Here is a 54334-nt window from a genome sequence, read left to right on the forward strand (position 1 = left end):
TTTATTGCCCCGCCCCCCCCCTACATCAACCCCCCCTCTGCGGTCGCCTGCGTCTTTTTTTTAAATCCCCGTGGTTCCGCCTCCGGGCCCGGGGCCGCGGGGGGCGCCCCACGGATCTGCTCACCACGGTCGAGTTCTTCCGGCAGGGCGTAGGGCATCCTGAGGTAAGCACAGAACACGTCCACGACTGTCTGCCGCAGGCCCGGGTTGTTCTGCGCCAGCTGCTCCAGTGCGTAGAGGCCAGCCAGCCGGACTGGAGCTTGAGCATGGCCGAGCTGTTCAGCGGCCTTGCCGTAGCGATCGGTGTCATGGCCGCGTTCGCCGAGTTGGAAGGTGTACCAGGCGGTTTTGGAGTTGCGCGCGGTGTAGTAGACCGCCATCAGGGCGGCCAGGCCGGTGGCGACCGCCAGGACCCGGCCGCGGATGGTGTCGACGGCGGCGGCGAGCTTTTCGCCCTGCAGGCCAGTCACGCCGTCGATGTGCTCCAGCCACCAGGGTGCGCCTGGGCCGAGCATCCAGCCGACCGCGACGACGATCACCGCGACGGTAACGGTAACCATGATCGAGAGAGGCTTCATATCGTCCTCTGTGGGGGCTTCGATCTCGTGAGGATCTTGCCCCCAACGTTGGCGGACTGTCAGACGAGAAGTCCCAGAGTTTCCGGCATCTCCCCGGCCGTCAACTGCCGGTCAGGATCGGTTTCCTCGTCGGCGCAGTCGATGATCATCTTGACGAGGGTTCACTTGTCGTCGTCGGAGAGCTCGTCCAGCGAGGCGATCGCCGGTTGGAGCAGCGGCATGATGGCCTTGGGCGCGATGGCGTCGTCATCGCTGCTATCCAGGCCGATGACGATCCCCATGAGTACCTTGGTCAGCGTTCGTTCGAGCGTGGTCATGATGGAGCTCCTGGCCGGGCAGCGGAGAGAGGTGGCCGTACGGCCGGCGATGTCCGGGAAGGCTGGCATGCCGAGATGGATCGTGGTCGTGTGGCGGGCCCGCTCACCGAGCTGGGCGAGCTTGTCTTCGGCCCCGGCGAGGCCGACCTTGAGTCCTTCGACCTCGCCGAGCCAGCCTTCTCGTTCGGCCTCGGCGATGCGGTCGTGCAGGTTGTCACGGATCTCCTCAAGGCGTCCCCGCTGGGCGGGGTCCGGTCTCAGGAGTGAACATCTGACACAAGCGTGTTCATGGATGCAGGGTGAGGCGAACGCGCGGCCGCAGGTGCCTACCGAGACTTTCCGCTTCTCGAAGTGGGCGAGGAAGGCGTCCCATTCTTGGTCGGTGGGAGTACGGTATTCCTCGCTGGGGCCGTTCGGCGCGGCGGCGGGCGATGAACGCACGGTGGTGGGTGATGACGTCGTCGGGGCAGATCGCGGCATAGCCCATCGTGGTATCGAGCAGGGCGTGTCCGCAGATCTTGGCGGCGATGTGGGATGGAAGTCCGGAGCGCAGGGCATCGGTGACGAAGATTCGACGGAAGTCATGGGGCCGCCATTCGAGAAGTTCACCGGCGATGGTGATCCGCGCGGCGGCCGAGGTGGCGATCTGGCATTCGCCGATGTAGTACGCCTTGTCGGCGGCCACCGCGCCGGGGCGGGTGCGCAGACGGCCGGCACGAACGGGGACCTTGATACGGGCCAAGACGGCGCGGCACTGCGGGCTGTCGCCGGCCTGGCCGGGAGTCAGGACGAAGGACAGCGGACGGCATCGCCGGTCGGCGGACAGGTGGACCTTGCTGGTCAGCCCACCCCGAGAGCGGCCCAGCCCGGCCGCTTTCAACCGTGCCCTACTCCGGAGCCGCACCTGCCGGCGTGCAGTCTGCTCCCCGTTGTGCTCTCCCCCGCCGTCGGGGGCGGTGTGCTCCTTTGGTCGAGCTCTGCTCTTCCTCGGCGGCCTTCTCCAACGCCGCCAGGAGTTCGGGTCCAGGGCCATCCCGGCGGCGTGGTGGTGGGCACGGGCCGTGGTGGAGTCCACGCTGACCAGCCCGAGGTCCGCCTGCCCGCGGGCAGCGGCCTCGGCGATCACGGCCTCCATCAAATCCTGGAAGACGCCGGCCATCGCCCACAACCGGAACCTGTCGTAGACGGTGGACCAGGACCCGTGCTCTCGGGGCACGTCCCGCCACGGGCTGCCCGTGCGGAACCGCCACATCGCCGCGTTGAACTGCCGCCGCAGGTCCGGGATCGGACCTCGCTCACTCAACGGGAGGTGAGGATCTATCAAGGACCGCTCGTCGTCAGTGAGATCGCCGCGTGCCATGGCGATGGCCTGCCAGGGTCGGACGCCACCGCGCAGGCGGATCCGCAACATCATGATCTCAACTGCGAACAGGCCCTAGGTCTCCCTCAGCGCCAGAAGCGCGTAACAGCCGGGTCAGGATTGGGCTGGTCACCGCGGCGCCTGCGCGAGGATGGCGGTGGTGTGGGCGTAGACCTGCTGCCCGAAGGCGGGGTCGCGGGAGGCATCGGATGACGTGTCGAGTTCTGCGGCGCTGTAGTAGCCGCCGGTCGCGCCGTCCCATGCAGAGTCGCTGGCCAGTCGAATGCTAGTGCGTGCGCCCTTCTCCGGGCCGGCCAAGAACGCCTTCCCCACTATCTGAACCATCTTGAGGACGCCGCCGGCGTTGCGCCCGAACGCAGTCGCGACGCTGCCGGGATTTGCGGCGTTGACGGTCACTCCACTACCGGCAAGTTCCCTGGCCAGGGCATAGGTATAGGCAAGGTTGACCAGCTTGGAGTCGCTGTATGCCTGGAGCTGGCTGAATTCAGTGGGATAGGTCCAGTCCTGCAGTTTCGGGTTCCCGCGCTTCTCCAACGTCGAGGACAGGTTGACCACGCGCGAAGGCCGTCCTGTCACGGAGGCCCCGTTGCGCAGAGTGTCCAGCAGCGCCGAAGTGAGAGCTGCGGCTGCCAGGTGGTTGACGGCCAGCGTCCGTTCCACCCCGTCGGGGGACAACGCGCGTTGGGAGAACGCCGCGCCCGCGTTGTTCACCAGCACGTGCAGGCCCTCCGGGGTCGCCTGCAGCACCTGCTCGACGAGATCCCGCACACCCGCCAGCGACCCGAGGTCACCCGACACCGGCACGAACCGTCCCCCGCCAGCTCCAAGTTCTCGGGCAACCGCAGCGGCCCGCGCCTGGTCGCGCGCGTGGGCCAAGACGACCGCCCCGGCCTGACCCAGGGCCGCCGCAGTTGCCCGACCGATCCCGCTGGTCGTCCCCGTCACCAGGACGGTCCGCCCGTCCATCGTCCAAATCCCTGTCGACGCCCGACCTGCCATCTGCCGCCTCCTTCATAGATACTGAACCCCGACAGTACATTAATTACTGAACATATACAGTATTTACCTCGTGAGGAGTCGGGCGTGGATCCAGCAGCACACACAGAGGGTCCCGATGAGGCCGCGAATGGCGCGGCGCTCGCGGAGAGCCTCTTCACGGCGGTCCATAAATTGCGACAGAGGGCCAGTAGGCAGCTGTTCAACGAGCAGGTCACCTACGAACGGCTCCGACTGCTGACGTTTCTCCGCGATGACGGCGACCTCACCATGACCGAGATGAGTCGTCGACTCGGTGTGACTCCCCGGGCCGTGACCACCCTTGCGGTATGCCTGGAGTCCGCAGGCATGCTGACCCGACAAGCCCACACCCGAGACAAGCGCTCTATCGTCCTACACATCACCGATACCGGACGTCTGGCCGCCGACCGCCTCTGGGACGATCACCGCGACGCAATGGCCGCCGTCGTCGACAAGCTCACCGACGACCAGAAGACCGCACTTCGCGACATCCTTGACGCTCTCGACACCTGAAAACTGGATCAGGCACACTTTCCGTGATTCGGGCCAGTCGCCGCCCGTGGCGGGGGACATTGCTGGTCGTGATCGCCGCCAGCTGAAGATGCGGGCCGATCGACTGCCACTCGTCATCGGTGAGATCGCCACGTGCCACCAGGCAGGTCGACTGGATCACTCCGATTGTGATCCGAACTCAGAACACGGCCTAGTGCTGACCCACGCCACCGCCCTCGGCGTGCTCGCGCTTCCCGGAGCGGCACAGGCGGTGGCCGAGTTGGGCGCCGGGTTCGGCATCGGCGTGGTGGCCGCGATCATGGGGGTAGCCGGGCCTCTACCTGGCCTTACCCAGCTCGCGTGTACCGGGTGACAGCGTCCTTAGCGACCGGTTCGATCCTCAAGATCACTCTCAGCGCCAACGGCTGTACCGATGTTCCTCGGCCCCGGCTCCGGAGCGCGGCGGCCGGTGCGCTCGAAGGTCACCCGGGCCAGCCACCGGCGGTCAGCCGCCAGCATCGGCGCGTTGCCCCGGCCATGGCCTGGGTGCTTGCGGGCCGTCCTCCACCAAGCGGGTGGTCTCGCTCTCCAACGTGTGCTCGGTGGAGCGCGCTGCCGCCCGTGGGGTGAGGTCGGCGGTGGGGGAGGGGCTCATATGGTTCTCCATGATCAACAATCTGAGGAGCGATAAAGCAGATCATCGCTGCTCAGCCGCCGACAGGCATCGCTCACGCCGAATCCGCGCAGCGCAACAGCCTCCCCCTGGGCCTGTCGGTGATGAGAATCCCGCTGACATCAAGTGAGAACTCTCAGCTGGTCAGATCGATGCAGGGGCGCGCAGGGGCGGTCAGAGCGGTTACTTGCGGGAATTCTCCATTCCCGCAAGTTGCCCTGACGGCTCGCGACACAACGGATCTTAATTTCTGATTTTGATTTTCTGGAAAATCGAAAATGCTAGAGTGCTTCTGTGAGCGGGGAAACGGGCGTGGTGACGCCTTGTAAGCACTGTGGGACGCCGATTGAGCAGCGGGCGGGGCGGGGGCGGCCCAAGGCGTACTGTCCTGAGGGGGATTGTCAGGCGGCGGCCAAGCGGGAGCGGGAACTGCGGCGGGCCACACCTGGGCTTGAAGGGGCGTTGGCCAGGGCTGAGCAGTTGTATGACCGGATGGAGACCGGGCTGGCGGCGGCTGTTGAGCCGTTGGCTCGGGCGTTGTCCCAGGAGCTCAGTCCTGCTGGGGTTGAGGCCAAGCTGAGTGCGGTTCAGGCTGAGGCGCATACGCGGGTGGCGATCGCGCGTACGGAGCGGGAACAGGCCTTTGAGCAGGTACGGCTGGCCCGCGAAGCCGTCGAGGAAGCGCAGCGGGAGACCGAGCGTATGCGGGGGCGGGTGGGCGAGGCCGAAGCGGAGCGGGATGCCGCGCTCGGTGATGCCGAGCAGGCCAGAGAGCAGGCGCTGGCGGCGTTGCGGGAGGCGGCTTCCACGGAACGGCAGGCCAAGCAGCGGGCCGATGAGGCCGTGCGGCAGGCCAAGGAGCTGGCGGACGGGGCGGCTCGGCGGGCTGAGGAGGTGGCCGAGGAAGCTGCTCGGCGGGTTGAGGCGGCCGAACTTGCCCGGGAGGAGTTGGCTGGGCGGGTTGAGGCGGCTCTTGGGCAGGTTGCGGTGGCGGAGGCGCGGGCCGTACAGGCTGAGCAGGAAGCTGAGCGGGAACGGGGGAGTGCGGAGGCGGCGGCGGTTGCGCGGCGGGAGGCTGAGCGGGGGCGGGAGGAAGCCGAGCGGGACGTCGCGGCGGCCGGGGCGCGGGCCGAGGCGGCGGTGCAGGAGCGGGAGCGGGCGGGCGCGCGGGCTGATGCCGCGGAGGAAGGTCGGCGGCTTGCGGTCGCGGAGCTCTCCAAGGCGGAGGCTGCCCGGGATGAGGCGTGGGTACGGCTGGCCGAGGCGCAGGACGCCCGGGACGCGGCTCGGGCGGAGTTGGGCGAGGTCGAGGCTCGGGTGGCCGCCGGCAGTGGCCCCGAGCTGGACGAAGTACGGGCTGAGCTGGACAGGACGCGGGCCGAGCTGGATCGGGTCAGGGGAGAGTCGCTGGTGGATCGGGCTCGGCTGGAGGATCTGCGGGCCGAGTTGGAGACGGTCAGGGCGGAGGCGGCCCAGTTGCGGGAGCGGGCGGTCGTCGCGGAGCTAAGGGGCGGTGGGGCCGGACGGTGACGGGCACTCAGGTCAAAGGACGGTGGAGGGCGCTCGGGTCATGGGGTGGTGAGGGCGGTGCGCTGGGCTGGGGTGAGGCGGTCTGGGCGGGTGGTGACCGAGTAGGCGCCGGTGGACGCATGCAGCACGGTCAGAGGGTCGGCGATGGCCGGGCGTTGGATGAGGGCGTTCAGGCCGTCGGCGACGCGTTCGCGGGGGAGTGCCAGTGCGGTGGCGAGTTCGTCCACGGTGAGTGGCCGGGCGGCGTGGACCAGGGCGGCGAGTACCGTCAGCGCGTTGTGCACGGCCGGTTCGGTCAGGACGGTGCTGGACATCTCCTCGCTGATCCAGGTGAAGAAACGGCCCATGCGGGCCAGCCGGACTCCGGCCGCCGTGTCGGCGCCCAGGATCTCGATGCCGTCTCGCGTCGCCTCGGCGACCTTGTCGTGGGCGCGCGTGTCGGCCGTCCAGGCGCGTAGCCAGGAGTCCTCGTGGACGATGTAGCGTTCGCGGCGGCCGCCGGGGTCGGGTTCGCGGCCGACCAGTCCCAGGGGATGGAGGTAGGCGATCGCCTTGGAGACCGACGCGGGGCTGACCCGCAGGCGCGCCGCCAACTCGGCCGCGGTCAGGCTGCCCGACTCGGTGGTGAGCAGGCAGACGAAGACCCGGGACGGCATGCGGGGCAGGCCGGTCCCGGACATGAGCGCGGCGAGCCGTTCCGCGAAGTCGTGGGTCACGGTCGGTGACACCGTCCGGTACGGCCGGCGCCGCCCCGCCCGCCGCCCGGTGGCCTGCTGGGCGTGGTCGGCCAGGTAACCGCCGGGCCCGCCGTTGCGCGCGACCTCGCGGCTGACGGTCGAGGTCGGCCGGCCGAGCCGCCTGGCGATCTCGGCGTATCCGAGGCCTTCGGCGACGCAGGCGGCGATCTGCCGGCGTTCGTCGTGGGTCAGCCTGCCTCCGGGCATCGGTGCGCCTCCTGGGTGCGTTTGTCGACAAGTCATTGCAACACTCGTTGCGTTTCCCGTCAATACCATTGCAATTATCAGGGCAAAAGCCGCACTTTCCGTTGACGATCTGTGAAACGCAACGTAGCCTTTCCGCGATTCGAAAGGGGTGCGACAAGCATGCACGTAATGGCGATTTCCACGATCAGCGACGAGCGGGGATTCTGGGACACGCTCAAGCAGGCGCACGGCCGGCTGCCCGCGGGCGCGCGGTGGCTGGTGGCGGTGGCGAGCACCGACGGGACCAAGGCGGTCAACGTCATCGTTCACGACTCGATCGACAGCGTGAAGGCCATCCTCGACGGCCCCCACGCCACGACGGAGTATGTCGAGGCCGACAGCGCCAACGCGGTCGGGCTGCCCGGATGACCCCGGAACGGCTGCTGGAGATCCTCGACGAGTTCCAGACCCCGAGCGCCGCGGTCGGCATCCTGCACAACGGTGAGATCACCGAGCTCGCCGCCGGAGTCAGGCATGTCGTGACACGAGAGCCCGCGACGCCCGGCACCATCTACCAGTGCGGCTCCCTGACGAAGACCTGGACCGCGCTCGCCTTCATGCAGCTCGTCGATGAGGGCAAGGTCGCCCTGGACGAGCCGGTGCGGACCTATCTGCCCGGGTTCGCGGTCGCCGATCCGGAGGTCGGCGCCGCGGTCACACCGCGCCACCTGCTGAACCACACCAACGGCATCGAGGAGTCCTTCGGCGATCCCGGTGAAGGCGACGACGTCTATGAGCGCATGATCCGCAACATCGCCGGGGCGCCGCAGGTGCACCCGCTGGCGTACACCCATGGATACAGCGCGGCGCTCGGCTACGCGGTGCTCGCGCGCATCATGGAGGTGGCCGACGGGCGGCACTGGGACGACATCATGAAATATCGGCTCTTTGAGTCGATGGGGTTGACCAGTACGAGCAGCCGGCGTGAGCACGTGGACCGGACACGGGCGGCCACGGGGCACGTCGTCCGCTCGCCGGAGGAAGGGCCGATCGTCTCGCCGGTGGACTACCTGCCGCGCTCCTTCGGCCCCGGCGGCAACCTCAGCTCGACGACCGGGGAGGTGCTCGCGCTGGCCCACGTCCTGCTCAACGGCGGCAAGGCGGCCGACGGCACGAGGATCGTCTCGGCCGCGGCCGTTCAGGAGATGATGCGGTCACGCGTGCCGGTGCCTGATCCGTACATGTTCGGACCGGAATGGGCGCTCGGACTCATCGTGTGCGACTGGCACGGCGAGACCGTCTACGCGCACGACGGCAGCACCATCGGCCAGAACGCCCGGTTGCGCGTCCTGCCGGACTCGAACCTCGCCCTCACGATGCTGACCAACGGCGGGCCGCGCGACGGCCTGTACCGGAAGGTGTTCAACGAGATCCTGGCCGAGCTCGGCGCGGTCACGATCCCCGCCCTCCCCGCGCCCGTCCCGGATCTCAAGCTCGATCTTTCGCGGTACGACGGCGTCTACGAGCGACCGGACGTCCGCTACGAGGTGAAGGCGGAGGGCGAGAAGTTGTTCATGACCCTCTTCCTCAACCCGATGGAGGCCGCGTTCCTCGGCAAACCGGACCGCCTGACGTACGAACTGCTGCCGGTGAGCGACACGCACTTCCTGATGCCCACCGAGGAGGACACCCAGACCGTCGCGATCTACGACTTCAAGGACGGCGCGGCCCAGTACCTTCACACCAACTGCCGGGTGACGCCCAGACGCCCGGCATAGAGTTCGGGAATGTTCACCTCGTCGCTCTCCGCCGAGGGGAACGCATCCGCCAGAGGCATCAGCGGGCCTACGAGGCCGCGAAAGCCGAGGCGGGCTCGGGCCAGACGTTCACGTACCTGGGCAGGACTCTGGTGGTTCCGCCGGAGGTGCAGCCGATCACCGGAATGTCCCATCTGCTGGGGGAGGCGGTGCTGAACGAGGTCCGCCCCGACGATCGTGTCCTCGACATGGGCACCGGCTGCGGGGTCAACGCCGCCGCCCGGCGACCTCGACCCCGCCTCCGGCCAGGCCCGGCCGTCCTACACGCCGCCGAAGATGGTGCGAACAGCTTCACTCTGCTCGACTTCTCCGGCCACACCTCGGTCGCCTCGCTGGCGCGTTACGCCCGGGTCTCGCCTGACGCGCGGGCCCGCTGGCAGGAAGGCCGCGACCCGGCGTCCCGCCGACGCTGAAGCCTGGCCGGTGGTCGGAGGGGAAGTACCGGGTGGCCAGCCGGCGGCGAGCGAGGTGGCGGGGATGAGCATGCTGTCCCTGTCGGGTGGCAGGCGGGGCGGTCGGACCGGCGGAAGGCTAGCGGACGGGCTTGACCTTGATCGGTGGGATGCGCCGCAGGCAGGAGGTGTCGCTGAGGCGTTCGTGGCGGATGAAGCCGGTCACGATCGCTTTCGCGCAGCCGGTGGCGTCGAGCTCAGGTATGTGCCCGGTGTTGGGCACCGGCAGGAATCGGGCGCTCGGGAACTGCGCCGCGTTGCGCCTGCCGTTCTCGTCGGAGGTGTTGCTGTCGAGGTCGCCGGAGATCACGAGCGTGGGCACGTCGGGGAGTTTCCCGGTCAGCGTGTACGGCCGGGCCGTCCCCTCCTTGGGCCAGGCGATGCACAGGTCGCCGCCGTCGAGCGGGCTGGTGGCGAAGGCGCGCGGGCTGAAAGCGCCGAACTCGGCGGGGCGGGCACGTTCCACGGAGCGGTGGAACTGCCGCCACCGCTCGCGCAGGGGTGCGTGCACCGACCACGGCCTGGCGTAGTCGTTGCACACCACACTGGTGCTCAGTGCCTGGTCGTCCTGGTCGGCGGCTAGTTCCTTGAACACGCCGCCGATCTCGTTGACCAGCGGGCGGAAGTCGCCTCGGGCCGCGTGGTGGAGACGGGCCGGCAGGCGGCCGAGCAGCGATGACTTGCCCGGTGTGCTGCCCACGGCGTGGCTGGCCGGGAAGGTGAGCACGAGGGCCAGTGTGGACTCGGTGAGCGTGAGGGCGCGTGGCTTGCCGTCCACGGTGATGGTCATCGGGCGGGGCTCGGCACGCAGCCGGGCGTTGACGGTCCGCAGGTCGGCGACGACGGCGTCGCCGTCGCAGGCGGCGGCGCGCTCGCAGATGCGCCGCAGGGTGAGGGAGATCGCCCTGGCGCTGGGCCCGCCCAGGGGGTCGAAGCCGACCGGGTAGGCGCCGGAGAACAAGATGGAGCGCACGGTTTCCGGGTGACGTTCGGCGTAGATCGACATCAGGTAGGTGCCGTAGGAGACGCCGTACAGGACGATCTGGTCGAGGCCGAGGCGGCGCCGTACCGCGTCGATGTCGTCGGCGGTCGCGGCCGAGGTGTAGCCCTCGGCGCGGGGGCCCAGGGTGGCGGCGCAGCGGGCGGCGGCGCGGCGCAGCTCGGGCCGGGTGAGCAGGGCGAGGCGGGTCAGGCCGCAGGTCAGCTTGCCGGACTGGCCGGTGCCGCGCGGGTCGATCAGCAGCAGGTCGTGGTCGGCGGCCAGCGATCTGGTCAGCTTGGTGTATCCCTTCGCGGACTCGATGGCGCCGCCGCCGGGGCCGCCCGGGTTGACGACGATGGTGTTCTTGGCGGGTTTCGACTCGTCCTTGCGGCGGATCAGGGCGTAGGCGACGTCGACGGTGCCCAGCGCCGGCTTGCCCGTCACCAGGGGGCGCGACTCGGATCCGCATTCCACACGGTGGCCGGCGACGGTGGGACACCAGGCAGGCGCGCTCTGCGCGGGGGAGGGCGATGACAGCACGGACACAACCGTGGTGATCGCCATGAGAGCGGAAATCAATGATGTTCCTGTCTTTCGCGAAGGCGGGTCAGCCGCAGAACAGCGAGTCGATCACCTTGAAGAGCTGCGCCGGCTCGGCGAACTTCGGGTTGGCCGTCGTCAGGTTGAGCACGGCCCGGTGGCGCCTGTCCAGCGTGGAGGCGACATAAGTGGCGTAGCCGGAGATGCCGCCGCTGTGCCCGTAGACCTGCTTGCCGCAGGACGTGGCATACCGGAAGATGCCCAGGCCGGGCTCACCGTCGCCTTGGTCACCGGCCGGCGGGGCCGTGACGTCGAGCATCTCGCGCAGTTGTGCCGGCTTGAGCACCTTGCCGGCCAGCAGGCGCTCGATGAACCTGTCCAGGTCGGCGGTCGTGGACACCATCCCGCCCGCCGCGTTGGCGGCGGTGGTGTTGAGCCGGGTGAAGTCCACGGGCTTGCCGCCGATCCACAGGTAGCCGCGCGCGTGCGGCCGGGGCAGGCTCACCTTGTCGCCGGGATACCAGGTGGAGCGCAGGCCGAGTCGCCGGGTCGCCTCCTGGTCCCACGGGTTGCCGGTCACCTTCTCGATGATCATGCCGAGCAGGTAGTAGTTGGCGTTGGAGTAGGAATGCTTGGCGCCGGGGGCGAACCGCCGGGGCGAGTCGTCGGCGAGCTTGACGAGTTCCTCGGTCTTGACGTGGGTGTAACGGTACTTCTGCGTGCCTTCGTCGCCCAGGTACTTGGTGTTGCTGGCGTCGTCGCTCAGGCCGCTGGTGTGCCGTAGCAGCATCCGCACGGTGATCTTGCCGCCGTCCTTGAGCACGCCGGGCAGGTAGGTGTCCACCGTGCCGTCAAGCCGGACCTTGCCCTCGCCGACGAGCCGCAGTGCTGCCGTGGCCACGATCATCTTGGTCACGCTGCCGATCCGGAAGTGCCCGTTCAGCGGCACCGGCGTCTTCCTGCCCCACACCGCGGTCCCCGAACGCGCACTCCACGTGCGCCCGTCCTGGACCACGCGCACGACCGCGCCCGCCTGGCTGAGCGCGGTCAGCTCGTCCAGGTTGCGCTGCACGACGGCCTTACGGCTGTCGAGCGCCGCCTGAGCGGGTGCCGAGGTCGCCGTCACGGCCGCCGCCGCGGCCAGGATCGCGGTCAACGTCTTCTTCATGGGATTCGCCTTTCTCACACATCGGTACGGCGGCGCCGTCTGCGGCCCGCTCGTTCATGGGGATGGTTCGACCCTAGAAGCGCCGTTGACCGGGAAAATCGGCCCAGAGACCGATCCGGGGCAGAGCCCGCGGAAGGAGCCGGACGCGGCCGCGTGTCTTTGGATACGCGACCTAAGTCGGAGCTCGTTTAGGCTGGTGCCTCCCATGACAACCCAGGTGCCGGCGTCCGTGTCCGCGCTGCGGCGGTGGCTGACCGGGCATCCGCGCGCGGCTGATCTCCTCTTGGTGAGCACGTTGATCGCCTTCGACGTGCTGGTCTGGGCCGACTACAGCACCGACGACGGCCTCCTGAGGCCCGCGCTGATCGTGGCGCAGGTGGTGCCGCTGCTCTGGCGGCGCACCCACCCCTGGACGGTCCTGGCTCTGGTGAGCACGTTGAGCCTGGTTCAGGGCGTGACCGCGCCGCCGGACGATCACACCGGCGGACTGTTCGTGGCCTTCGCCGGATACGCCGTTGCCCGCCATGCCCGCCCGCCGCTCAGCGCGGCGGCGATTCCCCTCGTGGCCGCCACCCTCCTTCTGCCCGACCTGATCCGGACCTGGCTCGGCATGCCGCCATCCACCGACCCGGGCTGGAGTGTCACGGCCCTTCTGCTCCTGCTCGCGATCTCCGCGGGAGCGTGGTCGCTGGGGTTCGCGCACCGCCGTACCCACCTCTATGCGGTACGTCTGCGCGCCGAGCAGGAGCGCAGCACCAGGCGCGCTGTCGCGGCCGAACGCGCCCGCATCGCCCGCGACCTGCACGACCTGATCGCCCACCACGTCAGCGTCATCGCCATGCAGGCCCGCTCCACCGCCGAGACCCTGCCGGAGGAACCCGGCCTGGCCGTGATCGGAACCTCGGCCGACACCGCCCTGACCGAGATGCGCAGAATGGTCGGCCTGCTGACCGACGACCACGACGGCCCGCAGCCCTCCCTGGCCCACCTCGACGCTCTCACCGCCCCGTTGAACGCCGCCGGGTGCCGGGTGGAGATCACCGTACCCAGCAGCCTCACCGCCCCGGACGCCGTGCAGATCACCGCCTATCGCATCATCCAGGAGGCGCTCACCAACGTGCTCAAGCACGCGGGCGCCACCACCGTCGACCTGACCCTGCGCCAGGCGCCGGGAAGACTGACCGTGACCGTCATCAATGGCCCACCTTCGCGCCTCCGGCCTCCGGCCCCGCAGGGCTCCGGGCTCGGCCTGATCGGCATGCGCGAGCGCACCGCCCTCTTCGAGGGCACCTTCAGCGCCGGCCGTACGCCCGAGGGCGGCTGGCGCGTCGAAGCCGCCCTTACTTGGCAGGAGACATGACCCCGATCCGGCTGCTGATCGCCGACGACCAGGAACTCATCCGCGCCATCCTCAAAGCCACCCTCGCCCGCCGCCCCGGCTTCACCGTCGCCGGCGAGGCCCGCGACGGCGAACAAGCCATCGCCGCCGCCCTCGACCTGCGCCCCGACGTCATCCTCATGGACGTGCGCATGCCCGGCCTCACCGGCGTCGACGCCACCCGCCGCATCCTCACCGAGTGGCCACACCCCGAGCCCTGCCCCCGCGTACTCATCCTGACCACCTTCGACCTCGACGAGTACGTCCACGACGCACTACGGGCCGGAGCCAGCGGCTTCATGCTCAAGAACGCCACCCCCGACCAGCTCGCCGAAGCCGTCCGCGTAGTCGCCGCCGGCGAGGCGATGCTGGCCCCCACCGTCACGCGGCGCCTCATCGCCACCTTCGCCGCGACCCCGCCGCCCTCTCCCAAGGCCGTACCCGAGGCTCTCGCCGCCCTCACCGAACGAGAACTCGACGTCCTGAACCTGCTGGCCCGCGGGCTCTCCAACGCCGAGATCGCCCAAGCCCTGAACCTCACCCAGACCGGCGTCAAAGGACGCGTCAACCGCCTACTTGGACGGCTCGGGCTGGCCAATCGCGTACAGGCGGCGATCCTCGCCCAGGAACATGGACTGACCACGCCGCCGGGGACGTGATCACGGCCGATATAGCCGATGCTTCCCGCCTTTCGGAAACGCGGGGGTTTCCGGTGCCAGCGCCATCGGCGCAAAGCTCCGGGGGTCTATACGCCCTCATCCACTGCGCCATCGTCATCGGGCTGCTCGGGGGTCTCGCCGGGTTGGCGCAGGCCGTCGGTGGGTGCGGAGGAAGCGATGGCATGCGGCCCAGGACGTTGAGGTGGGCGTGGCCAAGCGGGCTGAGCCGGGCAGCGTCCTCATCGTTGACCAGGATGCCCTGGGCGCGCAGCAGGTCGACGGCAGCCCGTCTGCCGAGGCGAGCAGCCCGCCGCGCTGGGCCTCGATCAGGATCGCGTTGGCGGCGGAAGCGTCCAGCTAAGTTACTCGCGGGTACCGCCAACGGCTGTCCGCAGGTTCCTCAACCCCGGGATTCACCCGGCGGGTCGTCGCCCACAGCGACCTCGTCAAGGACGGCTGGAAGGTCGACTGTTTCACCTTCCTGCCGGCCAGGTCGTGAGCAGCGAGTGGAGGGTGTCGAGGATGCGGGCCCAGGAGGCGCCGGAGTCGCGGGCGCCGTGGCTGAAGCCGCCGGTCCGCTCCAGGCTGACGTAGCCGTGGAAGGTGCTGTGCAGCAGGCGTACCGCGTCGGTCTCGTCGGGCTCGGGCAGCGCGTAGCCGCGCAGGATGGCGCGGGCCATCGCCGAGTGCCGGCGGGCGGCGTCGGCGGCGGGGCCCTCGGGGTCGATCTCGATCTGGGCGGCGGCGTAGCGGCCGGGGTGTTCCGTGGCGTAGTCGCGGTAGGCGTTGGCGAAGGCGGCCAGCGCGTCCTTGCCCGAGCGGCCGGCCAGCGCGGCGGCGGCCCGCTCGGCCATCTCGGCCAGGGCCAGGGCGGCCATCCGTACGCGTAGGTCCTGGGCGTTCCTGATGTGGGAGTACAGGCTGGCGTCCTTGACGCCGAACCTGCGCGCGAGCGCGGAGACGGTCACGTTCTCGAAGCCGATCTCGTCGGCCAGTTCCGCGCCCGCCCTGGTCAGGCGGTCGGCGCTCAGTCCCACGCGTGCCATGTGACCATCTTCCTAGAGGGATTAATCATTTGCATAGTATCTCTAGGAAAAGTTAGCTTCGCCGGTATGAGACCACTGACCGAGCGTGAGATCCGTGCCTCCTTCGTCAACTGCAGCAAGGGGGAGGCCAAACGGCTGGCCGTACCCAGGGATCTGGCCGAGCGGCCTTGGGATGACCTGGACTTTCTCGGCTGGCAGGACCCCGCCGCGCCCGAGCGGGCCTATCTCGTCGCCGACGACGGCGTGACGTTCGCGGGGGTCGCGCTGCGCCGCGCCGCGCCGAACGCCCGGCACGTACGGCGCAGCATGTGCTCCATCTGCCTGACCAGCCACATGGGCGACGGCGTGTCCCTGCTGACCGCGCGCAGAGCCGGGAAGGGCGGCCAGCAGGGCAACTCCGTGGGCGCCTACATGTGCACCGACCTGGCCTGCTCCCTCTACCTGCGCGGCAAGAAGGACGCCGGGCCCGGCGCGCGGCTGCACGAGTCGCTGACGCTGGACCAGCTGGCCGAGCGGACCGTGGCCAACGTCAACGCGTTCCTGGAGAAGGTCACCCTGTCGTAAGCCGCAGCCGCTCGACGAGGTCGTGCAACTGGTCGCGTTCCCCGGCGCTCAGCGGAGCGAGAAAGGCCTCCTGCGCCTCGGCGAGCGCCCGCGCCGCCTCCTTGAACGCGCGCTCGCCCGCGCCGGTGAGCGTCACCAGGTGCTTGCGCCGGTCCGCCGTGCTGCGCGAGCGGCGGGCGTACCCGCGCTGCTCCAGGTCGTCCAGCACGGCCACCATCGTGGTCCGGTCCAGGCCGGTGGCCTGGCACAACTCCTGCTGCGAGTGACTGGCGCCGCGCATCTCCTCGATCACCCGCACGTGCCGGCCGCGCAGGCCCAGCGGCGCCAGCACGCCGTCGAACCGCGCCCCGGCCTGGGCTCCGAGCTTGACGAGCAGGTAGCCCGTCTGGGTGTCGAGGCGTGGCTCCATGAACCCCAATCTAGGGCCTTCACGCGGGCACATCGATTCCTTATGCTGATAATCAGCTCTACTGATAATCAGAAAGAGGGAACATGTTGGACAGGATCATCCTGGTGGCACTCGGCGTGATCACCGCCACGCCGGTCGCCGCCCTGTTCGTGCCCGCGTCCCTGATCACCGCGTACGGCATGGCGGTGCCGTCCGACCCGATGGCCCTGGCGCTGCTGCAGCACCGCGGCATGCTGCAGGCGGCGCTGGGCGCCGCGCTCGTCTGGGCCGCCTTCCAGTCCCTGGCCCGGATCCCGGTCGCCGCCGCGGCCATCGTGACCAAGGCGACCTTCCTGGTCCTGCTCGGGCCCGAGCGGTTCGGGGACACGCTCGGCGCGCCGTTCGACGTGCTGGCCATCGCGCTGCTGGTCGTCGTGATCGTCCGCCGCAAATTCGACACCAGATAGTTTGAGGTCGTACTATCAGACGTATGCGTACTCTGATCCGTGGCGCCCGCGTCTTCACCGGCGAGCGCATCCTCCCCAAATCCGATGTCCTGATCGTCGGCGACCGGATCGCCGAGCCCGACGGGCTGCGCGCCGACGTGGAGATCGACGGGACGGGCAAGACCCTGCTGCCCGGCCTGATCGACGCCCACGTGCACGTCTCCGACGGCATGCTCGCCCAGGCGCTCACGTTCGGCGTGACCACCGAGCTCGACATGTTCTGCCTGCCCGGCAACCTCGCCCGCCAGCGCCGGCTGGCGGCCGAGCGCGACGACGTGGCCGACCTGCGCAGCTCCGGCGTGCTGGCCACCGCGCCCGGCGGGCACCCGAGCCAGATCATGGCCGCCGAGGGCGGCGCGCTCGACTGGCTCGGCGACGCGGTGGGCCCCTTCGACACGATCGCCGACGCCGGGCAGGCCAAGGCGTTCGTGGCGGCACGGGTGGCCGAGGGCGCCGACTACCTGAAGATTGTGATCGACAACGGCACGAGCGCCGGGCTCGACCTGCCGGTGATCGGCCCGGACGTCGTCGAGGCCCTGGTCGAGGCGGGGCACGCGGCGGGGCTGCGGACGATCGCGCACGTCGCCACCGCCCGCGACACCGCCATCGCGCTGGACGCCGGCATCGACGGCCTGGCCCACGTCTTCCACGACAGCGCGCCCGGCGACCCGGTGACCGAAGAGCTGGCCGCCCGCGTCGCCGGGCAGGGCGTCTTCGTGGTCAGCACGCTGGCGTACATCGAGTCGATCACTCAGGACCCGCGCGGCGCCGAGCTCGTGCGTGACGAGCGGATCGCCGCCCGCCTGCCCGAGCGTTCCAGGGCCGCGCTCGACCGCGACCACTCGGTCGTCCCCGTCCATCCGCAGGGCGTCGTCAACGCCCTGAGCACGGCCGCCGTCCTGCACCGCGCGGGAGTCGCCCTGCTGGCCGGCACCGACGCGAACTTCTTCGCCCCGCTGCACGGCGCGAGCATGCATCGCGAACTGCTGCTGCTGGTCGAGGCCGGCCTCACCCCCCAGCAGGCGCTGGCCGCCGCCACCCGCCTGCCCGCGCTCCACTTCGGACTCACCGACCGCGGAAGCATCCTGCCCGGCCTGCGCGCCGACCTCGTCCTGGTCGACGGCGACCCGACCCGCGGCATCACCGCCACGCGCGCCATCGCCGAGGTCTGGCGCCGGGGCGTACGCCAGCCGCGCTGACCCACGGCAGGAAAGACCGGACACCCAAGATTCCGGACCTGCGCACGCCCATTCCTGGGGTACGGCCCCGCCCGCTCCGATAGTCGAGTCATGACTCAGACGAAGAGATGGCTGCGATTCGGACTGCACTACCTCGAGATGGCCGTCGCGATGCTCGCCGGCATGCTGCTGCTCGGCCTGCTGTGGGACGCGGTCCTGCCCGGAACCCGCAGAACCGACGTCGACGTCCTCATCATGGCCGCCGACATGACCGTCGGCATGGCGCTGTGGATGCGCGTACGCCACCACGCCTGGCCCGCCATCGCCGAGATGAGCGTGGCCATGATCGCCCCGTTCCTCCTGTTGCTCGTCCCGTACTGGTTAGGGGTGATGTCCGGCCATCTGGTGATGACGATCGGGCACGTGCTCATGTTCGTCGCCATGGCGGCGGTCATGCTGTGGCGGCGCGAGCAGTACCTGAACCATGAGCATCGGCTGGATCCTCGCTGGTTCGGGCGCGCGGGGGTCGTGCTGGTCGCGCTGCTGGTCCCCGCGTCGGTCTCGGGGGTGAACACCGCGGGGAAGTTCGCCGGTCTGTACGCCGCCCGCGCCGACGCGGTCACGGTACGGCCGGCGGGCAACCAGGCCAGGCACGACCCGGCCAAGCCCACCGTGGCCCTGCTGGTCAGCGGCGGCGGCACCAACGCCGGCGACCTGCTCGGCCCGTACGAGGTGCTGGCCGGCTCCGGCCGCGTCAACACCTACGTCGTCTCGCCCGGAGCCCGGCTGGTGCCGCTGACCGGCGGCCTCGACCTGGTGCCCGACCTGACCTTCGGCGAGCTGGACCGGCTGCTGGCCGAGCGGCGCGACACCCTCGACGCCGTCGTCGTCCCCGCCCTCAACCACCCGGCCGAGCTCGGCGCGATCACCGCGTGGCTGCGTCGGCAGGCGGCGGCAGGGGCGCTGGCCGTCAGCGTGTGCGCGGGGGCCCGCACGCTGGCGGCCAGCGGACTGCTGGACGGCCGGCCCGCGACCTCCCACTGGTGGCGGCTGCCCGAGCTGCGCGCGGACTACGGCAAGGTCGGCTGGGTCGGCGGCCGCCGCTACGTGGACGACGGCGAGGTGATCTCCACGGCCGGCGTGCTGTCCGGGATCGACGGCGGGCTGCGTGTCCTGGAACGGCTGGCCGGCATGGACGCCGCCCGCGAGGCCGCCCGCCGGGTCCACTGGCGCCACTACACGCCCGGCGTGTCCGGGTCCGTCCCGGTCTCCAGCTGGGAACCGGCGGACGTGGCCGTCGTCGCCCTGAACTCCTCCTACCAGGTCGGTCCTTCCGCCATCGGCGTCCGGCTGGTCGAGGGGACGGGGGAGCTGGAACTGGCCTCGGCGTTCGCGACGTACACCGAACACTCCATGATCGGGCGGACGGTCGCGGTCGGAGAGGGGCCGATCAGGTCGCGGCACGGCCTGACGTTCGTCCCGCGCGCCCGCGACGCCGGCGGGCTGGACCGTCTGCTGGTGCCCGGTACGGCTGCCGCCCGGGGCCGGGAGGCGGGCGCGGTGTATCTGCACACCGGCGCCGAGTTCGCCTTCGACCCGGTCCTGCGTGACATCGCCCGCACCTACGACGTGCCGACCGCCCGGTGGGCGGCCAAGACGCTGGAGTACCCCGTGATGGACGTGGACCTGCGCGGCAGCGGCTGGTTGTGGCCGGCGACGATCGTCCTGCTGGTGCTCCTGCTTCTGGGCGCCGTCGCGGCCGTCGCCGGCCGCCGGGCGGTGCGCTGGGCGCTCGGCCGCCGGGGGAGCCGGTAGGGCCCAAGGCGTGGGCATTTCCGCGGATGCGGCCTAGTGTGGTGGGTTGACTCTTCTTCTGACTGTTCGTCAGAGGCCTGCCATAGGGGTGACGCATGCGGATCGCGATCGTGGGAGGTGGGCTGGCGGGTCTGACCACCGCGTGGCTGCTGAACGACGAGCACGAGGTGGTCGTGCTCGAAGCGGCCCGGCACGCCGGCGGGCAGGCCCACAGCGTGCGGGCCGAAGGCGTCACCGTCGACCTCGGCGCGCAGTACCTCTCACCGACCGGCTTTCCCACGCACGGCCGGCTGCTGCGGCTGCTGGGACTGTCCGGCGCCGACCTCGCCCCCGCGCCGCTGACGCTCACCGTGACCGGGCCGGACCGGGCGGCGCCGATGCTGGTCACCCCGCACCTGCCCGACGAGCGGCGCGGCGATCGCGCACCGGTGACGGGACGGCCGTGGAAGGCGCTGGAAACGTTTCTGGCCGCCGCGGCGAAGTTCCAGGCGACCGATCCGAGCTGGGAGATCCCGCTGGCCGAGCTGGTCGAGCCGCTGCCGCTCGCGCGCGAGACCAAGGACTGGCTGCTCTACCCGTTGCTGGCCCACCACGTCCGATGCGCCAACGAGCAGGCGCCCGAGGTGTCGGCGCGGGCGGCGATCGAGTTCTGCCTGAGCGTGTCGGCCGCCTCCGGGGAGCACGCGCCGCTGTGGTCGGCCCTCGTCCCCGGCAGCCAGGACGTGACCAGGAGGCTGGCGGACGCGCTGCCGCCTGGAGCGGTCCGCACCGGCTCACCCGTCGGCGCGCTGCGCCGCGACCACGGGCGGTTCGAGGTCGTGGACGCCGCGGGCCGCGCGGTCGTGGCCGACTGCGTGGTGCTAGCCCTGCCCGCGCCCGCGGCGCTGTCGCTGCTGTCCCCGCTGGCGGGCACGCATCGGCTACGGCTGGCGCTGGGCGCGTTCACGTACACGCCGGCCGAGGTCGCCGTCCACCTGGACCCCGCCTACCAGCCCGCCGACCGCCGGCACTGGTCGGCGGTGAACCTGCAGGTGCACGACGGCTGGGCGGAGGCCGCCCACTGGTACGGCCCGGCCCTCGGGGTGGACGTGTTCAAGAGCTGGATCACCTACCGCGACCGCCCGCCCGCCGAGGTCGTCGCCCAGCGCTCCTTCCGCCAGCTCGTCGTCACCCCGGCGGCCGTACGGGCCCGCGCCACGCTGGCCGCCCGCCAGGGACATGGCGGGATCTACCTGGCGGGCAGCCATCTGACCGGCAGCGACAGCCAGGAGAGCGCGGTCAGGTCGGCGCTCGCCGTCGCGGAACTGCTGACGCCGGGTGCCGCCCGGCTGCGCGAGCTGACCGGCGGGATCGTTTCCCCGGCCTGACGTCCCGGGCCGCGTCAGGGGTGCTCGCCGACGAGGCGGGTGAGCAGGTCGATCAGGTGCCGGCGCTCACGTACTTGCGCAGGTGCTGGGCGGTCAGGGAGGAGCCCTGGCCGATGAGGTCGGCCGGGGTGCCGGAGAAGACGATCTGGCCGCCGTCGTGTCCGGCGCCCGGACCCAGGTCGATGATCCAGTCGGCGTGGGCCATGACGGCCTGGTGGTGTTCGATGACGATGACCGTGTTGCCATCGTCGACCAGCCGGTCCAGCAGAGCGAGGAGCTGGTCCACGTCGGCCAGGTGCAGGCCGGTGGTGGGTTCGTCGAGGATGTAGGTGGAGCCGTTCTTGGCCATGTGGATGGCGAGCTTGAGGCGCTGGCGTTCGCCGCCGGACAGGGTGGTCAGGGGCTGGCCGAGGCCGAGATAGCCGAGGCCGACCGCGTTCAGGCGCTCGAGGATCGTCCTGGCCTGGCCGGTGGTGAAGAAGTCGCGGGCCTCCTCCGCGGACATGGACAGGACCTCGCTGATGTTCTTGCCGCGCAGCCGGTACGACAGCACCTCGGCCGTGAACCGCTTGCCGTCGCACTCGTCGCAGACCGAGCCGACGTCGGCCATCATCATCAGGTCGGTGTAGATCATGCCGATGCCCTTGCAGGCCGGGCAGGCGCCTTCCGAGTTGGCGCTGAACAGGCCGGGCTTGACGCCGTTGGCCTTGGCGAAGGCGGCGCGGATGGGGTCCAGGACGCCGGTGTAGGTCGCCGGGTTGCTGCGCCGGGAGCCGCGGATCGGCGACTGGTCGGCGACGACCACGCCGTCGCCGCCGGACACGTAACCGTGGATGAGCGAGCTCTTTCCCGATCCGGCCACGCCGGTGACGACCGTCAGCACGCCCAGGGGGATGTCGACGTCGACGTCCCTGAGGTTGTGGAGGGTGGCGCCGGTGACGGGCAGGTGACCGGCCGGGGTGCGGAACGTCTCGCGCAGCCGTACCCGATGGTCGAGGTAGCGGCCGGTCAGGGTGCCTGAGGCGCGCAGCCCGTCGAGGTCGCCGGCGTAGCAGAGTTCGCCGCCCGCGGAACCGGCGCCGGGGCCGAGGTCGACGACGTGGTCGGCGATCTCGATGGTCTCCGGCTTGTGCTCGACGACCAGGACCGTGTTGCCCTTGTTGCGGAGCTGGAGCAGGAGGTCGTTCATGCGCTGGATGTCGTGCGGGTGCAGGCCGGCGGTGGGCTCGTCGAAGACGTAGGTGACGTCGGTCAGGGGCGAGCTGAGGTGCCTGACCATCTTGACGCGCTGCGACTCGCCGCCCGACAGCGTCCCGGATTCGCGGTCGAGGCTGAGGTAGCCGAGGCCGATCTCGACCAGCGAGTCGAGTGTCGTGGCGAGGGTGTCGATCATCGGCCCGACGCCGGACCCCTTGAGCCCGCGGACGAACTCGGCCAGGTCGTTGATCTGCATGGAGGAGCAGTCGGCGATGTTGCGGCCGTCGATGAGGCAGGACAGGGCGGCCTGGTTGAGGCGGGAGCCGCCGCAGTCCGCGCAGGTGCCGAGCTTGATGGCACGGTCGGCGAAGGCGCGCGCGGCCGACTGCATGGAGTCGCGCTCCTTGCCGATGAACTGCTTCCTGATCTTGGGGACCAGGCCCTCGTAGGTGAGGTTACTCGTGCCGACCTTGACCTTGGTGACCGGCGCGTACAGGAGTAGCTGCCACTCCTCGGGGGTGAAGTCCCTGAGCTTGCGGTCGGGGGAGAAGAAGCCGGAGTTGACGATGATCTGCCAGTACCAGGTGTCGACGGCGTAGCCGGGGGCGGTGACCGCGCCCTCGTTGAGCGTCTTGTCCTTGTCGATCAGCTCGTCGACGTCGATGTCGGTGACCTTGCCCAGGCCCTCGCACGCCGGGCACATGCCCTCGGCCCGGTTGAAGCTGAAGTGCGGGGCGGGCCCGACGAACGGCTCGCCCAGCCGGCTGAACAGAATCCGGAGCATCGTGTACGCGTCCGTCGCCGTGCCGACCGTCGAACGGGCGTTGGCCCCCATCCGCTCCTGGTCGACGATGATGGCGGCGCTCAGGTTGTGCAGCGACTCCACCTCGGGTCGCGACAGCGGCGGCATGAAACCTTGGATGAACGCGGTGTAGGTCTCGTTGATCAGCCGGCGCGACTCGGCCGCGATCGTGTCGAAGACGAGCGAGGACTTCCCCGACCCGGACACGCCGGTGAAGACGGTGAGCCGGCGCTTGGGCAGATCGAGGGAGACCCCCTTCAGATTGTTCTCTCGGGCTCCACGGACCTGGATGAGGTCGTGGTTGTCTGCGGCGTCGTAGTCCGAAGGCTGCATGTCTTGAATTATTCCATTGACCTTGCCGTGAAAGGTTTCCTGGAAAATACCGAGGTGAATGCGCGGAAACCTTCAACATGCCATCAAAGTCGAGCCCCGCCGAGCAGGTGCGTGATGGTCAGCAGGTAGTCGGCCTTCACCCGCTGCTTGTCCGCCTCCGGCGCCTCGGCGAGCGCGATCCCCGCCGCGCCCAGGATGTGGAAGGTGATGCGCGTCATCGGCTCCGTCGGCATGGCCGGAAGCTCCCCGGCCTCGACCAGCGAGGCGATCAGCGTCTCGATCAGCCCGTAGGCGTACTCCGCCTCGAACTCCTTCCACCGGTGCCAGCCCAGTGCCTGCGGCGCCTCCTGCCAGGCGACCCGCCCGTACACCGGGTCGCAGCAGCACTCCAGGAACTGCTCGGTCGCCGCCATCGCCGCCTGCCACGGGCTGCCGGCGCTCGCAGTCGCCTCGACCACCTGGCGGATCATCTCCTTCTCCAGCAGGTCGAGCACCGCCTCGAAGAGCGCCGACTTGTTGGCGAAGTGGTGGTAGACCGCGCCGCGACTGGCGCCGATGTCGGCCGCGACGTCTTCCAGCGCGGTGGCGGCGAAGCCATGGTCGGCGAATCGACGGGTTGCCGCTTCGAGCAGCGCGGCCTTGGTCGCCTGGGAGTACTGCTCCCGGCGGCTCTTGACAGGAGGCATACGCGGAGTATACGACATACGCAGTGTATGTTTCCGACGCTAAGTAGGTCACCGATGTCGTGGGAATCGTCGCGCCAACGCCATCAGCTCGTGCACGCCGTACTCGCCGACATCGCCGCGACCGGCCGCCCCTTCGTCACCGGCGAGCTGGCAACGCGGGTGACGGCGGAGTTCGGGGACTTCGACGGGCTCCTGCGCGAGGTGCAACTGCGCTGGTACCGGGCCTTCGACGCCCGCCTCGACGCCCTGCTCGAGGACTGGCCGCCCGACATCGACGCCGCGCTGACCGCCCTGTGGCTCGACCTGTCCGCCGCCATGCCAGGGGCGAGGTTCCTGCTGGACGCCCACGCGGGCCGTCCCGCCCTCGCCGACCTGGACGCGCACCACCGCCGCACGCTGCACGCCGCGACGGGAGTCCACGCGGTACGGCTGCCGCGACCCCCGTCCCAACGCCGCCGCTGCCGGTGGTCCCTCGCCCGCACATCCACCGCGTGAGGAGTTCTCCGATGACGGAACTGCTGTTCAACCCGTTCGAGCCCGGCTTCACCGACGACCCGTATCCCGCCTACCGCAGGCTGCGCGAGTCCGAGCCGGTGCACGAGAGCCCGTTCGGCTTCTGGGTCCTGAGCGGGTACGAGGACATCGCCGGCCTCCTGCGTGCCGGCCTGTCCGTGGACGACCGCAAGCTCGACCCCGGCCCGGTCCGCGACCAGCGCGACCAGCTCGCCCACGCGGGCGACAACGTGCTCGGGATGTCCATGCTCGACCGCGACCCGCCCGACCACACCCGGCTGCGCTCACTGGTCGGCAAGGTGTTCACCCCGCGCAAGGTCGCGGCGCTGGAGCCGGAGATCACCGAGCTGGTCGACTCCATGCTCGACGAGATCCAGGCCGCCGGCCGGGCCGACCTCATGGCGACTCTGGCCTTCCCGCTGCCGTTCGCGGTCATCTCCAAGCTGCTCGGCATGCCGGACGCCGACCACGCCCGCATCCGCGACCTGAGCGGCCTGCTGGTCCGCACCCTGGAACCGGTCGCCGACCAGGAGCTGCTGGCGACCGTGTCCAAGGCCGGCGGCGAGATGACGCGGGTCATCCGCGAGGCGCTCGCCTGGAAACGCGCCCACCCGGCCCAGGACCTGCTCACCGCCCTCATCGCCGCCGAGCAGGACGGCGACAGGCTCAGCGACGACGAGCTGATCGCCCAGGTCGCCCTGCTCTACGTCGCCGGCCACGAGACCACGATGAACCTCATCGCCAACGGCGTCACCGCCCTGCTGCGCAACCCCGCCCAGCTCGCCCTGCTGCGCGAACGCCCCGAGCTGGCCGCCAACGCGATCGAGGAGTTCCTCCGCTTCGACAGCCCCGTCCAGCAGACCCGGCGCATCACGCTGGAGCCGTACACGGTGGGCGGCAGGACGATCCCGCCGCGCAGCTTCGTGTTGGCCTGCCTCGCCTCGGCCAACCGCGACGCCCGCTTCTGGGGAAGCGACGCCGAGGAACTGCGCATCGAACGCGAGCAGGCGCGCAACCACGTCTCCTTCGGCGCCGGCGTCCACTACTGCCTCGGCCCCGCCCTGGCCAGGCTGGAGGGCAGGGTCGCGATCGAACGCCTGGTCACCCGCTTCCCCGCCCTCGCCTTCGACGGCGAGGTGGAGATGAACGGCCGCATGAACCTGCGCGGCCCGGAACGCCTGCCCGTCTCCGTCTGATCAGCGCAGCGCGCCGAAGAACTCCGTGATCTCGCGCGCGACCTGCTCGGGCTCCTCATGGGCCATGAAGTGCCCGCCCCGGCCCGGCGTGCTCCAGTGCCGCAGGTCGGAGCACAGTCGCTCCGGCAGCGAGCGGGGCAGTCCGGTGTACGCGGGCTCGTTGCTGAGCGTGATCGCCGCCGGGACGGAGATCGGCGGGACGGGCCGGTTGTTCGGGTAGTCGTAGTACTGGCGGAAGGAGGAGCCGATGGTGCCGGTGGCCCAGTAGAGGGTGGCGACGGTGCACAGGGTGTCCTTGTCCCAGCGCTTCTCGAGGTCGCCGTCGCAGTCGCTCCAGTCGCGGTACTTGTCGATGATCCAGGCGGCCAGCCCGGCGGGGGAGTCGGCCAGCGCGGCGGCGATCGTGTCGGGGCGGGTCCACATGATCTCGCTGTAGCCCTGGTCGCGCTCGTCGTAGGCGGCCAGGTGGTCGAGGTAGGCCTGCTCCTCCGGCGTCGCGGGCCGCTGACCGAAGTCGGTGGTGAGGACGGCGGAGGTCACGTGCACGCCGGCCACCGATTCGGGGAACAACGCGCCGAGCCACTGGGTCACGCCGCCGCCGATGTCACCGCCGAACGCGCCGAAGCGCTCGTAACCCAGCACGCCGGTCATCAGCTCGTGCCAGGTCTCGGCGACGCCGCGCCGTGTGAACGCCCCCTCCGGCAGCTCGGAGAACAGGAATCCGGGCAGCGACGGGATCACCACGTCGAACCGCCCGGTCAGCAACGGCGCCACCCGCAGCATCTCCACGAAACTGCTCGGCCAGCCGTGGGTCAGCACCAGTGGCAGGGCGCCGTCCGGCCGCTCGGCGCGCAGGTGAACGAAGTGCACCTTGCGCCCGCCCACGTCGGCGAGAAAGTGGGGGAAGGCGTTGAGCCTCGCCTCGGCCGCCCGCCAGTCGAACTCCCCGGCCCAGTAGGTAACGAGTTCGCGCAGATAGCCGGGATCGACGCCGGCCGCCCAGCAGGCCGAGTCGGAGGGCGTGGTGTAAAGGGTCCGCCTCAGGCGTTCCCGCAGGTCAAGCAGGACATCGTCGCCGAGCGAAATATCGAATGCCTCGATTGTCATGGCCCTTTATACTGGACGCATGTCTACTCCCTACACGTCTTAGCTACCACACACGTTCCTCGCCATCCGTGTGTCCTTAAGTCGTTTCGGAGTGTCATCCCATGCTCACCTTCCGTGGGGTCGACGTGCGCGTCGGCGCCCGTCTTCTTCTTTCCGGCATCACCGCCCACATCGCCCCGGGCGACCGCGTCGGCCTGGTCGGCCGCAACGGCGCGGGCAAGACCACCCTCCTGCGTACGCTGGCCGGGCAGCTGCCCCCGGCGGCCGGCACGATCACCGTGTCCGGGACGATCGGCTACCTCCCGCAGGACCCGGCCGCCGCCGACCCCGCCGTCACGGTCACCGACCGCATCCTGTCCGCACGCGGCATGGACGCCGCCGTACGCGAGCTGCGCGCCGCCGAGCAGGCCCTGGCCGCCGGTGACGAACGGGCGATGGCCCGCTACGTCCGCGCGGACGACGAGTTCCAGGCCCGCGGCGGCTACCCCGCCGAAGCCGAGGCGGCCCGCGTGGCCGCCGGGCTCGGCCTGCCGGAGCGGGCCATGACGCAGCCGCTCGGCACCCTGTCGGGCGGGCAGCGCCGCCGGGTCGAACTGGCCCGCGTCCTGTTCGCCGACCAGGGCACGCTGCTGCTCGACGAGCCCACCAACCACCTCGACGCCGACTCCGTCACCTGGCTGCGCGGCTTCCTGACCGGCTACTCCGGCGGCCTCGTCATGATCAGCCATGACGAGGAGCTGATCGCCGACGTGGTCAACCGGGTGTGGCACGTCGAGGCGGAGCACGCCGCGCTGGAGATCCACAACACCGGCTGGCACACCTATCTCACCGACCGCGCCGCCGGTGAGCGCCGCGACGCGCGGCACCGGGCCGTGGCAGAACGCAAGGCCGCCGCCCTGCACGCGCAGGCGGACAAGATGCGGGCGCGTTCCTCCACGGCGACGCGGGCGCGCGACATGGCCCGCAGGGCCGACCGCATGCTGGCAGAGGTACGGCCGGCCCGCCGTACCGGCAAAGTGGCGAAGATCCGCCTGCCCGAGCCCGCGCCGAGCGGGCGGACCCCGCTCGGCGCGGTCAGCCTCACCAAGTCCTACGGCGCGCTCGACGTCCTGAGCGGCGTCGACCTCGCCGTGGACCGGGGCAGCCGGCTGGTCGTGCTCGGGCTCAACGGCGCCGGCAAGACCACGCTGCTGCGGCTGCTGGCCGGGCACGAACACCCCGACTCCGGCCGGGTCGTGCACGGGCACGGGCTGCGGCTGGGCTACTTCGCCCAGGAGCACGACACGCTCGACCCCGGGCGTACCGTGCGGCAGAACCTCGCCGCGCACGCGCCCCAGCTGAGCGACGGCGAGGCGCGGACGGTGCTCGGCGCCTTCCTGTTCGGCGGCGACGACGCGGACAAGCCGGCCGGGGTGCTGTCCGGCGGGGAGAAGACCAGGCTGGCGCTGGCCGGGCTGGTCAGCTCGCGGGCCAACGTGCTGCTGCTCGACGAGCCGACCAACAACCTCGATCCGGCCTCGCGCGCGGAGGTGCTGGCGGCGGTCGGCGGGTACAAGGGCGCGGTGGTCATGGTCACCCACGACGAGGAGGCGGTCGAGGCGCTCCGCCCCGACCGGGTGCTCGTGCTGCCCGACGGCGTCGAGGACCTCTGGAGCCCCGGCTACGGCGAACTGGTCACTCTGGCATGACGCCGACGGCGTCGGCGTAGTAGGTGGATCCGGCCAGGTGGAGGGCGATGCGTCGGATGCTCCAGCCGTCGCCGGGGCTGTTGTCGAGGCGTTGCTCGGTCAGCGAGCCCAGCCGGACGGTCCAGATCTGGGCCAGCCGGTTGAGCCTGCTGACCGCCTCGTCGTAGTCGTCCTTGGTGAAGGGCGCCATGTCCTGCTCGGTGGTGATGGCGGAGGCGTGCCAGTCGTCGGGGATCGTGGGCAGGCCCGCCAGGCGCGCCTCGACCTCCGCCAGGTGGTCGATCATGTGGTCGGCCACCCGGCGGATCGCCTTGTGCGGGGTGTAGACGCGGTCGTCGACGTGGCGGGGCACGCCGTCCCATCGGGTCCAGGTGGCGGCCAGACGCAACACATGCGCGACCATATCGGCGACGGCGATCGCCGGATCCTCATCGTTGGTGGTCATGAGCGGACCGTATGGCCGGAACACTTAACGCGGGATGGAAGGATCGATGTCATGGAATACATCCGTTTGGGGAACACCGGCCTGAAGGTGTCCCGGGTCTGCCTGGGCATGATGAGCTTCGGCGATCCGGATCTGCTGGACTGGTTCGTCCCCGAGGAGCAGGCGGAGGCCATCGTCCGGCGGGCCGCCGACGGCGGCGTGACCTTCTTCGACACCGCCGACATGTACAGCACCGGCGGCAGCGAGGTGATCACCGGCAACGTGCTGCGGCGCACGTTCGCCAAGCGTGAGGACTACGTGCTGGCCACGAAGGTCTTCTTCCCCACGGGCGAGGGGCAGAACGACCGCGGGCTGTCGCGCAAGCACATCATGGCCGCGCTCGACGCCTCGCTGGAACGGCTCGGCACCGACTACGTGGACCTCTACCAGATCCACCGCTGGGACGAGGAGACGCCGATCGAGGAGACCATGGCGGCGCTGCACGACGTCGTGCGCTCCGGCAAGGTCCGCTACGTCGGCGCCTCCACCATGCGGGCCTGGCAGTTCGCCAAGGCGCAGCACGTGGCCGAGGTCAACGGGTGGACGAAGTTCGTGTCGATGCAGCCGCAGTACAACCTGCTCTACCGCGAGGAGGAGCGGGAGATGCTGCCGCTCTGCCGCGACCAGGGCGTGGGCGTGATCCCGTGGGGCCCGCTGGCGCGCGGGGTGCTTGCCCGGCCCGCCCTCGCGCAGGCGGCCACGACGCGCAGCGCCAACGACGGACGCATCCCGGCCACCTACGAGACCGACAACAACCGGGCCGTCCTCGACCGTCTCATCCAGGTGGCGGCCGAACGCGAGCTGCCGCCGGCGCAGGTCGCGCTCGCCTGGCTCATGCACCAGCCGGGGCTGACCGCGCCGATCGTCGGCACCACCAAGGCGGCGCAGATCGACGACGCGGTCGCCGCCGCCGCGGTGAAGCTGTCGGACAAGGAAGTCGCGTTCCTGTCCGAGCCCTACCAGGCCCGCGAGTACATGCCCTAACGGGCGCTCTGCTCGGCCAGGTGGTCGAGCGGGCTGGCCACGTCCGGGACGAAGCGGACGCCCACGGGCGGGTTGTCGGCGGTCTGGTGCAGACCGGGACGGCCCGCCTCGACGGCGAAGGAGGCCCGCGTCGAAACGGGCGCGCCGGGCCGGGAGACGTACGGGACGACCTGGTAGTCGACGGTGAGCGTGTCCGGGGTGGCCCTGGCCCGGACGTAGCCGCGCTGCACGTTGTGGAACTTCAGGTGCGGGTTGGCCTGCATGAAGATCTGCCCGATCCGGTCCTGGTCGGCGCCGTCCTTGCCGGAGGAGACCGAGGTGCCGGCGAACTCCACGCCCATGACCGGCGCGTCCGGGTCGTCGAAGTCCGTCGTGAGCTCGGCGGCCAGGCTGCGGTGGATGTCGCCGGAGATCACCACGGGGTTGCGCACCCGGCGCTGGACCATCCCGGTGAGCAGCCGGTCGCGGGCGGCGGCGTAGCCGTCCCACAGGTCCATGCCGAACGACTGGACTTCCGCGCTCGCGTCGTGGTCCAGCGGGGCCATGAGCAGCTGGTTGGCCACGATGTTCCAGGTGGTGTGGGAACGGCCCAGGCTGTCGAGGAGCCAGGCCTCCTGGCGCTCGCCGAGCATCGTGCGGTTCGGGTCCAGGCGCTCGGCGCAGCCGACCTTCTCGCCGTCGCCGCAGGGCTGGTCGTCGCGGTACTGGCGGGTGTCCAGCACGCTGAACGCGGCCAGCCGGCCGAACGCCTGCCGCCGGTAGAGCCGCATGTCGGCACCTTGGGGCAGCGCCGACCGGCGCAGCGGCATGTGCTCGTAGAAGGCCTGGAAGGCCGCGGCCCGCCGCTGCAGGAAGACCTGCCGGTCCTGGTCGGGCTCGGTGTCGATCTGGGAGATGTCCTTGGCCCAGTTGTTCTCGACGTCGTGGTCGTCGACCGTCACCATCCACGGGAACGCCGCGTGCGCCGCCTGCAGGTCGGTGTCGGTGCGGTAGAGGGCGTGGCGGTTGCGGTACTCGGTGAGGGTGAAGGTCTCCTTGAGGTAGTGCTCGGGCAGGGCGATCCCGCGTACGCCGCCGGTCGCGCCGACGCCGTACTCGTACAGGTAGTCGCCCAGGTGGAACAGGACGTCGAGGTCCTCCTGGGCCAGGTGCCGGTAGGCGGTGTAGAAGCCCTCGTACCAGTTCTGGCAGGAGACGAAGGCGAAGGCGAGGCTGTCCGGGCGGGCGCCGGGCGGGGGAGCGGTCTTGGTACGGCCGGCCGGGCTGATCTCACCCCCGGCGCGGAAGCGGTAGAAGTAGTCGTGCCCGGGGCGCAGGCCGTGCAGTTCGACGTGGACGCTGTGGCCGTACTGGGGCCGCGCGAGCGTGTGGCCTTCGCGGACCACGCGGCGGAAGCCCTCGTCGGTGGCCGCCTGCCACTGCACGGGCACGGCCCGCTCTGGCATGCCGCCGCGGCCGTCGACGGCGAGCGGGTCGGGGGCCAGCCTGGTCCAGAGCACGACCCCGTCGGGGGCCGGGTCACCGGAGGCGACGCCGAGGGTGAAGGGGGTACTTGAGGCGCCGGCCGCGCCGGCCCAGCCGGGGATGGCCGCGGCCGAGCCGGCCACGAGGGTGGCGGTGAGGAAGCCCCGGCGGGAGACCTTGTTCATGCGCGCTCCTGTGGTTCATGGGAGAAGGGCGCGCCCACCCCACCATGAACACAGGAGCCCGAAGTGATCTAGAAGTTGATATTTCCCGACATCGTGATGAAGGGATCATTTGTTCAGAAATTCTGTCCACTATCCGGGGAGATCGAGGAGCTCCACGGCCCGCTCCCTCATCTCGACCTTCCGGATCTTGCCGGTAACCGTCATCGGGAACCGTTCGACCAGGTGGACGTAGCGGGGGATCTTGTAGTGGGCCAGGCGGCCCGCGCAGAACTCCCTGACCGCCTCGGCCGTCAGCGGCTCCGCGCCGGGGCGCATGACGATCCAGGCCATGAGCTCCTCGCCGTACTTGCTGTCCGGCACGCCGATCACCTGCACGTCCGCCACGTCGGGATGGGTGTAGAGGTACTCCTCGATCTCGCGCGGGTAGACGTTCTCGCCGCCGCGGATGACCATGTCCTTGATCCGGCCGACGATGTTGACGTAGCCCTCCTCGTCCATGGTGGCCAGGTCACCGGTGTGCATCCAGCGGGCGGCGTCGATCGCCTCGGCCGTCTTCGACGGCTCGTCCCAGTAGCCGAGCATCACCGAGTAGCCGCGCGTGCACAGCTCGCCCGCCTCGCCGCGGGGCACCACCAGCCCGGTCTCCGGGTGCACGATCTTGACCTCCAGGTGCGGCATGACCTGCCCGACCGTCTCGGTACGCCGGGCCAGCCCGTCATCGCGCCCGGTCATCGTGGACACCGGGGAGGTCTCGGTCATGCCATAGCAGATCGCCACCTCCTCCATGTGCATCTCGCCGGCCACCCGCTTCATCACCTCGACCGGGCAGGGAGAGCCCGCCATGATGCCGGTGCGCAGGCTGGACAGGTCGAACTCGGCGAAGCGCGGGTGGCCGAGCTCGGCGATGAACATGGTCGGCACGCCGTACAGGGAGGTGCAGCGCTCGCTCTCCACGGCCCGCAGCGTGGCCTCGGGGTCGAAGCCGGGCGCGGGCAGCACCACGCACGCGCCGTGCGAGGTGGCCCCGAGGTTGCCCATGACCATCCCGAAGCAGTGGTAGAGCGGCACCGGCAGGCAGACCCGGTCGGCCTCGGTGTAGCCGAGGCCCTCGGCGACGAAGTAGCCGTTGTTGAGGATGTTGTGATGCGAGAGCGTCGCGCCCTTGGGGAAGCCGGTCGTGCCCGAGGTGTACTGGATGTTGATCGGGTCGTCGAAGGAGAGCGTGGCCGCGCGCTCGCGCAGGGCGGCGCGGTCGGCGCCGCGGCCGCTCGCCACCAGCTCGTCCCAGCCCGGCTCGCCGATGAAGACCACCTGGTCGAAGCCGATCTCGGCGAGCATCGCCCGGTAGTCGCTGGTCTTGAACGCCACCGCGCTGACCAGCAGCCGCATCCCCGACTGGCGGACCACGAAGTCCAGCTCGTGACCGCGGTAGGCCGGGTTGATGTTGACCAGGATCGCGCCGATCTTGGCGGTGGCGTACTGCGTCAGCACCCACTCGGCGCAGTTCGGCGCCCAGATGCCGACCCGGTCGCCCTTGGCGATGCCCCTGGCCATCAGCCCGAGCGCGACCTCGTCCACGGCGGCGTCGAACTCGGCATAGGTCCAGCGCCGTCCGCTCGCCACGTCGACCAGGGCCTCACGGCCGGCGAAGCGGGCCGCGGCGCGCTCCAGATTGTCCCCGATGGTCTGGCCCAGCAGAGGAAGCGCGGAGACGCCTGACGCGTGTGAGTCACCCATGACGGAAGCATCCGGCAGGCTCCTGCCCGGCGCTACCCCCGTTCGGGGGTGGCCGTGCCATGCTGGAGTAATGGTGGCACTGCGGGCGGCGCTGGCCCGGATGCGGCACGTCACCGGTCTGCCCGTGCTGTTCGGCGGCACCGTGACGGCGGGCCGTACCGTGCGGCTGACCGAACTGGCCGGGACCACGACCGGCGCGCTGCGCGGGCTGGCCATCCGGGCCGGCAGCGGCCTGGGCGGCCGGGTGCTGGTCACCGCACGGGCGGGCAGCGTCGAGGACTACGCCACCGACGCGCGCATCAGTCACGAGTACGACCAGCCGGTCGGGGCCGAGGGCCTGCGGGCGATCGCGGCCGTCCCGGTGGTCGTGGGGGAGAGCGTCGGCGGGCTGCTGTACGGCGGCATCCGCGAGCCGCTCACCCTCGGTACCCGCGTGCTCGACGCCATGGGCGGGATCGCCGCCCGGCTCGGCGTGGAGCTGGCCGTACAGGCTGAGGTGGAACGGCGGATGGCCGAGCTGGAAACTGCCGCAATCACCCGCGCGGCCCGCGAGCGGCCCACCGGGCCGGAGCGGGAGAACCTGCGCGAAGCGCACGCGGAGCTGCGCTCCATCGCCCAGGAGATCACCGACCCGGCCCTGCGCGAGCGGCTGCGGGACGTGTGCGAGCGGCTGAGCGCGCCGGACGGGCCGCCGCCCGCGCACAACCCGCTCTCGCCCCGCGAGATCGACGTGTTGTCGCTGGTCGCGGTGGGTTGCGGCAACGCCGAGGCCGGCGAGCGGCTGGGCTTGCGGCCCGAGACGGTCAAGAGCTACCTGCGCGGCGCGATGCGCAAGCTCGGCACCCACACCAGGATGGAGACCGTGGTGGCGGCACGGCGCGCGGGCCTGCTTCCCTAAGGGCTCAGGGACCAGCGCAGCGGGCTGTCCCCGATGGTCTCCGCGACCTCCTCCACCTCGAAGTCGATCATCCGCTGCTCGCCGCTCCAGTCGGCGCGGGCGCGCCCGGCCAGCCGCAGCGTGTTCCCCCGCTCCCAGTCCACGAACAACAGCCCGGCGGCCGGTTCCAGCTCCAGGTTCCCGAGCGTCAGGAACATGAAGTTGCCCCGGTAGTCGGCCCAGCGCAGCCGTCCGGGCTCCGGCACCTCCACGAAGCCGGGCGGGCCGCCGCGATGCGAGACGTCCGCGCCCTGGCCGTCCGCGCGGGTGGCGATGAAGAAGGTGTCGGCGCTCTCGATCCACCGCCGGTGCCCGTCGGTGAGCGCCGCGTGCTCCACGGTACGGCGCGCCGCCGGCTCGGCCACCGAGGTGATCTCTCTGGTCACGATGTACTTGGGGCAGTTCGCGATCACCTGGTCGGTCTCGATGACCAGCCGGTCGCCCTCCTGCCTGGCCGTGCCGTTGACCCGCATCCGCCGCCGTGTCCATGGCTCGATCGCCAGCGTCCCGATCTCCCCGCCGGCCTCGAACGGCGGCTCCCCGTGTACGGCCAGCGAGGTCGCCCCGAGCGGCTCGATGAACCCGGGCTCGCCCGTCATCAGCCCGACCCGCGTGCCGGTCCCGACGACGAGCATCCGCTGGCGGCGCAGAAACTGCCTGGCCACCTCGGGCAGCTCGGGACGGGCGCGGGCCGAGCCGAGCAGCTTGGTGATGCCCGCGCGCCGCTGCGCGCTCACCTCACCGGGATGAATGCCCATGGCTAGAAGAATCCGCAGGTCGGGGCGTCCTCGTGCGGGGCGGGGGCGGTGACGCCCTCGGTCACGTAGATCTCCAGCCGGGTGCCGTCGGGGTCTTCGAAGAACAGCCCGCCGGACTCGCGGCCGGTGCCGTGCGGGACGATTCCGTCGTGCCGGATGGCCACGCCGAGCTCGCGCAGCCGGGTCTCGATCGCCTCCAGTTCCTCGATGCCGGGCGCCTCGAACGACAGGTGGTGCAGCCCGGGACGGCCGCCGTCGAAGCGTCCCGAGCTCTGCTCCCACAGCGTGAGCACGAGTTCCTCCGGCCTGCCCAGCCGCGCGTAACGCCAGTCGCCGCCGTCGGTCTTGCCGTAGAGGGCGAGGCCGAAGACCTGGCAGTAGAAGTCGATCGAGCGGTCGAGTTCGGTGACGTTGAGCCCGACGTGCCCGGTCTGGAGTGCGGTCGCCACAGAGCGACTCCCTTCTAATGGATGTGCCGCAATTCAAGCATTAGCCGCTAATGGGTGCAAGTGCGGGGTAGCATTAGCAGGGTGGTGCACATCGCCGTCGCCTTCGCCAACACCGTCCGCGTCTCCACGGGGGACGCGCTGGCCACCGCCGCCGGTCTGACCGCGTGGCTGCGTGAGCGGCGCTCCGAGCTGGAGGTACGCCTGGACGAGGCCGACCTTCTGGCGATCGGTGACGAGGAGGCCGCCGCCGCCCGGCGGGCCCGCGACGCCGTACGCGCGCTGATGGGGGGCGCGCCGGAGCCGGACGAGCACGTCCGCGCGCTCAACAACGCGGTGCGGGCGGCGCCGCGATGGCGTGAGCTGACATGGGGGGAGCCGCCGTCGGTCACGGCCCGTTCGGCCCAGCCGCCCGTCCTGGCGGCCGTCGCCGAGGTGGCCGAGCAGGCGATCCTGCTGCTGTCCGGCCCCGACCGCGACCACGTACGGCCCTGCGGGGCGCCCGGATGCGTGCAGTTCTTCCTGAAGGAGCACCCGCGCCGGGAATGGTGCTCGACCGGCTGCGGCAACCGCGTGCGGGTGGCCCGCCACTACGCCCGCACCAAGGGCGCGTAATGCGCGTGGGGGTCCTGGGCCCGCTGGAGGTCACCGACGGCGGCGAAAAGGTGGAGGTCGGGGGCGCCCGGCTGCGCGCGCTGCTGATCCGGCTCGCTCTGGACGCGGGCAGCGTGGTCGCGGTCGAGGCGCTCACCGGTGCGCTCTGGCCGCAGGACGGCCCCGCCGACCCCGTGCACTCCCTGCACTCCCTCGTCTCCCGGCTGCGCCGCGCCCTGCCGGCGGCGGTTCTGCAGGTTCCCGGTGGGTACCGCCTGGATCTCCCGCCCGACGCCGTCGACGCCCTGCGTTTCGAACGGCTGGCACGTCAGGGCAGGCGGGCGCTGCGCGAGAACGACCCGGAACCGGCCGCGGAACGGCTGCGCGCGGCACTGGCGCTCTGGCGCGGCGACGCGCTGACCGACGTCGCCGAGACGCCCTACGCGCTGGCCGCCGCCGCGAGGCTGCACGAGCTCAGGCTGGCCGCGACGGAGGACCGGATCGCCGCCGAGCTGCGGCTGAGCGGCGACCACGCTCCCCTCGTGGCCGAGCTGGAGGAACTCCTCGCCGCCCACCCCCTCCGTGAACGGCTGCGCGCCCTGCTCATCGAAACCCTGCACGCCTCCGGCCGCCGGGCGGAGGCGCTCGCCGCCTTCGAGTCCTTCCGCGCGACCTTGGCCGAGGAACTGGGCGCCGACCCCGGACCGGAACTGAGAGAGCTCCACCTCGCTCTCCTGCGCTCCGAACGGCCCGTACGCGGCAACCTGCGCACGCCGCTGTCGAGCTTCGTCGGCCGCGTCGAGGAGCAGGCGCACCTGGTCCGGCAACTGAACGAGCGGCGGCTGGTCACGCTCCTCGGCCCGGGTGGCGTCGGCAAGAGCCGGCTGGCGACGCGGGCCGCGAGCGAGCTGGCCGCCGGGTTCCCCGGCGGCGCCTGGCTGGTCGAGCTGGCCTCGGTGACCGACCCGGCGGCGCTGCCGCAGACCATCGTCACCACCCTGGGCCTGACCGGCCCCGGCAGGCCGGGCGACCAGATGGGACGGCTGGCCGACGCGCTGCCCGCGAGCCCGACGCTCATCGTGCTGGACAACTGCGAGCACCTGATCGACGCCGCCGCCCGCCTCGTCGAGGACCTGCTCGGCCGGTGCCCGCAGCTTCGTGTCCTGGCCACCAGCCGCGAGCCGCTCGGTCTGCTCGGGGAGGCGCTGAGCCCGCTCGCGCCGCTGCCCGCCACCGACGGCGTGCGGCTGCTCGCCGACCGGGCGGCGGCCGTGCGGCCCGGGTTCACGCTGAGCGAGGAGGACCGGGCGGCCGCCGAGCGGATCTGCGCGCGCCTGGACGGGCTGCCGCTGGCGATCGAGCTGGCGGCGGCACGGCTGCGGTACGCGAGCGTGGAGCAGGTGGCCGCCGGGCTGGGTGACCGCTTCCTGATGCTGACCGGCGGCAGCCGTACGGCGTTGCCGCGCCATCGCACGCTGCGCGCGGTCGTGTCGTGGAGCTGGGACCTGCTGACGCGGGAGGAGCGGGCGGCGGTCGAACGGCTCGCGGTCTTCCCCGGCTCGTTCACGCCCGAGGCGGCGGCCCGCGTGTCGGGATGGACGGCGGTGGAGGACTTCGCCGACCGTTCGCTGCTGCAGTTCGTGCCGGGGCCGCAGCCGCGCTACCTGATGCTGGAGACCATCAGGGAGTACGGGCTGGAACGGCTCGCGGAGTCCGGGCGGCTGGCGGCGGCCAGGGCGGCGCATGCCGCGTACGTCGCCGAGCTGGCCGAACGCGCCGAGCCTGGGTTGCGCGGGGCCGATCAGCTCGCCTGGGTGCGGCGGCTGCGGGCCGACCGGGACGATCTGCGGGCCGCGGTGCGGTTCGCCGCGGATTCCGGGGACGCGGCCACGGCGGCGCGGCTCGGGGCCGGGCTGCGCTTCTTCTGGACGATCACGGAGGATCCGGGCGAGGCGGCCGCCCTGTTGCGCGGGGTGCTGGACGTGGCGCCGGATCCGGGTGTCGCGGCGGCGTACCTGCTCAATCTGGTTCTGGCCGCGGACGGGGGCCGCGCCAAGGGCGAGGCCGACGGGCTGCTCGCGCTCGCGGCCGGGTGCGAGCAGCCCGCGACCAGGGCGGTGATCGAGGCCCTGCTCGCGCTGATCACCGGTGACGCCGCGCCCGGACTGGCCGCGATCGACGCCGGTCTGCCCCGCTCGGCGGCGTGGGATCGCGGGGTGTTGTGGTTCGTGCGGTCGTTCCTGGACGGCAGCCTCGGTGACATGGAGGCGATGCGCACCGATCTCGGGCAGGCGGCGACGGCGTTCCGCGCCTGCGGCGAGCACTGGGGACAGGCGAGCGCGCTGAGCTATCTGGCCTTCGCCCGCACCACGCTCGGCGAGTTCGAGGCCGGCGCGGCGGCGCTGGAGGAGTCGATCCGGCTGGCCGGCGACCTCGGGACCGGCGACGGACAGCGGGTCTGGCTGGCCATGGTCCGCAGCCACACCGGGCAGACGGCCGCGGCCCGCGCGGAACTGCTCGACGTCCTCGGCGGCAACCCGCCCGCGAGCCAGCTCGGGCTCGCCCGAATCCAGCTCGCCAACCTCGCCCGCCACGACGGCGACCTCGACGCCGCCGGGCGGCACCTGGCCGAGGCGGCCGAGAGCGGGGATCCGCTCTTCCTCCTGGCCCGTGCCGAGCTGGCGGTGGCCAGAGGCGAGGACGCCGGGACCGACCTGGCCGAGGCGTTCGCGCTCGCCCTGGAGCTCTGGGACATGCCGCTGGTGGCCATGGCCGCGGTCGCCGTGGCCTCCTGGCGGCTGGCCACCGACGCCACGGAGGCGGCCGGGGTGCTCGGCGCCGCGCACGCGCTGCGCGGCGGCCCCGACGCCCGCCACCCCGACGTGGAACGGCTGGCCCGCGCCCTGCGCGCCGAACTGGGCGAGCCCGCCTTCCACGCGGCGTACGAGCGTGCCCGCCGCCTCGACCGCGCGGTCGCGATCGCCCGCGTCAAGGCCGCGCTCGCTCACCCGGGCTGAGCGCTCCTGCGAGGGATCTGTGGGCGGTCTGCGAGGACCGCCCGGCACGGTGGTCCCCATGACGTACGCGTTCCAGGCGGAAGGCCTGGTCAAACGGTTCGGGAAGACGACGGCGCTGGCCGGCGTCGAACTGGCGGCCCCGCCGGGCACGATCCTGGGCGTACTCGGCCCCAACGGCGCGGGCAAGACGACGGCCATCCGGGTGCTGGCCACCCTGCTGCGCCCCGACGAGGGCCGCGCCGAGGTGGGCGGCCTCGACGTCGTCCGGCACGCGCCGCGGGTCCGCAAAATGGTCGGCCTGACCGGCCAGTACGCCTCGGTGGATGAGGACCTGACCGGCACGGAGAACCTCGTCCTGCTCGGCCGCCTCCTCGACCTGCGCAAACCGGAAGCCGAACGGCGCGCGAGCGAGCTGCTCGAACGCTTCGGCCTGACCGAGGCCGCCGGCAAGCGGGCCGCAACCTACTCCGGCGGCATGCGCCGCCGCCTCGACCTGGCCGCCGGGCTCGTCGGCGAGCCGAGCGTCGTCTTCCTCGACGAGCCCACCACCGGCCTCGACCCCGGCCGCAGGGAAGACCTGTGGCGCATGATCCGCACCATCGCCGACGGCGGCGGCACGGTCCTGCTCACCACCCAGTACCTGGAGGAGGCCGACGCCCTGGCCGACGAGATCTGCGTGATCGACCACGGCCGGGTCATCGCCCACGGCACCCCGGCCGAGCTCAAGCAGATCGTCGGCGGGCAGACCATCGTGGTGCGCCCCAAAGACCCGGCCGAGCTGGCGCGGGCGGCGGAACTGACCGCCAAGGCCACCGGCCGCGAGCCCGCGAGCGTGGCCGCAGGAGTGCTGACCGTCGCCGTCGACGGCGGCGCCGCCTTCACCGCCGTCGTCGGGGCGCTGGCCGAGGCCGGCGTCGAGGTCGCCGAGCTGTCACTGCGGCTGCCCAGCCTGGACGAGGCCTTCTTCGCGCTCACCGGAGCCGCGTGATGCCGTTCGCCCTGCTCCGGCACAGCCTGCTCCTGGCCGGGCGCGGCCTGCGCAAGACCCGCCGCAACCCGGGCATCCTGTTCGACGCGCTGTTCCTGCCGATCGTGTTCCTGCTGATGTTCGTCTACCTGTTCGGCGGCGCCGTGGCCGGGTCGCCTGAGGCGTACCTGCAGTACATCTTCCCCGGCACGCTGGTGATGTCGACGCTCATGGCCGGCCTGCTGTCCACCGGCGTCAGCCTCAACGTCGACATCAAGAAGGGCGTCTTCGACCGGTTCCGCAGTCTGCCCATCGGCCGCTCCGCGCCGCTGATCGGCTCCGTCGCCGGCGATCTCATCAGGTACGGCGTCGCGCTCGTCACCCTGTTCCTCCTCGGCTACCTCCTGGGCTTCCGGGTCCGGACCGATCTGGTGTCGGCGCTGGCCGCCTGCGCCCTGGCGGTCACCCTCGGCTTCTGCATGAGCTGGATCAACGTGCTCGTCGGAGTGCTCATCAAGGAGACCTCGGTCGTGCAGAGCGTCGGCTTCCTGGGGATCTTCCCGCTGGCCTTCGGCACCAACATGGTCGCCCCCACCGAGACCCTGCCCGGCTGGCTACAGGCCTGGGTCAACGTCAACCCCGTCACCCACGCCATCGACGCCACCCGCGGCCTGCTCCTCGGCGGCCCGGTCGCCACCGCGGCGAGCACCACCCTCATCTGGTCGGCCGGTTTCCTCGTCGTCTTCGTCCCCCTCGCCGTCATCGCCTTCAGGAGGCGCAACCAGTGAACGTCATCGAATCCCGCTCCCTCGACCCCACGGACCCCCTCGACGACCTCGACCCCCTGCTCGACCTGGTCGGCGACGCCCGGGTGGTGGCGATCGGCGAGAGCTCCCACCACGTGCGCGAGTTCTACCTGCTGCGCCACCGCCTGCTGCGCCTCCTCGTCGAACGCCGCGGCTTCACCGTCTACGCGCTCGAAGCCCCGTTCACCGACGCGCACACCATCGACGCGTGGGTACGCGGCGGCCCCGGCACCGTCGAGCAGGTCGCCTCCGCCGGGATCGACCACGGCATGGGCGACTGCCGGGAGATGCATGACCTCCTGAGATGGATGCGCGACCACGAGCGCCCTTTGCGCTTCGCCGGCTGCCTGGCCGGCGTCCCGCGCACCGCCCTGCGCGCGGTCGCCGCGTACATGAAGGACGCGGACCCCGACGCGTTCCCCCTGGCCGACCGGGCCTTCCGGCTGGCCGGCGGGGACCGCGAGGTACCCAGCATGAAGGCCATGATGGACCACGCCCGCCGCCCGATCGAGGCGCAGGACGAGCTGACCGTGGCGATCAGCCGCCTGCTTGTACGCATGGAGACGATGGCCGCATACCAGCGCGGCCAGGGCCGCGCCGCCCGGCACGCGGCCGCGTTCCAGCATCTGCGCAACGCCTGGTACCTGGACCACGGCGGGCGCGACCTCGCTGGGCGCGGCATGGCCGTGGGCACCGCGTGCCTGGACGCCTTCGGCGCCGAGAGCGTGCTGCGCCTCGTCGAGGACGGCGCCCGCGTCGTGGTGGCGACGCACAACACCCACATCCGCAAGACGGTGATCGAGCACGAGGGCGACTTCGGGCTATTCCCGCAGGGCTACCACCTGGCCCAGGCGCTCGGCCCTGACTACGTCTCCATCGCCGCCACCAGCCTCGGCGGCCGTACCTCCGCCGGGCGGGTCGCGCCCGAGCACCCGCTCGGCTTCGAAGCGGTCGACGTCGACCTTCCCGCTCTGGCCGAGGGCAGCGTCGAGACGATCTTCGACGGCCGTGCGCCGCTGGCCATCGCCGACCTGCGCGGCCACGACCCGGAGGCGTTCACGCGGATCAGGATGCTGGACCACTTCATGGACGTCCCCGTCGTCCGGGCCTACGACGCGGTCGCCTGCGTCCCGGAGACCCGGTCCGTCCAGACCTTCAGGCAGGCGTGAAAGTCATCGAGCGCCCGCGGCGCCTCCGGCCAGGCTGATCCCGAGCGTTCAACCAACCTCTGGAGTGCCGATGACATCGCGACAACGCCGGCTGGCCGTCGGCGTCATGCTGGCCACGTTATGCACGTCGCTGCTGCAGGCCCTGCCGGCCACGGCGGGCACGCCCACGATCGACAGGCGACCGGTGTCACCCGGGATCGTGCTCGCCGCGGCCGACTGGGATCGGATCCGCGCGGACCCGTCCCTTGCGGCAAGCCCTTCAAAGGAAATGGTCCCGCTGCTGCCGAGGCGCGGCATCGCCGCCGTGGCAAGGGAGTCGCGGCTCAACGCCGCCCGCATGGAGGCGAACGGCCCGCGAACGGCGGCGATGCCGCTGGCGCCCCCACCGATCCGCGAGAGCCCTGACCCCAAGGCGCTGGCCGACTGTTTCACCCCGGCGGCGGAGCGCAGCGGCGGCCACATCCTGAATCGCTTCGTGTTCTGCCAGCGCATCAAGGCGGAGATGCCCGTCGACGTCTTCCAGAACGGCCGGGTGGTCCGCCTCGGAACCACGAAGTTCACCTACGAGTTGATCACCCAGGGCGACAATCACCAGCGCAGGACCCGTATGTTCGGCCGCATCCAGAAGGGTTCGGTCCGTCACGAGGGGACGTTCGCGTGGCGGGTGGTCGCGCCCGCCTGGCCGTTCTACCTCGTCGGCAGGTGCGAGCAGAGCGGCGTCGCCTGCCCGGTCGCCCACGCGCCGGTCGTGTTGCCGTTCCGCCAGTGGGACGACGAAACCGTCTGGTGGAAGTGGGACACCATCAACCAGGCCGGCAACGCCGAGGGCCGGGACCGGATCACCCTGCACGACGCGTGGCTGGAGTTCGGCTCCGCCATTTCCGGCGGCATCGTGACCCGGCCAGGCCACAGCGCCCCCCGCATCGTCCGCTGCGACTCGGCGGACTACTTCCGGCTCGGCGGCGGCCACTACGAGGCGGCGTGCGTCTTCGCCGAGACGACTCCGCGCCTGACGTGGGAGATCGGGAAGGCTCCCCACGCGGAAGTGGCCCTTCACATCGCCAACGCCCAGGACTTCCCCAACGCCACCTGGCCCCGCCTGGTGCCCGATGGGCAGCCCCCGCCCCGAGACAAGATCATCCCCGGCAAGTACAAGCCCGGCGACCCTGACGCGCCCGGCCTGCACCGCATCAGGACCGAGCAGTCGGGGACGATACCGCCCGACCCCGAGCACAGGAGAAACGGCGAGCGCAAGACCGGCGCCTGCTACGGAGAAGGTCCCTACGCCGCCGAGTACTTCGGCCTGGGCCTGCCCGTCCCGCCGCGCCCCGGAGAGCAGTGTGACGAGTACCCTCCGGCCTCCACCTTGGAAGGCGCCGACCATCCTGAGTACGACTTCTCCGTCCGGGCGGTGCTCACGGACGGCAACAGCCGTGCCGGCATCGCGCTTCGCGACTACTACGTCCATGACCGGATGCTCCTGTGGGACGTCAGCCTTCCCCTGGAGCGAAACGACCGCTTCTACTTCGAGATCCTGACCCAGCGGCCTCATTGATCCAGCCAGGACTTCCAGTCGATGCCGGGGTCCTCGGTGAACAGGTGGTGGGAGGCGATCATGGGGCCGTGGAAGCCGCGGATGAAGCGGTACAGGGCGGTGGGGGTGCGGACGGCGACGTTCTGGGAGTTGACGAAGTAGACGACTCCGTCCTCGCCGGCCAGCCGTACCCGATCGCCCTTCTGCGCCGGGCGGGGCAGGCCGAGCTTGGTGGCGAGGGAGCGCCAGGCCTGCTCCCAGCCGGGCACGGGCGGGCCGAACACGGTGAGGGGGGTGGCGGTGCGGCCGGGGAAGTGGGTCAGGTACTCCACCAGCGTGGCGAAGAACAACTCCAGGCCCGCCGACATCGCCTCGAACTCGTCCTGCCAGTCGTCGCCCGGCAGGAAGCCGCTGGTGACGGCGCGCAGGACGGTGGTGCCGCCGGACTGGGCCTCGATGAGGAACTCGTAGGCGACGAAGCGCCCGTCGGGGGCGATCTCGGTGCCGTGGGCGAAGCGGGCGCCGGGATCGGCCCCGGTGATGTGGGTGGTGGGGGAGTAGTCGCCGAAGACGGTGGTGACGGCGCCGCCGGCGACCTCGTTGCGGCCCATGAACCAGGAGTCGATGCCGGGCCCGGTGGAGATGGCCGCCCAGATCTCCTCGGGCGTCGCGGGCACCTCGGCCAGGTGCTCGATCTCGAACTCGTGGCCCATGCTCACGACTCCCTCATGCTGGGGTGGACGGCGACCACGATGCGATGATCCCGCCCTGATTCGGCCTCTTCATCGTGGTATTTCGAGACCAGCGTAGTGACGGCCTGCGTGAGCTCCTCCGCGAACGCCGCCCGCGCGGCCGGGCTGGCGAAGCGCACCTCGCCGTCCAGCGCGAACGTCGCCACCCGCTTGCCCGCCCTGGCCGAGCCCGTGATGAGCGCGCCCACGTCACGGACCAGGCGCGCGGCCAGCGCCAGCAGCCAGCGCGCCGACAGCCGGTCCGGCGACTGGGCCGGATCGGGCTGCACGGCGGCCAGCGCGACGGGGGAGATCACGTAGGAGGCCGCGGTGGCACGCAGCAGCCGCTCGGTCGCGTTGCCCTTGCGCCGTTCCTCGACGAGTTCGACCAGGCCGTGCCGTTCGAGCGTGCGCAGATGGTAGTTGACCTTCTGGCGCGGCAACCCGACACGGGCGGCCAGCATCGCCGCCGAGGCGGGCTGGGCGAGCTCGGCCAGGAGTCTGGAACGCATGGGATCCAGCGACACCTCGGCGGCGGCCGGGTCCTCGATCACGGTCACGTCGAACATGCCTCTACGATCTCACCGACAATTAAATCTGACAAGACGGTGAAGATTGTCGGTACTACCAGGCGTACGCCTCCGGCGCCGGCCCGCCGGGACCCGGGAAGATGGCGTCGAGCGCGGCCAGCCGTTCCTCGTCCAGCCGGATCGTCAGCGCCTTGAGCGCGAGCGTCAGCTGCTCGACCGTGCGGGCGCCCGCGATCGGAGCCGTCACGCCCGGCTGGTGCAGCAGCCACGCCAGGCCGACGGCCGCGGGATGCTCCCCGATCTCATCACACAGCCGCTCGTAGCGTTCCACCCGGTCCCGGTCCTCGCGCAGACCGGCCTCGGCGCGGCCCGCCTTCCCCCGCGCGATCTCCTGCTTGCGCAGAATGCCGCTGAGCAGACCGCCGTGCAGCGGACTGTACGGCAGGACGCCGATCCCCAGCTCACGGCAGGCGGGCAACACCTCAAGCTCGACTGTGCGCCGCATGAGGCTGTAGATGCTCTGCTCGACGACGAAGCCGAACTCGCCCAGCCGTTCGGCCACCGACTGCCCGCGGACGATGTGCCAGGCCGCGTGGTTGCTGGTGCCGAAATACAGGACCTTGCCCTGCCGGCGCAGCAGCGACAGCGCCGCCCAGATCTCCTCCCACGGCGTCGACCTGTCGACGTGGTGCAGCATGAAGATGTCGAGGTGGTCGGTGTTGAGCCGGCGCAGCGACTCCTCGCACGCCCGGCGCAGGCGCCGCGCCGACAGCCGGATGTCGTTCACGCCCGGCCCCATCGCGCCGTAGGCCTTGGTGGTCAGCACGATCTGGTCACGGCGGGACGGCGTCTTGGTCAGCCAGGTCCCGATGATCTCCTCGGTCCTGCCCTTCTCCGGCTCCAGCCCGTACACCTGCTTGTTGGCGTCGGCGCCGTAGACGTCGGCGGTGTCGACGAGGTTGACGCCGCTGTCCACGGCCAGGTCGAGCAGCCGGTGGGAGGTCGCCTCGTCGGTGAGCGGGCCGAAGTTCATGGTGCCGAGGGCCAGCCTGCCGACCTGGAGACCGGAGCGGCCGAGGTTCGTGTATTCCATGGTCAAGCTCCGAAACGGGTGGGGGAGAAGGCGGACAGGTCGAACTCCGAGCCGCCGTCGAGGGCGAGCTGGGCGCAGATCTGGCCGACGGCGGCCGCGTGCTTGAAGCCGTGACCGGAGAAGCCGCCGGCGAACACCACCCGGCCACCGGCGCCGACCGGGCCGATGACGAAGTCGCCGTCGGGACTCTTGGAGTTCATGCAGGCCATCGCCTTGCTGACCTGCGGGACGAGGCCGGGGAAGGCGGTCGCGCAGTACTCCTCGATCGGCGCCAGGTCCTCGGGCGCCGGGTCGCGCCAGTTGTCCTCCGGCCGGTCCAGCCACGCCTTCTTCGCCTGCGGGCCGCTGATGCCGACCTTGACGCCGGCGCCGTCCACGTCCGGGATGCCCCAGCCGTGCGCCTCATGGCTCTCGCGGACGAACGTGGGGAAGCGGCCGGGCCGATACTCCGCCGCGTCGCCGCGCGCCCTGAACCACGACAGGCACGAGCGCTGGGTACGCAACGGCAGCGACACCTCCGGCAGGAGATCGAGCGTCCAGGCGCCGGAGGCGAGGATCACCTTGGCCGCCGTGAACCTTTCGCCGCCCACGGTCACCGCGACCCGCCCGTCCTCCACGCGCAACGCCGAGACGGGCACCCCGGTGCGGATGTCGGCGCCGGCCCGCCGGGCGGCCCGCACCGCCGCCGTGACGCACGCCTCCGGCCGCAACACGCCCGCGCCCGGCTCGAAGATCGCCACGTCGTCGTCCAGCACGGCATGCTGCGGATAGCGCCCGCGCATGTCGTCGGGCGTCAGCCACTCGTAGGCGACCTCGCCCGCGGCGGCGCTGGCCAGCGCGTCCTCGATGAGCTCGCCGCCGTCGGTGCCGATCACCAGCCCGCCGGACGGCTCGAACAACCGCTCGCCGTCCCGCTCAAGCTCCTTGATCAAGTCGAGGGTACGGCGGGCCAGCGGCACGTACTCCTTACCCTCGAAGAGGATCTGCCGGTAAATACGGGACCCGCCGTGCGAGGACCCGCGCGCGTGGCCGACGGTGAACTGCTCGACGCCGAGCACCGAGGCGCCACGCGCGGCGGCCTGCCAGGCGGCCATGGAGCCCATGGCGCCCAGCCCGATCACGATGACGTCAGTCATGGATGTGCTCCCATCTGTCACAACACCTTGGACAGGAATGTCTGGGTACGCAGATGCCGCGGCCTGGCCAGGACCTCGCGCGGGTCACCCGACTCGACCACCACGCCGTCGTCCATGAAGACGAGCGTGTCGCCGACCTCCCGGGCGAAGGCCATCTCGTGGGTGACGACGATCATCGTCATGCCCTCGCGGGCCAGGCCCCGCATGACGTCCAGGACCTCGCCGACCAGCTCGGGATCCAGCGCGGAGGTCGGCTCGTCGAACAACATGAGCCTGGGCCGCATCGCCAGCGCCCTGGCGATGGCCACGCGCTGCTGCTGGCCGCCCGACATCTTGGCCGGATAGCTGTGCAGCTTCTCGGCCAGCCCCACCCTGCGCAGCAGGTCCTCGGCGTGCGCGGTGGCGGCCGCCTTGCTCTCCTTCTTCACCAGGCAGGGGCCGAGCACGACGTTCTCCAGCGCGGTGAAGTGCGGGAACAGGTTGAAGCTCTGGAAGACCATGCCGATGCGGGCGCGCTGGCGGCAGACCTCCTTGTCGCCGAGCTCGTGCAGCGCCTCGCCGCTCTGCCGGTAGCCGATGAGCTCGCCGTCCACCCAGAGCCGGCCTCTGTTGATCGTCTCCAGGTGGTTGACGCAGCGCAGGAACGTGCTCTTGCCCGACCCCGAGGGGCCGACCAGGCACATCACCTGCCCTTCGTCCAGGGACAGGTCGATGCCTTTGAGCACGTGGTTGCGCCCGAAGTGCTTGTGCACCCCCTCGGCGCGGACCAGAGCGGACATCAGCGGTCCTCCTTGACGTGGGCGCGGCGAGCGGCCAGGTTGCGGCGCAGGCGGGAGCCGTACGAGTCGCCGGGGTCGCGGTCGGGAGAGAAGCGGCGCTCGATCCGGGTCTGCACGGAGGTCAGGATCGAGGTCGCCAGCAGGTACCAGATGCTGGCCACGAGCAGCAGCGGGATGGTCTGGAAGTTGCGCCCGTAGATGATCTGGACGCTGTAGAGCAGCTCGGGGATGGCCAGCACGCTGATCAGCGAGCTGGTCTTGAGCATCGCGATCGTGTTGTTGCCCGTGGGCGGGATGATCACCCGCATGGCCTGCGGGAGCACGATCCTGCGCATCGTCATGCTCTTGGACAGGCCCAGCGAGCTGGCCGCCTCCAACTGCCCCTTCGGCACGGACACGATCCCCGCCCGGACGATCTCGGCCATATAAGCGCCCTCGTTGAGCGCCAGCCCGAGCACACCCGCGATGAACGGGGTGATCAGCGTGTTGGCGTCGAGGGTGGCGAACGTCGGCCCGAACGGCAGGCCAAGCTGGATCGTCGGGTAGAGCGCGCTCAGGTTGAACCAGAAGATGAGCTGGACCAGCAGCGGCGTACCACGGAAGAACCAGATGTAGGCCGCGGCCGTCCACGACAGCACCTTGTTGTCCGAGCCGCGCATGACCGCGAACAGCACGCCCAGCGCGATGCCGAGAACCATGGCGATCGCGGTGAACTGCAGCGTGAGCAGCAGCCCGTTGAGCACGCTGCCGTCCAGCAGGTACCTGGCCACGATCTCCCACCGGTAGCGGGGGTTGGTGACCAGGGACGTCACGAGCAGCGCGAGCAGGCCCAGCACCACCACCGTGGCGACCCACCGCCACGGGCGCCGCACCGGGATCGCCTTGATGTCGGCGTCGGGCCGCCGGCTCTTCGGCACGGTGCCGGTCGCCATCGCTAGGCACACCCTTCCTTGATCGCCTGCGGGAAGATCTCGTCGCCGTCCTGCACCTGCGCGGGGTCGGTGAAGATCTCCGACTTCTCGATCGCGCCGTCCACGACGCCCCACTTGCCGGCGATGCGGGTGTAGTGGCCCTGCTGCAGCAGCCTGGTCATCGCCTCCTGCAGCACCGCGTTCATCGCGGAATTGCGCTTGGGTACGGCGATGCCGGACAGGCTGTGCGGCGTCCTGTAGGTCCCGGTGACACAGAGCGTGCCTTCCGACTGCTTGGCCGCCCACTCCACGGCCGGCTTGTCGGCGCTCACCACGTCGGCGCGTCCGCTGGACAGCGTCAGCACCGCCTGGTTCTGGTCCGGGATCCTGATGATCTGGACGGGCTTCTTGCCCGCGCCCTTGCAGTAGGCGTCGGCCTTCTCCAGCCGCTCCACCTGCGAGGTGCCGCTCTGGACGCTCACCCGCAGGCCGCAGACGGTGTCCTTGAAGTCGTTGACCTTGATGCCGCTGCCCTTCTTCACCAGGAAGCCGCCGCCGTTGAGGTAGTTGGAGACGAAGTCGACGACGCCCAGGCGTTCCTTCTCGATGCCGAACCCGGCGATCCCGATGTCGTACCTGCCCGCCTCGAGGCCGGGGATGATGTTGTCGAAGGAGGTGTTGCGCCACTCCACCTTCAGGCCGAGCAGCCTGCCGATGGCGTCGCCGGTGTCGATGTCGAAGCCGACCAGCGTCTTGTTGTCCTCGGCGAAGAACTCCAGCGGCGCGTAGGGCGCGTTCGTGCCGATGATGAGCGTCCCGCGGTCGCGGATCTCCTTCGGCACTCCGGCGGCGAGCTTGTCGTCCTTGGCGATGTCGACGGCTTTTTCCGCCAGGTCCGGCGCTGCGTTGACGCCGCAGGCGGTGAGCGGCAGCAGGGTCACGAGGGCGACGACGAAGATGCGGTTGTTCATGGTGTCACCAACTTGCTGTGCGCGGTTCAGGGGCTGGGTGTGCCGGCCGACGGCGCCCGCCGTACGGCGGAGTCGTGGCCGGTCAGTGAGAGCGCGCTCGCCGTGCGAACCGTGAGGTCGCCCCCGATCAGGACCAGCTCCGCGGCGTGGATGGCCGACGACTGTCCCGACGTCGGCACCTCCTCGCCGAAACTGTCCCGTCCGGTCTGCGCGTAGTAGAGGATGGCCGCCCGGTCGTCCGCGACCGGATGGATGTACGGCTGCCGCGGCGCGTGGCCGGGCACGGTCAGGGCGCCCCGGTGTTCCCACCGGCGCAGGTCGGGCGAGCGGTAGACGGCCGGGCCGCCGCGGGTCTCGGCGACCATCCACCCCTGGCCGCCCAGCGTGAACACCGCCGGGCCCTCGTGCCAGCCGGCCAGCGCCTGCTCCTCGACCTTCCACCCGTCGAGGTCGTCGCTGACGGCCAGCCAGACGGAGCCGCCGCGGTTCTCGTCCTTGAACCAGAGCCCGAAGCCGCCCTCGGGCAGCGGGTGCACGTACGGGTCGACGGCGTGGTCGGTGCCGAGGTCCACGCGTCCCGCGTGCGACCAGGTCCACAGGTCCGGGCTGGTCAGGTGGTGGATCTGGCGGTGCCACGGGCTCGGCCTGCCGTGGGTGTCCCAGGCGGGGTCGTCGGGCACGCCTCTGATGAACGTGACGAACATGTGGTGCAGGCTGTCGTGCCGGATCACGTCGGGGCCCCAGAAGGTGTTGAGACCCGGTTCGACCGGCAGGTCCAGGGTGCCGCGGTAGAGCCAGCTCGTACCGCCGTCTGCTGAGCTGGCGGCGGCTACCCGGCCGCCGTGGCAGCGGCCGATCCTGGGAGCTCCGCCGATCCGGGTGTTGGCCCTGCGGTGGACGAACAGGCACCACCAGGTGGACTCCGCGCTGTTCCAGACGAGCACGGGATCGGTGGCGCCGTCGTGGATCGGGTCGGTGATGAGGGTCATGGGGTGCCTGCCGGGTGGTTCGGGTCGGTGACGGGTGAGGGTTCCAGGGGGAAGTGGGTGACGGCGTAGGCGTGGCCGTGCTCGACCGCCGACTCCACCGCCTCGCGCAGGGAGCCGCGCAGGTTGTCGCGGACCGCGTCCTCGTTCCACGCCATCCCGTCCAGGCACCGGGTGGCGAACAGCAGGGCCACGCGTTCCAGGCGGCGCAGGCCGCGCAGGAGTTCCGCGGTGACCACCGGGCCCCAGGGGGTGACCTCGAGCTCGCCTGCCGCGCAGGCCAGGTGGACGGTGTGGGCGCCGCCTTCCAGCTGGAAGGAGACCTGCATGACCAGTTCGGGGATGACCGGGTTCACCTTGCCCGGCATGATCGAGGAGCCTGCTTGCATGGGCGGCAGCCGTACCTCCGCCATGCCGCCCACCGGGCCCGAGGACAGCAGCCGCAGGTCGCTCGCGACGCGGGCGAGCACCCGTCCGCCTCTGGCCATGGCGTCGGCGACGGAGGCCAGAGCCTCCAGCGAGGCGATGCCGTCGGACAGGTTCGCGGCGGGTTCGAGGGCGAGCCCGGTCTCCTCGGCCAGCCGTTCCAGGGCCGGCGCCGCGTAACCCGGCGGGGCGCCCAGGCCGGTGCCGATCGCGGTCGCGCCGAGCGGCACACCCCTCAGTTCACCGGCCGCCGACTCCAGCAGCCTGGCGGCCGACAGCACCGCGCTCGCCTGCCCGTCGTGGACAAGTCCGGCCGATACGGGCACCGCGTCCTGCAGGCAGGTGCGTCCCAGCCTGTCCAGGGACCGGTACCGCGCGGCCTGCCTGCGCAGCGACTCGGCGACCACGCGCAGGGACCGCACGGTCGCCTGGGCGGTGGTCAGGACGGCGATGTTGAGCGCGGTGGGCATCACGTCGTTGGTCGACTGCGACCTGTTCACATGGTCATGCGGATCGACCCGCACATCCGGGGTGGTTGCTGGTGCCGTGGCGAGGAGTTCGGTGGCGCGGGTGGCCAGGACCTCGTTCATGTTCATGTTGGTCGAGGTGCCGCCGCCCCCCTGCACCACGTCGAGCGGGAAGTGCTCGTGCAGGTCGCCGGCGGCGACCTCCGCGGCCGCGGCCATGATGGCGTTCCCGATCTCCTCGGGCAGCACGCCGAGCTTGACGTTGGCCCATGCCGCCGCGCTCTTGACCTGCGCGAGCGCGGTCAGCAGGGCGGGGAACTGGCGCAGCGACTCGCCGCCGAGACGGAAGTTCTCGCTGGCCCGCGCCGTATGGATGCCGAACAGGTCGTTCGAGGAAAGTCTGATCTCGCCGAGGAGGTCATGTTCGACACGGTTCTGATCCACAGCATCACCCCTCACTTGAAAGGTTGCCTGGTAGGTAGACAGCCAGACTCCATGGGGAAAGAGAGCGTGTCAATCCCTAAATATGCAGACAACAGACACTCTTGACAGGATTTCGGGCGTGAGGCAACCTGCCAGGCAACCAGACCTGTTCGCCGAAGGAGTGCCTGTGACCTTCCAGACGTTCGAGCTCGAGAACTGGCAGTCCGACCACGAGCAGACCGTGCGCTTCAACCTCGCCGACTCGACCGTCGACCCCGTCACCGTGGCCGACCTCGTCGAGGACGGCGACGACCTTGAGCGGATCATGTCCGTACCGCTCTACTACCCGGAGGTCAACGGCGAACGGTCCCTGCGCGGCCTCATCGCCGGTCTCCACGACGGCATCGGCACCGACGACGTGCTGGTCACCGTGGGCGCGTCCGAGGCCAACGCCGCGATCGTGGACGCGCTCTGCGAGCCGGGGGACCGCGTCGTGGTCATGGAACCCGGCTACCGCCAGGTCTGGGGCCTGGCCCGCAACCGCGGCTGCGAGGTGGCCGCGTTCGAACTGCACGCCGACCGCGGCTGGGCGCCCGACCTGGAGCGACTCCGCCAGGTCGCCACCCCCGGCACCAGGCTCATCTACGTGTGCAACCCCAACAACCCGACCGGCTACATCCTCACAAAAGAGGAGATGGCGGAGATCGTGCGGATCGCCGAGGACTGCGGCGCCTGGCTCGTGGCCGACGAGGTCTACCGGGGCAGCGAACGCCTGACCGACGACGAGACGCCGTCGTTCGTCGGCATGACCGACAAGGTCATCGGGGTGGGTAGCCTGTCGAAGTCCTATGGCCTGTCCGGACTGCGCATCGGCTGGGCCGTATGCACTCATCCCGAACTCGCCGACCTGTGGCGCCGGCACGAGTACGTCGCGATCGCGACCGGCCGCCTCGACAACCTTCTCGCCGAGTGCGCGCTCAGGCCCGCGGCCAGGCGACGGCTGTTCGAGCGCAACCGCGCCTGCGTGCGCAGAGGCTACGACCTGTTCTCGGCATGGGCGAGGCGGCAGGACGGCAAGCTCACCGCGCTCCCGCCGATGGCCTCCGCGCTGGCGTTCGTCCGCTACGACAGCGACCTGTCGTCCGTCGAGGTCGGCGACCTGTTCCGGCGCGAGGCGAGCGTGCTGGTCGCGCCCGGCGTGTTCTTCGGCAGGGAAGGATGGTTCAGGATCAACATCGGCATGGACACCGGCTACCTGGCCGAGGCCCTCGACGCGCTCTCACCCGTCGTGGCCGCCCTGCCGCCCGCCTCAGGAAGGTGAAGACGTGGAACTGCTCCTGCTCGCGAACGAGTACTCCGTCTGCCGGCTGCCCGCCACCTCCGCCCCACCCCCGCCGCCGGTGGCGGCCGAGCTCTACACGCTGACGGTCACCGCCGAGGAGGTCTCGGTGGTGTGCCGCTCCGGTGCGGAGCCGCCCGGGGCGAAGGTGGAGAACGGCTTCAGTGCGCTGCGGGTGGCCGGCGCGCTGGACTTCTCGCTCGTCGGCATCCTGGCGTCGCTGACCGCGCCGCTGGCCGAGGTGCGGGTTTCGGTGTTCGCACTGTCCACGTTCGACACCGACTATCTGCTGGTACGCACCGCCGACCTGCCCGAGGCCAAGGCGGCGCTGGAAGCCCACGGCCACGTGATCGGCACCGGCGCCTGATCGCGCTCCGGCCTCGGCCGGCGGCTCAGGTGAGATCGGTGGGCGGCCTGCCGAACCAGCGGGTGAGGCGCTCGTCCAGGTCCTGCTGATCGTCGCCGATCCAGGCGACGTGCCCGTCGGGACGGAGCAGGACGCACGGGACATCCAGTTCCGCCGTGGGATCCGCGAGGTAGTCGACCCGGTCCGACCAGCCGCCGACGGTCAGGCGTTCGGTGCGGTCCAGCAGCAGGCCGCGGCCGCGATGCAGCAGGCCGTAAAGGCGGCCCTGTTTCACGTCGATGTCGCGCATGCGGCGGCCGAGCAGATCGGGGCCCTCGCCGAAGTCGTAGCGGATGCCGGTCGCGGTGATCTTCTCGATCAGACGGCGGTTCACCTCGTCGAAGTCCATCAGTTCGGTGAGCAGCCTGCGCACTGCCTGCGGGCCCGGTTCGGCGGACAGCAGTTCCGTCTGGGCGCGGGTGTTGTCCAGCACGTCCTCGGCGACCGGATGGCGTTCGGCGTGGTAGGTGTCCAGCAGTGATTCCGGCGCCCAGCCGCGGACCTGTGCGGCCAGCTTCCAGCCGAGGTTGAACGCGTCCTGAACGCCCAGGTTGAGGCCCTGACCGCCGATGGGCGGATGGATGTGCGCCGCATCGCCGGCCAGCAGCACCCGACCGGCCCGATAGCGTTCGGCCAGCCGGGTGGCGTCCCCGAAACGGGACAGCCAGCGCGGAGAATGCACGCCGAAATCGGTGCCGGCGATGGCGCGCAGCCGCTGCTGGAAATCCACGAGGGTGGGCGGTTCCGCGCGGTCACTGACT

The 54334-nt window shown here is 70.9% G+C and carries 54 protein-coding genes (1 of these 54 cut by a window edge); 27 read left to right on the forward strand and 27 right to left on the reverse strand.

All coding sequences use genetic code 11. The features are described from left to right. Positions 1 to 20 precede the first annotated feature (20 nt). Both ACFWY5_RS46730 and ACFWY5_RS46735 read right to left on the reverse strand, forming a co-directional pair. A complete protein-coding gene (locus ACFWY5_RS46730) occupies positions 21 to 578 on the reverse strand; it encodes a hypothetical protein (protein WP_379638732.1) in 558 nt (185 codons plus the stop codon). 161 nt (positions 579 to 739) lie between these two features. Continuing rightward, positions 740 to 964: a hypothetical protein gene (locus ACFWY5_RS46735; RefSeq protein ID WP_379638733.1), complete on the reverse strand. Its 225-nt coding sequence runs from the start codon at positions 962 to 964 to the stop codon at positions 740 to 742. A gap of 6 nt (positions 965 to 970) precedes the next feature. On the opposite strand from ACFWY5_RS46735, the gene ACFWY5_RS46740 reads away from it, so the two are divergent. Beyond that, complete coding sequence (locus ACFWY5_RS46740; protein WP_379638734.1) at positions 971 to 1162, forward strand: hypothetical protein; 192 nt, start codon at positions 971 to 973, stop codon at positions 1160 to 1162. A 19-nt stretch (positions 1163 to 1181) separates the two neighbouring features. Here the strand turns inward: ACFWY5_RS46740 and ACFWY5_RS46745 are convergent, their stop codons facing one another. Both ACFWY5_RS46745 and ACFWY5_RS46750 read right to left on the reverse strand, forming a co-directional pair. Then, the gene (locus ACFWY5_RS46745; RefSeq protein WP_379638735.1) at positions 1182 to 2309 is read right to left on the reverse strand and encodes a transposase; all 1128 of its coding nucleotides are present in this window, start codon (positions 2307 to 2309) and stop codon (positions 1182 to 1184) included. Positions 2310 to 2384: 75 nt separating this feature from the next. Further along, positions 2385 to 3275: an SDR family NAD(P)-dependent oxidoreductase gene (locus tag ACFWY5_RS46750; RefSeq protein ID WP_379638736.1), complete on the reverse strand. Its 891-nt coding sequence runs from the start codon at positions 3273 to 3275 to the stop codon at positions 2385 to 2387. An 84-nt stretch (positions 3276 to 3359) separates the two neighbouring features. Between ACFWY5_RS46750 and ACFWY5_RS46755 the strand changes: the two genes are divergently transcribed. Together ACFWY5_RS46755 and ACFWY5_RS46760 are read left to right on the forward strand one after the other, a co-directional pair. Further along, a complete protein-coding gene (locus ACFWY5_RS46755) occupies positions 3360 to 3806 on the forward strand; it encodes a MarR family winged helix-turn-helix transcriptional regulator (RefSeq protein ID WP_379638737.1) in 447 nt (148 codons plus the stop codon). Between the two features lie 1261 nt (positions 3807 to 5067). Then, positions 5068 to 5988, forward strand: a complete 921-nt coding sequence (locus ACFWY5_RS46760; RefSeq protein WP_379638738.1) for a hypothetical protein — start codon at positions 5068 to 5070, stop codon at positions 5986 to 5988. A gap of 38 nt (positions 5989 to 6026) precedes the next feature. On the opposite strand, the gene ACFWY5_RS46765 is transcribed toward ACFWY5_RS46760, so the two are convergent. Beyond that, positions 6027 to 6932 carry a MarR family transcriptional regulator gene (locus tag ACFWY5_RS46765; protein WP_379638739.1) on the reverse strand — a complete coding sequence of 302 codons (906 nt, stop codon included), beginning with the start codon at positions 6930 to 6932 and terminating at the stop codon, positions 6027 to 6029. 168 nt (positions 6933 to 7100) lie between these two features. Here ACFWY5_RS46765 and ACFWY5_RS46770 point away from each other — a divergent pair, with 168 nt between their 5' ends. From ACFWY5_RS46770 to ACFWY5_RS46780, 3 genes are all read left to right on the forward strand, one after another. Beyond that, positions 7101 to 7340 (forward strand): hypothetical protein, encoded by a 240-nt coding sequence (locus tag ACFWY5_RS46770; RefSeq protein ID WP_379638740.1) that lies wholly within the window; start codon positions 7101 to 7103, stop codon positions 7338 to 7340. Continuing rightward, a complete protein-coding gene (locus ACFWY5_RS46775) occupies positions 7337 to 8689 on the forward strand; it encodes a serine hydrolase (protein WP_379638741.1) in 1353 nt (450 codons plus the stop codon). The genes ACFWY5_RS46770 and ACFWY5_RS46775 overlap by 4 nt, the downstream gene beginning before the upstream one ends. 164 nt (positions 8690 to 8853) lie before the next feature. Then, positions 8854 to 9141, forward strand: coding sequence for a hypothetical protein (locus ACFWY5_RS46780; protein ID WP_379638742.1), 288 nt, complete (start codon positions 8854 to 8856; stop codon positions 9139 to 9141). A 118-nt stretch (positions 9142 to 9259) separates the two neighbouring features. Here the strand turns inward: ACFWY5_RS46780 and ACFWY5_RS46785 are convergent, their stop codons facing one another. Beyond that, complete coding sequence (locus ACFWY5_RS46785; RefSeq protein WP_379638743.1) at positions 9260 to 10606, reverse strand: alpha/beta fold hydrolase; 1347 nt, start codon at positions 10604 to 10606, stop codon at positions 9260 to 9262. A gap of 163 nt (positions 10607 to 10769) precedes the next feature. Then, positions 10770 to 11870, reverse strand: coding sequence for a serine hydrolase domain-containing protein (locus tag ACFWY5_RS46790; protein ID WP_379625217.1), 1101 nt, complete (start codon positions 11868 to 11870; stop codon positions 10770 to 10772). A gap of 205 nt (positions 11871 to 12075) precedes the next feature. Here ACFWY5_RS46790 and ACFWY5_RS46795 point away from each other — a divergent pair, with 205 nt between their 5' ends. The 3 genes from ACFWY5_RS46795 to ACFWY5_RS46805 all read left to right on the forward strand — a co-directional run bounded on the left by ACFWY5_RS46795 (position 12076) and on the right by ACFWY5_RS46805 (position 14268). Continuing rightward, positions 12076 to 13230 (forward strand): sensor histidine kinase, encoded by a 1155-nt coding sequence (locus ACFWY5_RS46795; RefSeq protein ID WP_379625214.1) that lies wholly within the window; start codon positions 12076 to 12078, stop codon positions 13228 to 13230. Further along, on the forward strand, positions 13227 to 13907 hold the full coding sequence (locus tag ACFWY5_RS46800) for a response regulator (RefSeq protein ID WP_379625212.1): 681 nt from the start codon (positions 13227 to 13229) through the stop codon (positions 13905 to 13907). The genes ACFWY5_RS46795 and ACFWY5_RS46800 overlap by 4 nt, the downstream gene beginning before the upstream one ends. Positions 13908 to 14115: 208 nt before the next feature. Beyond that, positions 14116 to 14268, forward strand: a complete 153-nt coding sequence (locus tag ACFWY5_RS46805; RefSeq protein ID WP_379638744.1) for a hypothetical protein — start codon at positions 14116 to 14118, stop codon at positions 14266 to 14268. 112 nt (positions 14269 to 14380) lie between these two features. On the opposite strand, the gene ACFWY5_RS46810 is transcribed toward ACFWY5_RS46805, so the two are convergent. Then, positions 14381 to 14953 (reverse strand): TetR/AcrR family transcriptional regulator, encoded by a 573-nt coding sequence (locus tag ACFWY5_RS46810; protein ID WP_379625208.1) that lies wholly within the window; start codon positions 14951 to 14953, stop codon positions 14381 to 14383. A 66-nt stretch (positions 14954 to 15019) separates the two neighbouring features. On the opposite strand from ACFWY5_RS46810, the gene ACFWY5_RS46815 reads away from it, so the two are divergent. Continuing rightward, the gene (locus tag ACFWY5_RS46815) at positions 15020 to 15517 is read left to right on the forward strand and encodes an FBP domain-containing protein (protein ID WP_379625206.1); all 498 of its coding nucleotides are present in this window, start codon (positions 15020 to 15022) and stop codon (positions 15515 to 15517) included. On the opposite strand, the gene ACFWY5_RS46820 is transcribed toward ACFWY5_RS46815, so the two are convergent. After that, positions 15504 to 15926, reverse strand: a complete 423-nt coding sequence (locus ACFWY5_RS46820; protein WP_379638745.1) for a MarR family winged helix-turn-helix transcriptional regulator — start codon at positions 15924 to 15926, stop codon at positions 15504 to 15506. The genes ACFWY5_RS46815 and ACFWY5_RS46820 overlap by 14 nt on opposite strands. 83 nt (positions 15927 to 16009) lie before the next feature. Here ACFWY5_RS46820 and ACFWY5_RS46825 point away from each other — a divergent pair, with 83 nt between their 5' ends. From ACFWY5_RS46825 to ACFWY5_RS46840, 4 genes are all read left to right on the forward strand, one after another. Continuing rightward, entirely contained in the window at positions 16010 to 16372 is a 363-nt protein-coding gene (locus tag ACFWY5_RS46825; protein WP_379638746.1) for a hypothetical protein, read from the forward strand. 23 nt (positions 16373 to 16395) lie between these two features. Continuing rightward, positions 16396 to 17610, forward strand: coding sequence for an amidohydrolase family protein (locus tag ACFWY5_RS46830; protein ID WP_379638747.1), 1215 nt, complete (start codon positions 16396 to 16398; stop codon positions 17608 to 17610). Positions 17611 to 17700: 90 nt separating this feature from the next. Further along, the gene (locus tag ACFWY5_RS46835; RefSeq protein ID WP_379638748.1) at positions 17701 to 19404 is read left to right on the forward strand and encodes a DJ-1/PfpI family protein; all 1704 of its coding nucleotides are present in this window, start codon (positions 17701 to 17703) and stop codon (positions 19402 to 19404) included. Positions 19405 to 19499: 95 nt separating this feature from the next. Beyond that, positions 19500 to 20771 carry an FAD-dependent oxidoreductase gene (locus tag ACFWY5_RS46840; RefSeq protein WP_379638749.1) on the forward strand — a complete coding sequence of 424 codons (1272 nt, stop codon included), beginning with the start codon at positions 19500 to 19502 and terminating at the stop codon, positions 20769 to 20771. A gap of 52 nt (positions 20772 to 20823) precedes the next feature. Here the strand turns inward: ACFWY5_RS46840 and ACFWY5_RS46845 are convergent, their stop codons facing one another. Then, positions 20824 to 23103, reverse strand: coding sequence for an ATP-binding cassette domain-containing protein (locus ACFWY5_RS46845; RefSeq protein WP_379638750.1), 2280 nt, complete (start codon positions 23101 to 23103; stop codon positions 20824 to 20826). Between the two features lie 83 nt (positions 23104 to 23186). Continuing rightward, on the reverse strand, positions 23187 to 23789 hold the full coding sequence (locus tag ACFWY5_RS46850) for a TetR/AcrR family transcriptional regulator (protein ID WP_379625191.1): 603 nt from the start codon (positions 23787 to 23789) through the stop codon (positions 23187 to 23189). Positions 23790 to 23843: 54 nt separating this feature from the next. Between ACFWY5_RS46850 and ACFWY5_RS46855 the strand changes: the two genes are divergently transcribed. Together ACFWY5_RS46855 and ACFWY5_RS46860 are read left to right on the forward strand one after the other, a co-directional pair. After that, a complete protein-coding gene (locus ACFWY5_RS46855) occupies positions 23844 to 24284 on the forward strand; it encodes a hypothetical protein (RefSeq protein WP_379638751.1) in 441 nt (146 codons plus the stop codon). Positions 24285 to 24295: 11 nt separating this feature from the next. Then, on the forward strand, positions 24296 to 25498 hold the full coding sequence (locus ACFWY5_RS46860) for a cytochrome P450 (protein WP_379638752.1): 1203 nt from the start codon (positions 24296 to 24298) through the stop codon (positions 25496 to 25498). On the opposite strand, the gene ACFWY5_RS46865 is transcribed toward ACFWY5_RS46860, so the two are convergent. Further along, complete coding sequence (locus ACFWY5_RS46865; protein WP_379638753.1) at positions 25499 to 26605, reverse strand: epoxide hydrolase family protein; 1107 nt, start codon at positions 26603 to 26605, stop codon at positions 25499 to 25501. Positions 26606 to 26706: 101 nt separating this feature from the next. Between ACFWY5_RS46865 and ACFWY5_RS46870 the strand changes: the two genes are divergently transcribed. Next, the gene (locus tag ACFWY5_RS46870) at positions 26707 to 28293 is read left to right on the forward strand and encodes an ABC-F family ATP-binding cassette domain-containing protein (protein ID WP_379638754.1); all 1587 of its coding nucleotides are present in this window, start codon (positions 26707 to 26709) and stop codon (positions 28291 to 28293) included. Here the strand turns inward: ACFWY5_RS46870 and ACFWY5_RS46875 are convergent. Next, positions 28280 to 28738, reverse strand: coding sequence for a hypothetical protein (locus tag ACFWY5_RS46875; protein WP_379638755.1), 459 nt, complete (start codon positions 28736 to 28738; stop codon positions 28280 to 28282). The two genes, ACFWY5_RS46870 and ACFWY5_RS46875, sit on opposite strands and share 14 nt — an antisense overlap. A gap of 51 nt (positions 28739 to 28789) precedes the next feature. Between ACFWY5_RS46875 and ACFWY5_RS46880 the strand changes: the two genes are divergently transcribed. Beyond that, positions 28790 to 29761 (forward strand): aldo/keto reductase, encoded by a 972-nt coding sequence (locus tag ACFWY5_RS46880; protein WP_379638756.1) that lies wholly within the window; start codon positions 28790 to 28792, stop codon positions 29759 to 29761. Here the strand turns inward: ACFWY5_RS46880 and ACFWY5_RS46885 are convergent. Further along, complete coding sequence (locus ACFWY5_RS46885) at positions 29758 to 31410, reverse strand: alkaline phosphatase D family protein (RefSeq protein ID WP_379638758.1); 1653 nt, start codon at positions 31408 to 31410, stop codon at positions 29758 to 29760. The two genes, ACFWY5_RS46880 and ACFWY5_RS46885, sit on opposite strands and share 4 nt — an antisense overlap. Before the next feature lie 129 nt (positions 31411 to 31539). Further along, positions 31540 to 33147, reverse strand: a complete 1608-nt coding sequence (locus ACFWY5_RS46890) for an AMP-binding protein (RefSeq protein ID WP_379624647.1) — start codon at positions 33145 to 33147, stop codon at positions 31540 to 31542. Between the two features lie 70 nt (positions 33148 to 33217). Here ACFWY5_RS46890 and ACFWY5_RS46895 point away from each other — a divergent pair, with 70 nt between their 5' ends. After that, positions 33218 to 34045 (forward strand): LuxR C-terminal-related transcriptional regulator, encoded by an 828-nt coding sequence (locus ACFWY5_RS46895; RefSeq protein ID WP_379638759.1) that lies wholly within the window; start codon positions 33218 to 33220, stop codon positions 34043 to 34045. On the opposite strand, the gene ACFWY5_RS46900 is transcribed toward ACFWY5_RS46895, so the two are convergent. Beyond that, positions 34042 to 34842, reverse strand: a complete 801-nt coding sequence (locus tag ACFWY5_RS46900; RefSeq protein ID WP_379638760.1) for a pyridoxamine 5'-phosphate oxidase family protein — start codon at positions 34840 to 34842, stop codon at positions 34042 to 34044. The two genes, ACFWY5_RS46895 and ACFWY5_RS46900, sit on opposite strands and share 4 nt — an antisense overlap. Positions 34843 to 34844: 2 nt before the next feature. Then, positions 34845 to 35291, reverse strand: a complete 447-nt coding sequence (locus ACFWY5_RS46905; RefSeq protein ID WP_379624641.1) for a VOC family protein — start codon at positions 35289 to 35291, stop codon at positions 34845 to 34847. A gap of 81 nt (positions 35292 to 35372) precedes the next feature. Between ACFWY5_RS46905 and ACFWY5_RS46910 the strand changes: the two genes are divergently transcribed. From ACFWY5_RS46910 to ACFWY5_RS46935, 6 genes are all read left to right on the forward strand, one after another. Further along, positions 35373 to 35903 carry a CGNR zinc finger domain-containing protein gene (locus ACFWY5_RS46910; protein ID WP_379638761.1) on the forward strand — a complete coding sequence of 177 codons (531 nt, stop codon included), beginning with the start codon at positions 35373 to 35375 and terminating at the stop codon, positions 35901 to 35903. Continuing rightward, the gene (locus ACFWY5_RS46915; RefSeq protein ID WP_379638762.1) at positions 35903 to 38899 is read left to right on the forward strand and encodes a BTAD domain-containing putative transcriptional regulator; all 2997 of its coding nucleotides are present in this window, start codon (positions 35903 to 35905) and stop codon (positions 38897 to 38899) included. Before ACFWY5_RS46910 ends, ACFWY5_RS46915 begins: the two co-directional genes overlap by 1 nt. Positions 38900 to 38957: 58 nt before the next feature. After that, complete coding sequence (locus ACFWY5_RS46920; RefSeq protein ID WP_379638763.1) at positions 38958 to 39887, forward strand: ATP-binding cassette domain-containing protein; 930 nt, start codon at positions 38958 to 38960, stop codon at positions 39885 to 39887. After that, the gene (locus ACFWY5_RS46925; RefSeq protein ID WP_379624634.1) at positions 39887 to 40654 is read left to right on the forward strand and encodes an ABC transporter permease; all 768 of its coding nucleotides are present in this window, start codon (positions 39887 to 39889) and stop codon (positions 40652 to 40654) included. The genes ACFWY5_RS46920 and ACFWY5_RS46925 overlap by 1 nt, the downstream gene beginning before the upstream one ends. Then, positions 40651 to 41841 carry an erythromycin esterase family protein gene (locus tag ACFWY5_RS46930; protein ID WP_379638764.1) on the forward strand — a complete coding sequence of 397 codons (1191 nt, stop codon included), beginning with the start codon at positions 40651 to 40653 and terminating at the stop codon, positions 41839 to 41841. Before ACFWY5_RS46925 ends, ACFWY5_RS46930 begins: the two co-directional genes overlap by 4 nt. Positions 41842 to 41911: 70 nt before the next feature. Further along, on the forward strand, positions 41912 to 43396 hold the full coding sequence (locus ACFWY5_RS46935) for a hypothetical protein (RefSeq protein ID WP_379638765.1): 1485 nt from the start codon (positions 41912 to 41914) through the stop codon (positions 43394 to 43396). Here ACFWY5_RS46935 and ACFWY5_RS46940 read toward each other — a convergent pair. From ACFWY5_RS46940 to ACFWY5_RS46980, 9 genes are read right to left on the reverse strand one after another with little or no spacing between them, the layout of a single operon-like run. Further along, positions 43390 to 44088, reverse strand: a complete 699-nt coding sequence (locus ACFWY5_RS46940; RefSeq protein WP_379624628.1) for an SRPBCC domain-containing protein — start codon at positions 44086 to 44088, stop codon at positions 43390 to 43392. The two genes, ACFWY5_RS46935 and ACFWY5_RS46940, sit on opposite strands and share 7 nt — an antisense overlap. 2 nt (positions 44089 to 44090) lie before the next feature. After that, complete coding sequence (locus tag ACFWY5_RS46945; protein ID WP_379624626.1) at positions 44091 to 44675, reverse strand: ArsR/SmtB family transcription factor; 585 nt, start codon at positions 44673 to 44675, stop codon at positions 44091 to 44093. A gap of 55 nt (positions 44676 to 44730) precedes the next feature. After that, positions 44731 to 45729: an aldo/keto reductase gene (locus ACFWY5_RS46950; protein ID WP_379638766.1), complete on the reverse strand. Its 999-nt coding sequence runs from the start codon at positions 45727 to 45729 to the stop codon at positions 44731 to 44733. 2 nt (positions 45730 to 45731) lie between these two features. Then, on the reverse strand, positions 45732 to 46865 hold the full coding sequence (gene solA, locus ACFWY5_RS46955; RefSeq protein WP_379624622.1) for an N-methyl-L-tryptophan oxidase: 1134 nt from the start codon (positions 46863 to 46865) through the stop codon (positions 45732 to 45734). A gap of 17 nt (positions 46866 to 46882) precedes the next feature. After that, complete coding sequence (locus tag ACFWY5_RS46960) at positions 46883 to 47644, reverse strand: amino acid ABC transporter ATP-binding protein (RefSeq protein ID WP_379624620.1); 762 nt, start codon at positions 47642 to 47644, stop codon at positions 46883 to 46885. Further along, positions 47644 to 48576, reverse strand: a complete 933-nt coding sequence (locus tag ACFWY5_RS46965; protein ID WP_379638767.1) for an amino acid ABC transporter permease — start codon at positions 48574 to 48576, stop codon at positions 47644 to 47646. Before ACFWY5_RS46965 ends, ACFWY5_RS46960 begins: the two co-directional genes overlap by 1 nt. Before the next feature lie 2 nt (positions 48577 to 48578). After that, the gene (locus ACFWY5_RS46970) at positions 48579 to 49526 is read right to left on the reverse strand and encodes an ABC transporter substrate-binding protein (RefSeq protein WP_379638768.1); all 948 of its coding nucleotides are present in this window, start codon (positions 49524 to 49526) and stop codon (positions 48579 to 48581) included. Positions 49527 to 49552: 26 nt separating this feature from the next. Then, positions 49553 to 50515, reverse strand: coding sequence for a hypothetical protein (locus ACFWY5_RS46975; protein WP_379638769.1), 963 nt, complete (start codon positions 50513 to 50515; stop codon positions 49553 to 49555). Next, positions 50512 to 51849, reverse strand: a complete 1338-nt coding sequence (locus tag ACFWY5_RS46980) for a lyase family protein (protein WP_379638770.1) — start codon at positions 51847 to 51849, stop codon at positions 50512 to 50514. The genes ACFWY5_RS46975 and ACFWY5_RS46980 overlap by 4 nt, the downstream gene beginning before the upstream one ends. 166 nt (positions 51850 to 52015) lie before the next feature. On the opposite strand from ACFWY5_RS46980, the gene ACFWY5_RS46985 reads away from it, so the two are divergent. Together ACFWY5_RS46985 and ACFWY5_RS46990 are read left to right on the forward strand one after the other, a co-directional pair. Continuing rightward, on the forward strand, positions 52016 to 53149 hold the full coding sequence (locus tag ACFWY5_RS46985; RefSeq protein ID WP_379638771.1) for an aminotransferase class I/II-fold pyridoxal phosphate-dependent enzyme: 1134 nt from the start codon (positions 52016 to 52018) through the stop codon (positions 53147 to 53149). Between the two features lie 4 nt (positions 53150 to 53153). Beyond that, the gene (locus tag ACFWY5_RS46990; protein WP_379638772.1) at positions 53154 to 53534 is read left to right on the forward strand and encodes an ACT domain-containing protein; all 381 of its coding nucleotides are present in this window, start codon (positions 53154 to 53156) and stop codon (positions 53532 to 53534) included. A 25-nt stretch (positions 53535 to 53559) separates the two neighbouring features. Here ACFWY5_RS46990 and rox read toward each other — a convergent pair whose 3' ends face one another. Then, a protein-coding gene (rox, locus tag ACFWY5_RS46995; RefSeq protein WP_379638773.1) for a rifampin monooxygenase crosses the window boundary here: on the reverse strand, positions 53560 to 54334 show its 3' portion. Its footprint extends 680 nt past the window's final position; only the last 775 of its 1455 coding nucleotides appear in the window; its start codon lies beyond the right edge, outside the window; the stop codon is at positions 53560 to 53562.

Origin of the sequence: Nonomuraea sp. NPDC059007 (genome assembly GCF_042740555.1) — a bacterium.
Lineage (GTDB): Bacteria > Actinomycetota > Actinomycetes > Streptosporangiales > Streptosporangiaceae > Nonomuraea.

What these genes read in the sequence shown, in the direction of transcription:
- ACFWY5_RS46730 (WP_379638732.1), bottom strand. Translation starts at nt 578, where the DNA reads ATGAAGCCTCTCTCGATCATGGTTACCGTTACCGTCGCGGTGATCGTC.
- ACFWY5_RS46735 (WP_379638733.1), bottom strand. Translation starts at nt 964, where the DNA reads ATGCCAGCCTTCCCGGACATCGCCGGCCGTACGGCCACCTCTCTCCGC.
- ACFWY5_RS46740 (WP_379638734.1), top strand. Translation starts at nt 971, where the DNA reads ATGGATCGTGGTCGTGTGGCGGGCCCGCTCACCGAGCTGGGCGAGCTT.
- ACFWY5_RS46745 (WP_379638735.1), bottom strand. Translation starts at nt 2,309, where the DNA reads ATGATGTTGCGGATCCGCCTGCGCGGTGGCGTCCGACCCTGGCAGGCC.
- ACFWY5_RS46750 (WP_379638736.1), bottom strand. Translation starts at nt 3,275, where the DNA reads ATGGCAGGTCGGGCGTCGACAGGGATTTGGACGATGGACGGGCGGACC.
- ACFWY5_RS46765 (WP_379638739.1), bottom strand. Translation starts at nt 6,932, where the DNA reads ATGCCCGGAGGCAGGCTGACCCACGACGAACGCCGGCAGATCGCCGCC.
- ACFWY5_RS46770 (WP_379638740.1), top strand. Translation starts at nt 7,101, where the DNA reads ATGGCGATTTCCACGATCAGCGACGAGCGGGGATTCTGGGACACGCTC.
- ACFWY5_RS46775 (WP_379638741.1), top strand. Translation starts at nt 7,337, where the DNA reads ATGACCCCGGAACGGCTGCTGGAGATCCTCGACGAGTTCCAGACCCCG.
- ACFWY5_RS46780 (WP_379638742.1), top strand. Translation starts at nt 8,854, where the DNA reads ATGTCCCATCTGCTGGGGGAGGCGGTGCTGAACGAGGTCCGCCCCGAC.
- ACFWY5_RS46790 (WP_379625217.1), bottom strand. Translation starts at nt 11,870, where the DNA reads ATGAAGAAGACGTTGACCGCGATCCTGGCCGCGGCGGCGGCCGTGACG.
- ACFWY5_RS46795 (WP_379625214.1), top strand. Translation starts at nt 12,076, where the DNA reads ATGACAACCCAGGTGCCGGCGTCCGTGTCCGCGCTGCGGCGGTGGCTG.
- ACFWY5_RS46800 (WP_379625212.1), top strand. Translation starts at nt 13,227, where the DNA reads ATGACCCCGATCCGGCTGCTGATCGCCGACGACCAGGAACTCATCCGC.
- ACFWY5_RS46810 (WP_379625208.1), bottom strand. Translation starts at nt 14,953, where the DNA reads ATGGCACGCGTGGGACTGAGCGCCGACCGCCTGACCAGGGCGGGCGCG.
- ACFWY5_RS46815 (WP_379625206.1), top strand. Translation starts at nt 15,020, where the DNA reads ATGAGACCACTGACCGAGCGTGAGATCCGTGCCTCCTTCGTCAACTGC.
- ACFWY5_RS46820 (WP_379638745.1), bottom strand. Translation starts at nt 15,926, where the DNA reads ATGGAGCCACGCCTCGACACCCAGACGGGCTACCTGCTCGTCAAGCTC.
- ACFWY5_RS46825 (WP_379638746.1), top strand. Translation starts at nt 16,010, where the DNA reads ATGTTGGACAGGATCATCCTGGTGGCACTCGGCGTGATCACCGCCACG.
- ACFWY5_RS46830 (WP_379638747.1), top strand. Translation starts at nt 16,396, where the DNA reads ATGCGTACTCTGATCCGTGGCGCCCGCGTCTTCACCGGCGAGCGCATC.
- ACFWY5_RS46835 (WP_379638748.1), top strand. Translation starts at nt 17,701, where the DNA reads ATGACTCAGACGAAGAGATGGCTGCGATTCGGACTGCACTACCTCGAG.
- ACFWY5_RS46840 (WP_379638749.1), top strand. Translation starts at nt 19,500, where the DNA reads ATGCGGATCGCGATCGTGGGAGGTGGGCTGGCGGGTCTGACCACCGCG.
- ACFWY5_RS46845 (WP_379638750.1), bottom strand. Translation starts at nt 23,103, where the DNA reads ATGCAGCCTTCGGACTACGACGCCGCAGACAACCACGACCTCATCCAG.
- ACFWY5_RS46850 (WP_379625191.1), bottom strand. Translation starts at nt 23,789, where the DNA reads ATGCCTCCTGTCAAGAGCCGCCGGGAGCAGTACTCCCAGGCGACCAAG.
- ACFWY5_RS46855 (WP_379638751.1), top strand. Translation starts at nt 23,844, where the DNA reads ATGTCGTGGGAATCGTCGCGCCAACGCCATCAGCTCGTGCACGCCGTA.
- ACFWY5_RS46860 (WP_379638752.1), top strand. Translation starts at nt 24,296, where the DNA reads ATGACGGAACTGCTGTTCAACCCGTTCGAGCCCGGCTTCACCGACGAC.
- ACFWY5_RS46865 (WP_379638753.1), bottom strand. Translation starts at nt 26,605, where the DNA reads ATGACAATCGAGGCATTCGATATTTCGCTCGGCGACGATGTCCTGCTT.
- ACFWY5_RS46870 (WP_379638754.1), top strand. Translation starts at nt 26,707, where the DNA reads ATGCTCACCTTCCGTGGGGTCGACGTGCGCGTCGGCGCCCGTCTTCTT.
- ACFWY5_RS46875 (WP_379638755.1), bottom strand. Translation starts at nt 28,738, where the DNA reads ATGACCACCAACGATGAGGATCCGGCGATCGCCGTCGCCGATATGGTC.
- ACFWY5_RS46880 (WP_379638756.1), top strand. Translation starts at nt 28,790, where the DNA reads ATGGAATACATCCGTTTGGGGAACACCGGCCTGAAGGTGTCCCGGGTC.
- ACFWY5_RS46885 (WP_379638758.1), bottom strand. Translation starts at nt 31,410, where the DNA reads ATGAACAAGGTCTCCCGCCGGGGCTTCCTCACCGCCACCCTCGTGGCC.
- ACFWY5_RS46890 (WP_379624647.1), bottom strand. Translation starts at nt 33,147, where the DNA reads ATGGGTGACTCACACGCGTCAGGCGTCTCCGCGCTTCCTCTGCTGGGC.
- ACFWY5_RS46895 (WP_379638759.1), top strand. Translation starts at nt 33,218, where the DNA reads ATGGTGGCACTGCGGGCGGCGCTGGCCCGGATGCGGCACGTCACCGGT.
- ACFWY5_RS46900 (WP_379638760.1), bottom strand. Translation starts at nt 34,842, where the DNA reads ATGGGCATTCATCCCGGTGAGGTGAGCGCGCAGCGGCGCGCGGGCATC.
- ACFWY5_RS46915 (WP_379638762.1), top strand. Translation starts at nt 35,903, where the DNA reads ATGCGCGTGGGGGTCCTGGGCCCGCTGGAGGTCACCGACGGCGGCGAA.
- ACFWY5_RS46920 (WP_379638763.1), top strand. Translation starts at nt 38,958, where the DNA reads ATGACGTACGCGTTCCAGGCGGAAGGCCTGGTCAAACGGTTCGGGAAG.
- ACFWY5_RS46925 (WP_379624634.1), top strand. Translation starts at nt 39,887, where the DNA reads ATGCCGTTCGCCCTGCTCCGGCACAGCCTGCTCCTGGCCGGGCGCGGC.
- ACFWY5_RS46935 (WP_379638765.1), top strand. Translation starts at nt 41,912, where the DNA reads ATGACATCGCGACAACGCCGGCTGGCCGTCGGCGTCATGCTGGCCACG.
- ACFWY5_RS46940 (WP_379624628.1), bottom strand. Translation starts at nt 44,088, where the DNA reads ATGGGCCACGAGTTCGAGATCGAGCACCTGGCCGAGGTGCCCGCGACG.
- ACFWY5_RS46945 (WP_379624626.1), bottom strand. Translation starts at nt 44,675, where the DNA reads ATGTTCGACGTGACCGTGATCGAGGACCCGGCCGCCGCCGAGGTGTCG.
- ACFWY5_RS46950 (WP_379638766.1), bottom strand. Translation starts at nt 45,729, where the DNA reads ATGGAATACACGAACCTCGGCCGCTCCGGTCTCCAGGTCGGCAGGCTG.
- solA (WP_379624622.1), bottom strand. Translation starts at nt 46,865, where the DNA reads ATGACTGACGTCATCGTGATCGGGCTGGGCGCCATGGGCTCCATGGCC.
- ACFWY5_RS46960 (WP_379624620.1), bottom strand. Translation starts at nt 47,644, where the DNA reads ATGTCCGCTCTGGTCCGCGCCGAGGGGGTGCACAAGCACTTCGGGCGC.
- ACFWY5_RS46965 (WP_379638767.1), bottom strand. Translation starts at nt 48,576, where the DNA reads ATGGCGACCGGCACCGTGCCGAAGAGCCGGCGGCCCGACGCCGACATC.
- ACFWY5_RS46970 (WP_379638768.1), bottom strand. Translation starts at nt 49,526, where the DNA reads ATGAACAACCGCATCTTCGTCGTCGCCCTCGTGACCCTGCTGCCGCTC.
- ACFWY5_RS46975 (WP_379638769.1), bottom strand. Translation starts at nt 50,515, where the DNA reads ATGACCCTCATCACCGACCCGATCCACGACGGCGCCACCGATCCCGTG.